The sequence below is a fragment of the Coleofasciculus sp. E2-BRE-01 genome, from assembly GCF_040221695.1.
GTDB lineage: Bacteria > Cyanobacteriota > Cyanobacteriia > Cyanobacteriales > Coleofasciculaceae > Coleofasciculus.
Genome location: NZ_JAVKEA010000112.1, coordinates 1 through 56,566, shown reverse-complemented (window position 1 = coordinate 56,566; position 56,566 = coordinate 1). Strand labels below are relative to the sequence as shown.

The following is a 56,566-nucleotide window of genomic DNA, read 5'->3' as shown; positions in this document are numbered from 1 at the left end:
ATTCCCAAATGCGTTTAACCGCTATGGGATAGAGAGGTGCGTAGTTCACCCAAGGAGAATTAATCTCTCAAAGTAAAAGCGAAGGGAATTTCTGCAATGAAATTCAGTCTGTCTATATTTGACTATACTTTTACCAACTATCATGCTAAGTAGGTGGGGACAATTAAAGTTAACGGTGGGGATCGTCATTCGTCATTCGTCATTCGTCATTTGTCATTTGTAAAGGTTTGAGGCTTGTTAACATAACTTAATAGGGTTGAGTTCATTTGCACCAACCTACTTACACCCAACACCCGACACCCAACACCCGACACCCCACACCCGACACCCCACACCTAAGACGCTATGACAATGCGATCGCGTCCTCCAGCAATTGCCGAATTCAGGGCTATCTGAGCCGCTTGTAGCACTTCCTTTGCCGTCTTACCATGTTCAGCAAAACTGGCTATCCCGGCAGAAATGGTCAGAGAACCCAGGGATTGACCCCGATAGTCTAAGCTGAGTTGCTCAATCCTCTGTCGCAGTTGTTCGGCGCGTCGTTGGGTGACGGCTAACGCGGCTTCTGGTAAGAGGAGGAGAAATTGTTGACCACCATAACGACAAGCAATATCAGACGCCCGAACTTGGCTGGGTAATAAAAACCCAATCTCGCGCAACAGCAAATCAGCTACAGATTTGCCAAATCGCTGATTTAACTGTTCCATCTCATCAATTTCCAATAAGATTACCCCGATAGGCTTGGGTTGACGTTGAGACTTGCGGATTTCTCGTTCAAAGCATTCTTCCAGGTAACGTCGGTTATAAAGTTTCGTCAGCGGATCTCGAAACGTCTGAGTTTTCAGCGTTTCTCGCAGTTTTAAGTTAGCTAATGCCAAGCCAATATGCTTCGCCACCTTCTCTGCTGACTGTCGAGTTTGGGCAATTCGCCCCCGTTGGAGTGAACTGACAGACAACAAACCCACGGTGTCTCCATGGGCAATCATGGGAACACAAAAGGTTTCCACGGCGGGAGAATTAGCGCGAATATGCTGGCAGTTTAAACAATACTGGGTGTCATCCACCAAATTAGCCTGTCCGCGTCGTAATGCTAGGCATTCGTGGGGCGAAAAGACCGAATCGCTCGTCAACGGGACAGAACCCCACGTCGCGATCGCCTCCAGTAAGTTTTTTGAGGAGTTCATGACAAAAATCGCGCCAATTTCATCAGGAAAGAGGTGTTGGACTAAGGGTTCAATGGTTTTACATGCCTCTTCCACCGAATAACTGGATTGAAGTGAATCAATCAATTGTTCGAGTACAGGGGTATTTAATTGACTTTGCATGCTTACCTGCGGTTTTCAATGGTGAGAGATTATGGTGATGCCCCTGATATTGGTTCTTCCATACTGGCATTGTTATTTGTCATTCGTCATTTGTCATTTGTCATTTGTCCTTGGTCATTCGTCCTACTCGCGCAAGCGAGAAGCAAGCTACGTAAAGTCGGGGCGGGTGTAGGGTGCGTTCCCGTTCGCGAAGCGTTCCCGTTCGCGAAGCGTTCCCGAAGGGTAGGGTAGGGTAGGGTAGGGTAGCGTAACGCACCATTTCAAACGATAGGGTGTAGGGTGCGTTAGCAAAGCGTAACGCACCATTTCAAACTGTGGGGTGGGGACATTCCCATCTCCCCTATCTTCCCCATCTTCCCTATCTCCCAGACTTTCCACCGGAACGTCTCTACAACCCCATCTCCCTCAAAAAATTGCTGCTTCTAGCTTCGATAGTGCCTCTTCTAGATAGTCATTGACAATTTGCAGATCGAACTCATCCGCCGCCTCGATTTCAGCTTTGGCTCGTTCTAGGCGTCGCGCGATCGCGTCCTCACTATCCTTACCCCTCCCCCGAATGCGCTGTTCGAGTTCCGCCATATTGGGGGGCAGAATAAAGATACGCAAGGCGGTGGTAAAGGTTTGTTGAATTTGCCTTGCTCCCTCCAGTTCAATTTCTAAAAGGACAGACTCACCCCGTTGAATATGCTGTTCTACGGGTTTGCGGGGTGTACCATAATAATTTCCCGCATACTCTGCCCATTCCAATAACTCATTGGCGCTGACCATCTCCTGAAACGTATCCTGGCTGACAAAATAATAATGTTGTCCCTCCACTTCACCAGGGCGGGGTTGACGGGTGGTGGTGGAAATCGATAGGTACAGTTGCGGATGTCTAGTCAAGAGTAAACGGACTAACGTTCCTTTCCCCACGCCACTTGGACCCGTTATTACAATAAGTCTGCCTGGTTTGATCATCGGTTACTTGTCGAGTTAATTGGTACTGGTTGCTCCCTCTTTGCCAATGACAAAGCGATGAGCAACCGTTTCTGGCTGAATCGCTGATAAAATGACATGGCTAGAATCGGTAATAATGACAGCTCGAGTGCGCCGCCCATACGTTGCATCAACCAGTTGTCCGCGATCGCGAGCATCTGTAATGATACGCTTAATCGGGGCAGACTCTGGAGAAACGATTGCCACGACACGGTTTGCCGAAACAATGTTACCAAAACCGATATTGATCAGTTGAATGTCCATGAAAAATTAACGGCAAAAGCCGCTTGAGGAGCGATTACGAGGGATTTGATTTCAATGTTATCTACAAAAATTTAGGCTTACAAGGTTAAATCACACAGAAAACCTGACTTTTCGGGTTGACGCTAAAAAAAGAGTAGATTTGCTTGCCATAAATGCGGCTTACTTGTCATCGGCTATTAAGTAGATAGTCAGACGACAACGGACACCAATTTATACCAGACACCGTTACACCCCATCACGAAGACATGCAACAGGTTGACTTTACGACCTTGACAGCCGCTTGTGCAGAGTTACAAGCTGGTTGGATACCAGGACGACTGGAAAAGGTTTATCAGCGCGATCGCTATACTATTGCTCTATGCTTACGAACGCTTCAGGGTAGAGGATGGCTGACGCTGGCTTGGCATCCCCAAGCGGCACGAATTTGCTTGGCTGATCCGCCGCCTCGCCTACCGGATACGTTTACATTTAGTGACCAACTGCGACATCAGTTAAATGGGTTGGCGCTAGTCGGGATTCAGTTCATTGCTCCTTGGGAGCGGGTGTTAGACTTGCCATTTGCCCGACGCCCCGGAGATCCGATTCTCTGGCATCTGTATGTGGAAATTATGGGTAAATATAGTAACGTTATTCTGACAGATGATAAAAATATCATTGTCACCGCCGCCCATCAGGTTAGCTCCCAACAATCGAGCGTCCGTCCGATTCAAACTGGTCAGCCTTACGAACATCCGCCAGCATTGTTGGGGGATTTACCCAATTTAAGTGAGTCCCAAGAGCGTTGGCAAGAACGAGTTAGCTTAGTTCCCGGAGCGTTAAAACGGCAATTACTCAAGAGTTATCGGGGATTAAGTCCAGCCTTGGTGCGTTCCATGCTTCAAACGGCTGATTTAGATCCCAACCAATCCACAGACACGTTAAAGACAGAAGATTGGCAACGGCTGTTTCAGCGCTGGCAAGAATGGCTATGGGCGTTGGAGAATTGGGGCGCAGAGGTGCTGGGGAGCAGAGGTGCAGAGGCGTCAGGGCGTCAAGTTGTAGGGGCGGGTTTTACGGATAACGTTTTGGAGAAAACTGATAACTTAACTAAACCCGCCCTTGTTGGGGAAGCTGGGGGAGAATTTTCCCAATCCCCAATCCCCAATCCCAAATCCCCTCCATTACAACCGGGTTGGACAGAGGATGGATATAATGTGCTGGGTTGGGGTGTGATTAAACCTGCTCCAAATGTCCAGGTTTTACTGCATCATTACTATACTGACCAACTGAATCAACAAGAGTTTAGCCGACTCCGTAACCAACTGACTCAGAAAGTCAACAATTTTTTAGTGCGATCGCGCTCCAAGGCGTTAGGCTTTGAACAACGGTTACAGCAATCGGAACAGGCGGATGAGTATCGTCAACAGGCTGACTTATTGATGGCACATCTGCAAGATTGGCAACCGGGAATGAACCAGATAACGGTTCTGGATTTTGAAACCAATCAACCGTTGACGATTTCCCTCGATCCCGACAAAAATGCTGTGCAAAACGCTCAAGCCCTCTATAAACGTCATCAAAAGCTGAAACGGGCGCGTCTGGCGGTTGTACCGTTACTGCAAGAGGTGCAAGGGGAAGTTGAGTATTTGGAACAGGTTGAGGCGTCTTTAATTCAGATTGATCGCTACACCACGCCGGAAGATTTGCAGGCGTTACAGGAAATCCGCGAGGAGTTGATTGGGCAAGGGTATTTGGATGTTCGAGATCAACGCCGCCAGGATGGGACAGAAGCCTCTGAACCGTACCGATACCGCACGCCCAGTGGGTTTGAATTGTTAATTGGTCGTAACAATCGCCAAAATGACCAGCTCACGTTTCGCACGGCTGGGGATTATGACTTGTGGTTTCATACCCAAGAGATTGCTGGGAGTCATGTTTTATTACGGTTAGATCCGGGGGCTGTTGCGGATGAGGCGGATCTCCAGTTTGCGGCTGACTTAGCTGCTCATTATAGTCGAGGTCGTCAGAGTGATGTGGTGCCTGTGGTGTATACTGAGCCGAAGTATGTTTATAAGCCCAAGGGCGCTAAACCGGGAATGGCGATTTACAAGCGAGAACGGATATTGTGGGGGCGTCCTCAACAGGCTGAACACTATCGAACGGCAGATATCTCTGGTTAAAAATGTAAAGTTTGATAAAAAACGTATTCTCTGTTACGATAAAAACATGAAGAAATCTTAAGCTGTGCGCTTGGGAACGGGCAGCAGATTTTCTCCAAGAACAACAACGACATCTGTAGCACAAGAAAGACCATCTGTCAAGTTGATGGTCTTTTTCAGTTATTGGTCATTGGTCATTGGTCATTGGTCATTCGTCATTGGTCATTGGTCATTGGTCATTGGTCATTGGTCATTGGTCATTGGTCATTGGTCATTGGTCATTGGTCATTCGTCATTGGTCATTGGTCATTGGTCATTCGTCATTGGTCATTGGTCATTGGTCATTCGTCCTTCGTCTGATATACCGTAGGGTGGGTTGAGCGAAGTCGAAACCCACCAGCCTTAATTCAGCGCCAAGAAGAGGGCGGGTTTCGTTGTCTGGTTTAAAGTGTGTCTGTTCATTGAATCCCTAAACCCGCCCCTACGGGATCTCGGTTAACGATAGTGCCATTTGGTAAAGGTGGCGTCGCGGCAGATTAGTGAGGTGAGATAATTGACGGGCGGCTTGCGATCGCGAAAGTCCTTGGTTAATCAGTTGGCTGAGTTCCGCTTTGAGGGCGGCTTCAGAGAGGACAGGGGTTTCAGGGGGTGCGCCTGCGAGGACAAGAGTAAATTCGCCTTTGGGTTCGTGGTCAGTGTAATATGCGATCGCGTCTTCAATTGTGCCTCGCCAGAATTGTTCGTGTAATTTGGTTAACTCCCGCGCGAGGACGATTTGACGGGAGGGACTAAAGATAGTGGCGAAATCTTCCAGGGTTTGCTGGAGGCGGTAGGGTGATTCGTAAAAAATTAAGGTTCTCGATTCAGCCGCTAACACCTCTAATCGTTGTTGGCGTTCTTGTCCACTAGCAGGTAAAAAGCCTTCAAACACAAATCGATCTGTGGGGAGTCCAGAGGCGCTGAGGGCGGTAATTCCCGCCGTAGCACCGGGGATGGGGATCACTGTAATTCCAGCTTCTATTGCCCCCTGGACGAGTTCATAACCGGGGTCAGATATACTCGGCATTCCCGCATCAGTAACCAGGGCGATGGTTTTTCCCGCCGTTAACCGATTTAGCAATTCAGGTAGACGCTGCTGGCGATTGTGCTGGTGGTAACTGATTTGGTTGGTTTTAATTTGAAAATGCTGCAACAGTTTTCCCGTATGGCGGGTATCTTCGGCGGCGATAAGATCAACAGTTTGTAAGATGCGTACCGCCCGAAAGGTCATATCTTCTAGGTTGCCAATTGGCGTCCCGACAACATACAGTGTCCCCATTTGTCTAATTTGATACCTGCTGACCTTGTTACTCTAGCTTGTTTTAGCGTGGGATTCTCATCTCTTCAGACTTACGCCAATTTTAATGATAATGTCCTCACCGTCTACAACCCAGGACAAGGCATAATAGCAGTAGAGTTTATCTCTCAACCTTCTTTAGTCCATAGCTAAGGAATCTGATTATGCATATAGCAACAGAAAATTCAATCCGATCACTTTCAACGTTACTCTCAAATAAGAGCGACAACCTTGTTAACGGTTTAGCTACAGCCAAGCTAGCATTAGAACAGTTGTCTAAATCCGGCACAGAGCAATTCTCTAGAGAGGAAATCAGAGATGACTTGATCAAGCTTGTAGAGACTTCGGAGCATATAAAGTCAACTGATAATTTAGCCGAAAAGACGAAATTTTTATTTCCTGAGTATAAACCTCTCTCTAAACACCTCAGAACTAAATACAGTGATTTATTGCCCAGCAGAGTTGTCAACAAACTGGAAGCCGAGGAAAAATATATGGAGGGATTTAAAGAACTGCTCATTACTCAGGACTATATGCTTCAGGCTTTTTCTGACGAAAATCCAGTCGATAAAGCTGAAAAGCTTTACACGGGAATGGTTAATTTGTCAAACCTATTAGAACAGTACATTTCCTTCTTTCCTGATCAGTTGATTGAGAACATCAAAACGATAGCACTCGAATTTCTGGCAGATCCAACCCTTCAGCCTGAGCAACCAGGTCTTTCCCCAGAAGTCGCCAATTATCTCACCGCTATTAAGCATACCTCAAGAGGTTTACTCTGGCAGCTTGAGAATTACCAAAAGCATAAAAAAAACACAGTTGGAGAGTTATTAAATTGGCTTGACAGCGCACCAACCTGGAAGGGAGATGATTTGGATGAGTGTTTGGAATATGTCAATATAACGAGGAAGTAGTCAGGTAAAATTATTGTGTATCTGTTAGACACAAATCACTGTAGCTTTGTGTTTGCTCAGAGAGATGCTCAGGTTATTCAAAAACTAGAGTCACTGATTGTAGACACTGAAATATCTATAAATACAATCATCTATGGCGAACTAATGACAATGGTAGAGAAGTCTCAAAGAAGACAAGAAAATCTAGCTTTGCTTGATGAATTTGTAAAACGATTAAATATTTATCCCATAGATCAAGAAACATCTAGGATTTATGGTAGGTTTTATGCTGATATATTTAATAAATTTGCCCCGAAAGATAAGGCAAAGCGCAGAAAGTATGACATCAAGGATGCAGGTGTGCGAATTAACGATTTATGGATAGCCTGCACAGCCATACAACATAATTTGATCATTGTTTCAGAAGATAGGGATTTCAGAGTGATGAATCAAGTCAGAAATCTGAAACTAGAATGCTGGAAAGCGAATGTATCCTGATAAACACTGTAGAGGCGCACATCAGTGCGCCCGATTTAATAACGTGCGCCCGATTTAACAGTAAAATCCATCCCATTATTTTAGCTTTGCTGCGGAACGTCTAATGTATCAGATAATAGGGTACGGCAGTGCCGTACCCCTACCACATCCCAGGGATAATTTATTCGGTAGGGTCACGATATTATCGTACCCTAATCTTGTTGACCATAAACTACGTTTGAGCAAATTGCCAGCGCGTGATATTGCCGTCTTTACGGCTAATTAAAACGCCAAACCATTCTAAGCGTTCTAAGTTTTCAGCAATTGCTTTTTTCTTTCGCTGTCCACCTTTAAATTGAGCCGCGATTTGTTCAACTGTCCATTCCCCACTATTAGAAAGTAATAAATCACGAATGGCGGCGAGTTGGTCTTTGGGTTTCTTGGGTAAGGGTTTTTGAACGGCTGGGGTAACGGTTACAGCTTCGGGTTCTATGACACCAGGAATTACCTGTTGGGTTCTCACTTCATCGGGGGCTTGGTATTCTGGACGTAACCAGCGAATTAACCCGTTGCGTTCTTCTTCGGCGCGTTCGGCGTTGAGGGCGACTAATCGTTCTAAAATTTCTTCATCGCTAATATCATGATGCCATCCGTAGGCATCTAAAACGGCGATATCGAGTTCACCGTGGATTTGTTTGAGGGTGGAAACTAAGGCTTTATTGTTGTAATCTCGGTCTTTATCGGTGAAGGGTTGACCTGCGCGGAGTTTTTCTAGTAGGTTATACATTCCGGTGATGGTGACATCGGGATGTTGGGCTTGGACTTGCTTGCGATGGGTGTCTAATTTTTCGCCAAGTTCGCGGATTTTTTGTTTTTGTTCGGGGGTGGGATTAGGGAAGGGAAAGGGGTCGAAGCAAACAGTATTATTATAACGCGGTGTGTTGCCTCCTAAATCACTACCTCCTGCTAATGCCCAGGTAATATGAATTCGACTAGAAAGAATGCCAAGGAAATATACATCATTGAGAAAAACAACTATAACTTCACTCTCTGGCAGAACACTTTTAGAACTAAGAGTAAAATATCTATATTTTGCTGTTCTCGGTGTGATGATGTATTCCCCTAGATCTCTAACACCATTACGCATAATGGCATTAGTTCGTCTATACTTCCACCATTCACGGCGTAATCTTGGGTCATTGTTTATATTACGAATTGGTTTGACTTTATCTAGTAGCCATTGATAAGTTTTCTGATATTGTGAACATAACTCTTCCTCAGATAGATGATTGACATCTATGACATATTTTTCTTCAGGGGTTTGAACTAAATCTCTACCTGTAATAAACGGATGTATAACCTCTTGTTCAAGCAAGGCTTTTTCTTGTTGAGAAATAATAAACCATTTACTACCTAGCTCAAATCCTTTTGAGGTAAGTTCAGTATTACTTTTTAAAGGTTTAGCTTTAGTAACATCTATGCCTGATTTAAGATTACTGAAAATTTGAGCAACATCTCGAAATTCTACTTTAATTAGCTCGGCTTTATCTTCTGGTGTTTCTCCTTCGCTCTCAGTAGCCACAAGACCTATTTTAGAAATTGTTACAAGCTTTTTAGGCTCATTTCGCTCAACTCCAGTCATCGCAATTGTGACCGCAGCCCCTCCATCCACCCAAGGGTGATCCGGAATCGCAAAAATCAGCCGAATAGATTTCTTTTGCTTAACGTTAAAATCAATAACTTTTCGCTGACGAACCTGGCGAATACTATTCGTCGTAATTAACCCAAATCGCTGCACCTGACCCGCCCGAACTAACTCAGCCGCCTTGTGCCACCAATACATGACAAAATCCACCGTATCCGGCACATCTTTATAAACCTTGCGTAAGGTTTCCGCATAGCCATCCCCCAACACTTCCCGCATTTTGGCATTGCCAATAAACGGAGGATTGGAAACAATATAATCTGCCGCTTGCCACTCAGCCGGACGAGGATTAATATAACGATAAATCTGAATTTGATCCGTTGGGTCGGGTACATCTTCCCCTGTAACCGGATGCTTCATCATCCGCCCGCCCCAACGAGTACGCGGCTGCTTTGTTTCTGGGTCAATATCCGGTTCTTTGCCATCATAAGCCAACACCGCATCTCGATATTCAATATTCTCAAACTTCTGTAAAATCGGTTCTGGCGGTGCGGCTGTACCAAAGCGCTTGAAGTGCCATTGTAGATACCCAATCCAGATTACCAGTTCCGCGATCGCAGCCGCCCGGGGATTGATCTCAATACCCAGAAACTGAGAGGGATTCACTTGTTCAAGTTCAAGCTGTACCCGTCCAATCACATCCTCAAATCGTTGCACCACTTCCGCTTCTAAACTTTTGAGTAAATCCAGGGTGACATAGAGGAAATTCCCTGATCCACAAGCGGGATCAAGGATGCGAATGGTTCGCAATTCTATTAAAAATGCCTGAATTTCTGCGGCGGCTTTCTTCTTCTGGGCGGCGCTTGGTTCGTCTTGTCCCTCTTTGAGTTCTAAAATGCGTTTGAGTTCCGGTTCAACGTCCAACTCCCAACGCTGTCGCAACGGTTCCAGAACCACCGGACGCACCAACCGTTCCACATAGGATCGAGGTGTATAATGCGCCCCTAAACGACTGCGTTCTTTCGGATCTAATGCCCGTTCTAATAATGTGCCAAAAATGGCGGGTTCAACTTGACTCCAATCTTTCTCCGCTGCTTGTAGTAATACCTCTAACTGGTCTTTCGGCAAATCAAACGCTGTGGCATTTTCAAAGAAACTACCATTAAATTTGAGAATCGTCTCAAACCCAAACTGACCCCCAGTATTCATAATCTGCCAGAGGTTTTCAATTTCCGGTTTAAATGTAGCGGGGTTGGGAATCCAACGTTCCCTTAACGCATGGGTAAATACCTCTCCTTTCAATAACTTCACATCTTCAGCAAACATCGTAAAGATGCAGCGCATCAGAAAATTAGACACCGCCTGAGGCGGATGCTTTTGAGCTTCTAATCCCTTCGCCAGCTTTGCCAAATCATCAGCTACTTCCCGCGTTACTCTTGCTCGATATTTCTCTGGGTTCAGTTGCTGCGGGTCAGTAAAAATCGTCACAAAACGGTCAAAGACATCCGATTTTAGCAAATCCCTTAACTCGATTCGCTCTCTCGCTCCATAACCGCCATAATCCCCACTAAACCCCGTCCATACCTCAAAGTGAGACCCAATATCACAAGTGATTAAAAACGGTGGTTTTGACGGCAAAAATGGTGTATAAGACCGCGCTTGGAAAAATGCCTTTTCCATCGCCTTGCGATAGGCTTCTGTCCCCCGCTTCGCTGTTCCCTTCCCGGCGGTTGTTCCACCCTGCTTTGCTTCAATTAAAAAATGCTCCGCTTTGTAGAAATCAGCAAACCGAGTGGTAATATCACGATCAGCGTGGAAAAACTTTATTTCTTTATCAAAACAGTACGGATCACCAGGGACATTTCCTTTCGGCGGCGGACTAGCCACGCCTAATGCTGTGCATAAATCCTGGAAAAAGGCTTGATAGTTGGCTCTCTCATTCCCCTGAGAACCCAACCACTTATCTAGAAAGGCTTGAGTGCGATCGCGATCGGATGAGCGCATTTCACCGAATAGGGTATGCTTGTCTGTATTAATATTAATTGTAACCAACCAGACAGCCCAATGTTATTTAAGAGGCAAATTAGAATTGAAGTAAAGGGCGACCCGAGCAATTTAAATGGACACAGTTGTTGATTTGTGCAAGCGGGTCACCCCTACATGAGAATTAACACGAAGCTTATATTTAAATTTTGGGGGGAGGGCGCACGTCGGTCATTGGTGTCAACTTAAGCCACATTACCCACGATAGGATACTGGGTGTGGGGTATGGGGTGTGGGGTGTGGGGTGTGGGGGGGGAGCGAGCAATTTTGCCTCACTAGGTATTAAAGTTTCCTGTTTGGAAAAAACATTGTGGATGAATAGGTGAGGTGAATGGTGATAGGTGTTAGGTTTTTTAGCCGACAACAGACACCCTACACCCGACCCCCTACACCCTTGCTCAACCGAGCTTTTCACCTTAAGTTGACACCAATGCACGTCGGTGCGCCCCTACCTTATCGCTGAATTTGAGCGAAGATTTCGTCTAATATCTCTTGCGCCCCTTGCTGACGTAATAGTTGAGCCAGTTCAACTCCTACGGCTTCCGCCTCAGTCACCTCCCCGGTCACGGTATCTTTAATTAAGCTTGTCCCATCTAAACGGGCAACCATACCCGTGAGGATCAGGCTATTTCCCTTGATCTCTGTATTTACGCCAATGGGGACTTGACAACCGCCTTCGAGTTCTCGTAAAAATGCCCGTTCTGCATAACACCGTTGTGCGGTTGGGGAATGTTCAATGGCTTTGAGTACATCCAAGATTTCTGGATCATCCCCCCGACATTCTATGCCCAACGCCCCTTGTCCCACAGCATGAAGGGAAATCTCCGAGGGTATAACTTGGTGGATGCGATCGCTCATATCCAATCGTTTTAACCCGGCGGCGGCTAAAATCAAAGCGTCAAACTCTCCAGCATCCAGTTTTCCGAGTCGGGTATTCAGATTTCCGCGAATATCTTTAAACGTGAAATGGGGGAAGTGGTAGCGCAATTGCGCCAAACGCCGCAGGGATGAGGTGCCAATCACCGCACCTTCGGGAAGCGTATCCAGTTGCTTACCTTGGTGCTTGGCGTGAAGTACCAATGCGTCGGCGGGGTTTTCGCGTTCCGTCACACACCCCAACACTAATCCTTCTGGTAACGCAGTGGGCAAATCCTTGAGGGAATGCACCGCTAAATCAATCTCCTGATTCAGCATCCCTACTTCCAATTCCTTGGTAAAGAGTCCCTTATCACCAATCTTGGAGAGTGCCACATCCAAGATTTTATCCCCGTGGGTACTCATCGTCTGGACTTCAAAGTCCCGATCCGGGTAGTGTTTTTGTAGTTGTTCCTGTACCCAATAGGTTTGCACCAAAGCCAATTGGCTTTTGCGGGAACCGATACGAATCGTGCGAGCAGGACTGGTAACAGTGGAGGACATAGAGCGATCGCGTCAAACAAATATAAAGAGTCACCTACTCTAGACTACCGCAGTTTGGTCATTCGTTCTTTGTCCTTTGTCACTCTTCCCTATTCCCTGTTCCCCGTTCCCCTTCCCCTGTTCCCTCTTCATTACCAATAACGATAGGAATAAAAGACTATGATCGATGAAGGTTACGTTAAGTATCAATGCCATTGGATTGAGACAAAACCACTCCCCTATAAACAGATTGCCGAAATTAATCAATGGCGCGATCAGCTCTATCAATTGAACCTAATCGGCATGTATGAAAATGGGATTGGTTTTGGTAATCTCAGTATTCGTTATACGCCCTCTGGTGAGTTTATCATCTCTGGCACAAAAACAGGCAGTCTTTCCCGATTAACAGAACATCACTATACTATTGTCACCGATTTTGATTTAGACCAGAATTCTTTAACCTGCACCGGACCTATCCAAGCCTCATCGGAAGCGTTAACTCATGCCACTCTCTATGCGGCAAATCCGACAATTAACGCAATTATTCACGTTCACAATCTCTCCCTGTGGCAGCAGTTAATCAACCAAGTCCCCACCACCGCCCAAGATTGTCCCTACGGCACTCCGGAAATGGCACGAGAAATTCTCCGATTATTTGACCAAGAGAATCTGATGACAAAAAGAATTTTAGTTATGGCGGGACATGAAGAAGGAATTATTACCTTTGGCGAAACCTTAGATGAAGCGGGTAGTCTGCTTTTGCATTACTACAATAAGTAGTCGGACTTGGAAAAGTCATCAGTCATAATTAATAATCAATAATTCACCAGCATACCCCCGAACGCAGTGAAGGGTCAATTGTAAGGGCGGGGTTAGCCATAATTGTAGGGGCGGGTTTAGCCACTAACTTAGCTTGTCACTGATAAATCAACAACAAAACCCGCCCTCCCCACCGATAAATCAACAACAAAATCCGCCCTTATTCAGGCTTTACTATTCCCTAGCTTTGATAGAGGAGAAGCTGAAGTGATTACTTTGGCATTAGAAAAAAGAATAGTACAGTAAACACACTCCCTTGATTAAGTTGCTAGAAAAGAATTATTATCAATTAATGACTGTCACGAGCCGTCACTAATGAAAAATCCACCTCTAGGATCAAACATGAAACCATGGACTCGCCGCTTGCTAAACAACTCTGCGAATGCAATTATATTTTTAAATTTCTCTCTCTGTGCTGTTTTGGGAGGATGTAACTTCGGCACTGTTCGTGGTGCTGATACTCCTGAGCGAGTAGTTGAGCAATACATTCTGGGCTTAGAACAACAGAAAGAAAATGTAATACTTCAACTGATTCCAAAAGAATATGTAGCTGAACAAGCTGTAGAGGACAAGATTTCTCAGTTCGGGGGTCACGAAGTAGAGGAATATAGCGTTGTCTACAACGAGGTGAAACCCGTTTTTTTGATAGCCAACATAAAAGGAATGTGGTGTAGCTGCGTAAGTCCTGTATATGTTCCATCCTCACCAAGATGCGATCGCCGACAATGGCTGTATGGGTTGGTTTAATATGATCCCTTTGTGAACGATCGTTGTTTTTTCTCAGTTATTGCAAAATACTGTCAATAGCTGTAGACTAAGAACCATTCACCCAGTTATTGCCAAAAATTCTTAACAATGTCATCGGTTCGTTTTTTATCTCTCACGGGTGCAGCCACGACTCTAGTTGCTCTGACAAGCTGTGGCAACCCGCAAACCTCTACTCCGACAACCCCAGAGGCTAACAGTTCATCCGCAACGACTAGCGAAAGCGAAACTACGGCGTCACCCTCTTAAGTAATCACGGACGGCTGGTGGGCAATGTCCACCCTACAGTCTTACAAATGACCAATGACAAATGACGAATGACGAATGCGTGAAGTCTTAACGGCAAACTCACTCAAATTAGCCCTCAACCGGAGAAATTTGCGAATGACTCCTCAAAGAGAGACGATTCTGCAAGTGTTTCAGGAACTACCCCCAGGTGAGCATCTTAGTGTCGAAGAATTGCATGATTGGTTAGAGGAGCAAGGAAAAAATGTCAGCCTGTCCACCGTCTACAGAACCGTTAAGTTAATGGTTCGCATCGGTGTGCTGCGAGAACTGGAACTAGCAGAAGGACATAAGCATTATGAGTTAAATTATTCGGGTTTAAAACACCACCATCATCTTGTCTGTCTTCAGTGTCATCAAACGATTGAGTTCAAAGATTCGTCAATTTTAAAGATTAGTCAACAACAAGCGAGGGATGAAAACGTTGAACTGCTTGACTGCCAGCTTACCCTTCATGCGGTCTGCTTTGAGGCAGTACGGCAAGGGTGGCCCCTTTTGTTGCCGAGAAACTGGTCATGTCCCCGGTACGGGGATTGACGGAATCCCGCTTTGTTTTGATAATGACAATCATTATTTTGATTAAGTCCAGGGAAAATCAATTCCCAATTATTAGGTCATAGGTGTGAGGACATGAAACAATCCAGTCTACTGTGGAACTATGGAGTAGTGAGTCCGACAATATTGGCGGCAATACTTGGAGTGGGAGTTAGTGCGATCGCAACAGAAGTGGATTCGCCTCAAACACAAGCATCCATAGCCGTTCCAGCCAATCCAGACAACGAAACCTTTGCTCCACTAACACCGATCGCCCAACTGCCTAATCCTCGTGGCGATTCCAGTGATGAAATTTGGGAACAAATTAACCACTACAGCAACGAGACAAACAGCTTGGATCAAGTGACCAATGTCTCTCAGTTACGGGATGTATCGCCTGGAGACTGGGCGTATGAAGCCTTGCGATCGCTCGTTGAACGCTATGGTTGTATTGCTGGATATCCCGATGGCACCTACCGGGGGAACCGCGCCATGACTCGTTATGAATTTGCCGCTGGGTTAAATGCCTGTTTGCAGCAAATCGAACGCCTAATTGCGGGTACTGACGGTGTTGACGAAGGTGACTTAGAAAGCCTACAACGGTTGATTCAGGAATTTGAAGCCGAACTTGCCACTTTAGGAGCGCGGGTAGATAATTTAGAGGGACGAGTCGCCTTCTTAGAAGATCATCAGTTTTCCACAACGACCAAACTATCCGGTGAAGTCATCTTTGGTTTGACGGGTGTGGCTGCGGGAGAAGATGCTAATGGCGATGATATCGATAATGTAACCATTTTTGGTCATCGTACCCGCCTGGAATTAAATACCAGTTTCACCGGAGAAGATGTACTCAGAACCCGACTCCAAGCTGAAGGATTAGGTTCTCTTACCGAGCAGACGATTACACCGGAAGGCGATCTCTTCTTTGCGGGTGCAACCGATAGTGATGTCGTGATTGATGCATTACTCTATGATTTTCCCCTGGGTCAAAATACCCGTGTGGTTATTGACGCCAATGCGGGTGCATCCGATGACTTTGCGAGTACAGTGAATCCCTTCCTCGATGGTGACGGCGGGAGTGGGGCGCTTTCTCGCTTTGGGACAAGGCATCCCATCTATTATTATCTCGATGGTGCTGGCATCGGTATCAATCATCTGTTGGGTGACAAGCTAGAACTCAGTGCCGGCTATTTAGCGAGTGAGGCGGCTGATCCCGGAGACGATACTGGCATATTCAATGGTCCTTATGGGGCGCTTGCCCAGATTTTGTTTAAGCCCAGCGATAGACTGAATATTGGATTAACCTATATCCATGCCTACAATCGAGACACCGACACTGGCAGCCGACGCTCCAATTTTCGCAGTTTTACCGAAGACGCGATCGGTAATGCCGTCCCCACGTCTAGCAATTCTTATGGTGTAGAACTATCATGGCGGTTAAGCGATCGCTTCGCCCTTGGCGGTTGGGTTGGCTACACCCAAACCACAACCCTTTCGACGCTGGATGGACAAATTGATCGCGGTGACTTAGATATTTGGAATTGGGCAGTTAGCTTAGCCTTCCCCGATTTAGGCAAAGAAGGGAGTGTCGCTGGAATTTTGGTGGGGATGGAACCGAAAGTTACTGATTCTAGCGTTAATATTGGCGGGATCGATATAGAAGATGAGGATACGTCTCTCCACATTGAGGCGTTTTATCAGTATCAGCTAACCGATAACATTGCCATCACACCGGGAATCATCTGGCTCACGGCACCTGATCACGATAGTGATAATGAGGACATTGTAATCGGGGCTATCCGCACCACCTTTAGCTTTTAACCTACATCTTTCACTATTCAAGGGCAAGCCAAAATCCGGGGAACGCTACCCCCGTTATAACCTAGTCCGCGCAGGCGGACTTTGTTTGTGTAGTAGCGATTTCAATCGCCTCCTCAAAAGGGGGTGATAAGGGCGAATTTGGTATAAGCCATTCAAGTTCCCTCTTTGTTCAGGGGTCTTGCTCATGGTATTGCAGAGATTTTAGCTTAAGTTGACACCAAAATGACTGACGGCTGTGTCACGCCGCCATCGTAAGGAGATCTCCTCAGAGGCGTCATGCACCTCTCTACATACTTCCTACGCCTTTATAAAGCGTATGTAAAAGTAACCGCTTGACTCAATTGAGGTAAATTCATAAGTTTATCTTATAGAAAATGGCTGAAGCAGGAATCAATATTAAAATGCTTGCCTATTACTGAGAGGTATCGTAACAACCAGTAACGTTTTTTCTGAAAATCTTTAATAACTAACGTATTATAACACTTGAATAAAAAAACTGCTATCATACACCTCCTTCTTCTTTACAAAACCTTCATGTAAATAAGTATTTCTATTGAATTAAAAAATAAATTCTTGATAAAGCAACAGAGACGTATAACATATTGACTTTAAAAAGATTTATTCTAGAAATAGATAAATAATGATTTCATTGGCAGGACGAAAAAATGAAACGTCTCGCTCAAACCGCTGCATCAGTTACAATCCTTGCCACGGCAACGATTAGCTATTTACCCAATAGAGCCGAGGCAATCACATTCAATAGTGGAGGAAACGCTATTGAAACAAGCGCTATTAAACAAGGCTCCTTGAGTAAGCTAATGTTTGATTTAGCGCCCATGGCTGTTAATGGAGGCAATTATTCTGGGCAGAATACATCATCTTTATTGCAGACCTACAATAATAACGTAGTCATTGATGCTGTTGCCGCGAGTGACGTAAATTCTCTCTTGTCTGATTTACAAGGATTAGGATTGCAAAATCCTTCGACATTTGGCTCCTTTGTGTCAGGGATGCTGCCGATTGAGGCTTTGGCATCGGCGGCGCAGTTAGAGAGCTTGAAATTTGCGAAACCCGCCTATAAACCCATCACCAATGTCGGCAGAACAACCAGTCAGGCTAATGCCGCTTTACGTGCAGATGTAGCGCGTGAGCAGTTTGGTGTCGATGGAACCGGGGTGACGATTGGAGTTTTATCGGATAGCTTTAATTTTTCTGGTACAGCCGCCGAGGATGTGGCGAGTGGGGATTTGCCATCGGGTATCAACGTGCTGAAAGATTTACCTAATGATGGGAGTTTAGGTGATATCTTTGGTATCGATGAAGGTCGTGCCATGATGCAACTGATCCATGATGTGGCTCCAGGTGCGGATTTGGCGTTTCACACGGCGGCTTTTAATGAAACCGATTTTGCCCAAGGGATTCTGGCACTCGCCGATGCAGGTGCGGATATTATTGTCGATGACATCTTTTATCCCACTGAGCCAATGTTCCAGGATGGAGTCATTGCTCAAGCGATTGATACTGTCGTTGATCAGGGTGTTTCCTATTTCTCGGCGGCGGGTAACGATGCTCGAAACTCCTACGAAAGTGCGTTTAATGGAAGTAATCTGTTTGAACCGTTAGTCGGCGGTGAATTTCATGATTTTGATCCAGGTGCAGGCGTTGATATTTTGCAAAGTTTGACGCTTCCTGAGAATAGCGGATTTGGCATCTCATTTCAGTGGGATTCACCATTCTTTTCGGTGAGCGGTGGTGCAGGTTCTCTTAATGATCTGGATATTTTCCTGTTTGATGAGTCAGGAACGAATATATTGGCGAGCAGTGTTAATCAAAATGTGGGGAATGATGCGGTTGAATTTTTCTCGTTCTTCAATGATGGTTCATTAGGAACCGATACGTTTAACTTAGCGATATCAAAGGTAGAGGGTTTAGATCCTGGATTGATGAAATACATCTTGTTTGGCGAGGGTACGCTGAACGAGTACGATACTGCCAGTGGAACGGTGTTCGGACATCCTAATGCTAGGGGAGCAGAAGCTGTTGGTGCGGCGTTTTATCAGGACACACCCGAATTTGGTGTTGATCCAGCTTTATTGGAGCCATTTTCCTCAGCAGGACCCACGCCGATTCTGTTTGATACGGCGGGTAATCGCTTGGCAAATCCGGAGATTCGCTTGAAGCCAGAGATTATTGCGGCTGATGGAACGAATACAACTTTTTTCCCACCTCCTTTCTTAGATCCTAGAGATCCCGAAGGTGATGGGTTTCCCAACTTCTTTGGTACGTCGGCGGCGGCGCCTCATGCGGCGGCTGTGGCGGCTTTAATGTTGGACGCTGCGCCGGATATGAGTCCAAGTGAAATTTATCGTATATTGGAAACGACTGCTCTGGATATGGAGAGTCCTGGTTTTGACTTTGACAGTGGTTTCGGGTTAATTCAAGCCGATCGCGCTGTAGCGGCTACTGTTCCTGAACCGGGTTCGGTGTTAGGGTTGCTGGTATTCGGTGCTGTGGGGATAGGTGTTCGATTATTAGGGAAGAAGCCTGATTGACTTGAGGGGGTGACAAGCTCGCGTCAAAGGTAGGCAGGTTGTGGGGTATGGGGTGTGGGGTGTGGGGAAAATATTAGAGAAACACAAAAGCCCATAAGATCACAATGCTGACTAGAGCGTGCCATTGGAGTTAAAATGGGGTCAATCATGCGCCAACTAAAAATCCCTCTAATCACGTTTATTTTTTGCCTACTCGTCAGTTGCGAGAATAACTCTCCAAACCCGACAGATACATCTCCTGTGTCTTCTCAAGATGCACGCTCGGCGCAGCCATCATCCCCTGACACCTCACCTGGCGAAAGTCCTACGGTTGATCCGTCTAAATCCACTCAATCGGCTCAAACCCAACGGATCTCTGCAAAGGGGATTGGAGTAGCACAAGTTGGGATGACGCTGGGTGAACTGAAAGAATTGCTGGCAGATCAAGCTGAGTTTCGGGTTACGTCACCATTCATGGTCGATTTTGATGCGATCGCGATCGTTCAAGAAGGTAAACCACAATACTACATCTTGTATCCGGCGGGAATACCGATGAGTGATGACGACATCATCGAGGCGTTAGTTACAGACAATCCCAATTATCAAACGGCTGACGGTGTTGGACCCGGAACCCCCCTGAAGCAAGCAGAAGAGGTTTACGGAGAAGCGACTCTGACCTATCACACTGTTAACGAGTCACGGGAATACGTCAAGTTTGCCCAACATCCGTCTCCTGACATGACATTTCGGCTGGGTGCAGCGAATGATGATAGCTTGGCTGGGGTCTATCGCTCACCGCAAAAGGAATTTAACCAGACGAAGGAGTATAAGGATACGGCGACGATTCGTTTTGTCGAAGTGTACTGCTCGAAGGATTGTCCCGTACAACCTCTGCCCAATTGATCATTGTTGATTTTTGTAATTCCAGGACTTACGCAGCTACACCATATATAGTGGTAAAGTGCGTGGAAAGGGGGGACAGCGATAGCCGGGGGGTTTATTCGTTGCACAATTAAAGAGAAATGGTATAACACAATTTAAACTGAAGTTACCCCCATACAGATGTACTGCACCAAGGCTAAAGCCTTATACCGTAATGGTTTGAACGCTCAATATCATCAAAAATCGTACCCATGTAGCACTTGCAAAAATACCGCGTTGGCGGAGCCTGTTCCGAAGGAATGTATCGTGGTATTTTTGCCATATAACAAGAGATCGGTTGAAACCCACGCTACATCAAGGTTTCAGCGATTGTACATAAGTAGGGCGGCTAAAAAATCGCTGAAAGCCTCACGGTGAGGCAGTTTTGATTTTTTGGCTGGGGGAACTTCAGTTTAAAGCCGATAATTTTCAGAACTGGAAGCGGTTAGATACCGGGTCAAAATTACCTTGCCCCTCGCTAGGTTATCACATTGCACAAACCTCACCTAGCGGTGCAAAAGAAAAATCTTCGAGCAATTGCCGCAGCTTCGGCTCAGTTGAGGAACGATTGATAGAATTAGTGATACGCTCCTTCCAATTGAGTGATATCAAGGGGCGATTTAGGTCTAGCTCCCACGGGTGGATGTAAAAAACACCATGACGACCTTCTTGCTCCAATGCACGAAAATTGCTATGTGTCAGCTTGTAGGGGTAGAGACGGAAGTAAGCGCCGCCAGACACTGGGATGTTATAAGCCAGGATTCGCCGAACTGACATTGGCATCTCATAAATTGGTCCGACAGGAGTATTAATTTGCTGTAGTTGCGGTTCAAAGTCTGGGATTCCATAGCGCCAATGTTGCATAGGGAAAATACTGCTGTCATATCGAAACCCTAATTCTGCAAGAATTTCAAGCGCCCACAGAGATCTGCGTGTTATCGAAAAGTAAGGCGCACGGTATGCGGTAACTGGCTTCCCCGCCAGGTCTGCAATCACATCCAAAGCGTGCCTAGTCTCGTCACGGAATCTTTCAACAGACATAGTGTATATAGGCTCATGAGACCATCCATGACAACCAAGCTCATGGCCGACTTCAGCTACTTGTTGTACAAGACTTGGATGCTCTACAGCCGCAGAACCCAGCCAGAAAAAAGTACCCTTTACCTCATATTCTGAAAGGAGTTCTAATATTCTGCTAAGTCCATAGTGCAGACGCCGCTCAGCAGATGCCCTTATCTTTTCATCGGCTATCCCATGATACCAATCTTCAACATCTACAGTAAAAATGTGTCGTATAGGCTGGGTTTGTTGTGATTCTTGATAAAAAGATTTCATTTCAACACTAGATCGCCAAGGATTTTTATATACTAACTCAGATCTTGCACCAATCTCAAAATCCTGGGAGCATCCCAATTTTGCACATTAGCTATTTTTGGAGAGCTGAAACCCATGAAATACCGTTGCTTGAGGTGATGTTGTTTCCCAAATGGGATGCTCCCAACATCCTAGCTTGACTCTAGGCTGTCATCTTGGATTAACAGGAAAAATGATTTGGTAATTTGTAAGGCAAAGAATAATATGAACCTAGGGTTATTCCATAAATTTCTATACCAAAGACGACGAGGTTCCAAAAAAAGTCGGAATAGCCATTCTAGTCCCATGTTTTGTAGCCAGCGGGGAGGAGAAGGCTTAGTCCCAGACAGAAAATCAAAGGCGGCACCCACTCCTACCATCACTCCTTGAAAATGCTTTTTGTGCTTGGCCATCCAATACTCTTGCTTAGGACAGCCCAAGCCGACAAATAGGATTCGGGCTTTAGAAGCATTGATATCTCGTATTACGGCTTCTTCTTCCTTGCAAGAAAGGGGGCGAAATGGAGGTGAGTAAATATAGGATATGCTTAGATTGGGATAACGCTGTCTCAGATTTCTTGCTAAATTATCTAAAACTTTGTTAGAACTTCCGTAGAAACCTACTGCTATTTCCCTTTTAGCTGCTTGTTCACATAGGGACAGGGTTAAATTTCTACCACAGACCTGCTCCTGATTAGCTACTCCTAAAATTCTAAGGCTCCCCACTAATGACATCCCATCTGGAAGCGTTAAGTCTGCTGCATTCAAAATTTCCCAAAATTTTTTTGAATCGTAAGCCTCCATAATCATGTGAGCATTAGCCAAGCAGACATAGTGTGAACTCTGATTTCCAGCCCAATCAAGCACTTTTTGTGTAGCCTTATTACAGCTTACAAGGTTGACTTTACTTCCTAAAATATGATGCTTATCCATACCTAAATATCCACTTACTAAAAATAATACTACAGCTAACCCGCACAAAAAAATTGTATCAAACCCATCTTCACACAATCTTTAAATATCTGTTTTTTCTAAACAATTATGTTTGTAAACACTCATTAAATATAAAGGAAATGCAACAAATGCTATAAAGCTCTAATAAAGAACGATTTAGCCTGAAAAGCTTAATCGTTAAAAAAATAAATAGAAATAAATTCATATAATTAAAAACTTTACCACTGAATAACAAGGCAAACTCGTTCCAACTCATCAATAAAAATTATAGGTAAGCCATTTTTCGGAACTTCATACAATCTTTAAAAAGCTTGATAGAGTTATGGCGCTCACCCACGGTTAAAGCGTGAGACTTTACCTCGTCCATCTCCAAGGGATAGCTTCAAAAAGGGGATGCTGAAGTGCGATCGCGCTTGAATCGTCCTATCCATAAGCTTTTGAGCCAATCTCAAAAATTTTTTGCCCAAACCCTTGACGAATTTGTAGTATATTTGTAGTATATATTTAAGAGCGAAGGGGAAAGAGCAAAACCGCTTGACTCCAAACGCTCATACCGAACCTTGAAAACTGAATATGTAACACATTTTTTCATTAATGTGGGGGCGTAGCTCAATGGCTAGAGCAAAGACCTGTCGAGTCTGAGGTTGCGAGTTCAAGTCTCGTCGCTCCCGCTATCTGGCTCTATCGTCTAGTGGACAAGGATCTCTGATTTTCGCTCAGAAGACACGGGTTCAAATCCCGTTGGGGCTATGACATTGATGAACGAGGTCAAGTTGTCAAGGGGTTGAAGGGAATACTGACAGCTCCGAACTTGACCTTTAAAAGAAGCAGACTATTTGAGGAAGGGGAGTATAGCTCAACTGGCAGAGCATACGGCTTTTAACCGTCTGGTTGCGGGTTCGATTCCTGCTGCTCCCACTCAATTTTTGGGAGTATAGCTCAGTGGGCAGAGCAGCACCCTCATAAGGTGCCAGTCGCAGGTTCGATCCCTGCTACTCCTACTGCTCCTGCTCCAGCCTCATCGTCTAGTGGTTAGGACGCTGCCCCCTCAAGGCAGAAAGAGGAGTTCAAGTCTCCTTGGGGCTATCTGGAGAGGTGGCTGAATTGGTGAAAGCACTTCCCTGCTAAGGAAGCGTGGGGCAACCCATTGCAGCTACTCTTCGAGAACGCTTTGCGAACAAATCCTGTCCTCTCCGCTTTATGTAGTATATCGAGCCAGACATACTACATAGACTCTGGGTCGGCTCGCCTATTAGGGTGGGCAACTGTCTGTAAAACAGCCGCTTTCATGCGTTGCAGGTGCGAATCCTGCCCGACCCATTGAATTTTAGTTTCAAAGTTCAAATCGAATGTAGGGATAGTGTAACGGCAACATCTCGGTCTCCAAAACCGATGATCTGAGTTCAAATCTCAGTCCCTGCGCCAATCAATCATTTCCCCTGGTAGCTCAGTTGGGTAGAGCGCTTGCCTGAAAAGCAAGAGGTCGTCAGTTCAAGACTGACCTGGGGGACTGGCATTGCCCTATAGCTCAATGGTAGAGCGACGCGCTGTTAACGCGGGGGTTGTAGGTTCGAGTCCTACTGGGGCAGCCATTTATTGCCCTGTGGTTTGACACTCCTCAGCCTTGCATGCGTGAGGATTCTTCTTTCATCGAGCGCTCTTACTATCAAACAGGGGTCCTATTTCATACCAGAGGAGCCTCTCTCCAGAAGCGTTTTGCTCCATTACAGAAGCTAGTTTCGATATGCCCTATCGTACTATGGAAAACAAAAAATAATCTGTTTTCTGGTGCTTGTTGCTTAGACTTTTTACCTGTACAAGCTTTCCTGTACAGAACCCTCTAAGCCTAGTTTTCAAGGTACGCAGCCTCTCGGCTCTGGGTTTTTATAGAGGTTTAATACCCTTTCCTCTCAACTAGTTTTAACACAAAGTCGTTCTATAAGGACGAGGCTTTAGACCCAATTTTTAGGTAACAATACTCGCTCCTGTGGCGGAATTGGCAGACGCGATCGGCTTAAACCCGATTTCTTAAATTGTGGGTTCGACTCCCACCGGGAGCATAACGGGATGTAATTCAGTGGCTAGAAGCCATGCTTTGGGAGCATGGAGTCGCAGGTTCAAATCCTGCCATCCCGATACACCCCTGTGATGTAATTGGAAACCATCACCGACTCAGACTCAGTGTCTTGCAGGTTCAACTCCTGTCAGGGGTATTTTCATCTACAGTTTTGAATTTTCACCCCTGTAACCCAATTGGAAGAGGTTCCATCCTAAGAACCTAGTTGTTGCTGGTTCGAGTCCAGTCAGGGGTATGGGTGATACGCGGGGATGAAGCAAGAGTGGCTTGCTAGGCTCATATCCTGGACATCAGCAGGTGCAACTCCTGCCCCCGCCACCAAAATGCAGGTGTGGTGTAATGGCTAGCATAGAAGCGTCGTATCCTTCTGATGCGAGTTCGACTCTCGCCACCTGCTTCAGATTGATTATGCAGGTGTGGTGTTAATGGCAACACAGCAGTCTTGTAAACTGCCGATGCGAGTTCAACTCTCGTCGTCTGCTTGTCACTATGCTGGAGGTTTTGTTTTTCAGATTAAGGAGGTGTAGAAATGACGACGATGACGGTAACTGATGCTTTGGCAGAATTGACACTGTTGGAAAAACGGATTGATTCGGCACGAGCGAATTTAGATAATAATACGTTAATTGCTGTTGTGGAAGTCGGTAAAGTGCCAACAGGCTATAAATCAAGAGAAGACCATGCCTCTAAAGCACGCGCGGCTTTGCAACGAGTTGATGCTTTAATTGACAGACGACGCACCATTAAACGAGCTGTTGTTTTATCGAATGCCTCCACCATGGTTTCCGTCGCGGGTCAAGAAATGACAGTGGCTGAAGCTATCGAGATGAAGAATTTCATCGTGTACTATGAGGCAGTTTTTCACACGATGGTATCGGCGTATACTCGCACTCAGAATGAGTACAAAACCGCTCAAGCACGAGTGAAAGATCGACTGGATAAGTTAGCCAAGGAGGTGTTGGGTAAAAATGCGGCGTCTGAAAAATATCAATCTCTGGCGGATAGTTTCTTAGAGCGAGAAGGTGTCGAATTGCTCGATCCCACTAACCTCGCAGAAGAGAGCGAGAGACGGCAAGTATTTGTTGAAGAGTTTAAATCAACGGTTGACCGGGTACTGTCAATTAGCAATGCCCGCACCATGATTGAGATTCCCGACTAAACTAGAAGTGCTGGTCACTCGAAAACCTCTAAATTTATGGATTTAGATGGATAGCTCAATGGCGTAGAGCACATGCTAGTAGAAGCATGAGGTGTCGATTCGCAACCGACTCCATCTACCACTACCTTTAAAGCTTAACGCTCAACGCTTAACGCTTAAAGTTCAATCGTTAAAGGTTAGACCATTAACTCTCAAACCATAAAGGTTAACGATCGATAAAATCCAGGGCGTTGGTTATAGGTTCCATGAAACCTTGAGATTTCCACCTGGCTGAGTGGTCAGCACTCACTTAAGCCCTCAACTAAAGTTGGGGCTAAAAGCTTAAACCCGTTGAAACGGGTTCAAAGGCTTCCTTTGTAAGTTCGATTCTTACTTTGGCTTTGACGCGGAAATTTATGATTCTGTTGGTTAATTAACTAGGGGAAAGACCTCTCCCAAAACCTCTCCCAAAACCTCTCCCTAGCCCTCAATTACGAGGGGAGGGAAGCGGAATATATAGCAATTTCCGGTTTGATGCGATACATCGTTAAGGGCGCAAGCTTTGCGCCCCTACATTTAGGTGTACCCTAAAATTGCTAGTTTCTATTCCCATTCTCGCCACTGGTTCGCCCAGTTTTGGAAAATGCCCAAAATTTGCTCACGTCGCTGTTCAAAGTTAGCGGCAATGCTAATAAAAATGATTCCAGCGATTAAGCCAATGACCCATTTTGAAAAGGGATACTGAAAACTCAAAACAACTAACTGGTAAAAAACCGTTAGCACAAATGTTGCTGTGCCAACCATTAAAAATGCTCTAATTCGCAGTCCTAATCCAGCCAATAGGACAACCACGCTAATGATTCCCGGAATCAGTCCAGTCTCTTGATGGAAAAATAAGGCGGTTAAACAAATGATGCTACTACCCAGTAAGCGGAGATAATGACGAGTTTGTCGTTGTCGGGGACGTCTTAATTCTGGATCAATTTGGGCAATGTAGAGGCAAGATCCGCCAATTAGGGCAGCATACCACAAGGGTTCAGTGATTTGTTGATTAACTAAAACCCGCCAGATTGCCCAATCAACAAAAAATAGACTCAAATATGTCCAGCGTAAATTAGACTGGCGGTTAGCAACCCAGGCATAAAACCCGGCAACTGCCAGTAAATTGATTGGAGGTAGGTTTTGATAATTGAGGCAAACTGTTAGCAAAGGAGAGATGATGGCGTAATGTTGCCAAGGTTTATCATTCCATCCCCAGCGTCGCCAGGGTAGTTGAAAAAGCGCGATCGCGAATAAACAAGCAATTACCCCTCTCCAGGGGTCAAATATACTCAACTGTGTCCATGTCAAACGCGCATAAACACCTGTGGCGGCGACTTCGGTTAATCCGGCGTATATCCAGAGGTTAGATGATGAGGGAGATGGGGGAGATGAAGGAGATGAAGGAGATGGTGAAGATGGGGGAGATGGTAAAGATGGGGAAGACAACTGGCGTTTTTGTCCTCTGGTACGCCCCTGTAATAAGGCATAGATAGCCAGTATCCAACTGATGGCAAGTCCGATGGTTCTTAGCTTGGGTGTGGTTAACACCGACATTCCCACCGTTAACACCATCAGGAAACTGGCAATTGCCCAGTGAATGTGGGCGGTGATTTTAATTTCAGTGATACTGAGGTTGAGAAGGGTAGAACGATCGCGCGATTGCCAAAACCGAGCTAACAGCCGATAAATAATCGCGATCGCAGCCGCTACACCTCCTAGAATAGTAAAGCCATCTGCCGGATTTCCGCCCTCGGCTTGCAGCATCTGGTAAATCACCAATTCATACCAAGCAATGGAAATACCCGCTAGGGAAAGATAGGTGATCCCTTTCCAGGGAAGACGGCGACGCCCTACGCCTATCCCCGTTAACGCTGCACCGAGGGTGAGTAACCCGGTATAAGGGGTGAAATACGTCCAGCGCAAACTAATGCCAATTAGGGCATAAATTAAGGGTAAACCCTCCAGTGCATTTCTAGCGCCTACCTCTTCCTCGGTGTCTCCCTCTAAACGGGCAAACCACCAATCGGTGAGGAATAGTATCACAAGTGCCAAGATAATATTGGCGGTGGCTAGGGTTAAGGATGAACCATTTCGTAACAGAATGGTATTCGCGATCGCTAATTCGATTGCCCAACTGATGCCATAGACACCAAATTCTGTAAATGATCGCCAACAGCGAAACCAAATCGCACCGCCAATTAACATTGATGCGGCTAGGTAATGCCAACTGGATGGAATTAGTTCAACGTAACTCTGGGTACTGTGCAGCGTCAGAAATCCTAACTCTGTACCAGACAGGGCAATTGCCCACCCATCCGAGGCTTGGGCATACGACGAAGCTAAATCGCCAGACTGGGGAATTAAGCTAGCCCGTAGTAGCCATAATCCGAAACTTGCGATCGCGCCCACCACATACCAATCGGCGACGGATAGGGCGGGTAATCCGGGAATGCCTTGCCATAGCCATGCCGCCAAAAAGCTGAGGGCAAAACCAATTGTAATGACGGCGGCTACCGTTTCGCGTAAATAGCGACTATTCAGGAACATTAACACTGTGGCAACCCCTAAGCCAATCAGCCGACTCTGCGGTGAGGCTAGGGTTAGCCCTTGTACTAAAAATAAAGCGATCGCACTCCACGAAGCTGCCTGAATGCGCCGCGATCGCTGACTAAGACTGGCAACTCCAGTTAAGGTTAATGGGGTGAGTAACCATAAAAGTCCCCAGAGGTGCGTGGGAAAGGGAATTACATAGGTAATGCTTTCCTCAGCCAGTAAAACATAACTAATTCCAGCGAGGACAAAACCAATGTGCCAACAACTGAGATACCAAATCTGTTGGGGGACAGGAGATGGAGGATTTGCTTCTACCGTTTGCCCTTCCTGCCTTATACTCAGACTCCATTCTCCTACCATTAACGCCAACAATAAACTTGCCCAGAGGGGTTGGCTGAGAGTTGGAAACCATCCATCGATAAACGAACAGAGGGTTAATAATCCGGCGATATGGGTGAGATAAACCAGAGGAACCCGCAGAGGAGGGCGGCGATGAGTAACAATAGCAAGGGTGATAGTAGAGAGTAAGAGATTGAGCGATCGCGCCGTCGGATTCAGGCTACTGATTACCGTTAACATCACACCCAATCCTAATGTGAGTCCTTCCCCAAGCCGGGCTAATTTAGGGTTCGACTTCCGATATAGCCAATCGGTCAAACCTACCCACAGAATAATGTAAGGAAATAGGGCAACACCCCAACAGGCTTCCACATTTGAACCCACCTGTTGAGAGAGGAAACTGATTACCTGTTCTTGTACCGCTGCAGGGATTAATCGCCATAGTAAAAATAGCGTTTGCAAGCCAATGATAAAGATGGCAGCTAAATCCAGACGCCGCCGAGAATACTGTAAGCGCTGGGTGAAAAACCCAATCGCCAACCCACTAACCGCCGTGGCTTGCCAAGGAATGTCTTCTCCTACCGAAACCAACCAACCGATCAACAGTAACCCACCGCCAATTCCATCCCAGACTTTTGTGCTAAAGGAGGAAACAGACTCTCGTGAGACGGCTGGAGGTTTTCCCTGTCGCGCCAACAACCAACCACAAATTCCCATCGCCAAACCGAGTTGGGTAATTGGCACATTCATCACGAAAATTGCCCGTCCTAATAACACCGTAAGGGCATAAATCACCACTAAACTACCCGTGGGTGCATTATTCGGCAAAGATGGGGAAGCGCGAGGGGTTGAAGCGGAGGCGGGGAGAAACATTGCGGTTCCGATGACGCCTAAATAAACAGCGACTAATGGAACCTGTGACCAATTCCAACCCCAGTGTAGATAACTTAACCATAAAATTAGAGAAGCGCGGGAGGTAAGCCGAAATGAGTTCGTTTGGATAGACGAATTGATAACCGTAATTCCCGTTAAACTTAACGCCGCCACCCCCACAACAATCCATTCCCAGGGATGACGCCATAAGCCAAAACCATCTATTGCCCAAAAATTAACCGGGACTAAAAGTAAGGCAATCAGTTGTAAGGTTTGAGAGGTTAATTTTAAATTAGAACGTTTTCCCGCCCACAGGCTAATTCCCCAAAAGACAATGGTATATGTCCATAACACACCATACTGTCCCGATGGCGGAAAATTCTGCCATTGAGTCGCGGCGAGGACACCGGAGGAGACAACAACCAGAAAGACACCTAGAAACAGCAGCCAGCGTACACTCAGTTCCTCTTGCCATGATTGCCAGATGCGGGATACAGGCGACACAGTAGGAATAGGAACGGGTTCCTCTACCTTGGTTTCCACCTTTCGGGATTGGGGGCGAGATGGAAGCGGCGCAATCTCTGGTTGCGGGAGGCGACAAGATAGATAAAGTTGCCCTAGTTGCTTAACTTGGGCATCACTGATTAAACCCAAGCGCAACCAGGTGTCTAGACCTTTGAGTAACTTGGGATTGGAGGCAGAAACAGTGAGTTCAATTCTCACAGGGCGTGGCGAGGACATAGTTTTCGGGGGAGTAAGTCAACTTATGCCCTGAACTAAAGTTCGGGCTAAAAGCTAAAACCCGTTAAAACGGGTTTAAAGCCTTTCATGTAGTAAGCTTTAGCTTACTTGAGCTTTAAGCCGGAAATTTATTTCCTGGCGTTCAAGTTCTCGACATTCCGTTTAAGTCAGCGCCATTCACCTTAAGTTGATACTAATGCAAGATTAATTAATTCTAGCATCAGATTTTCCAGTTGATGATTGATGACTCAGGACGGGTTTTGTTGTTCATTTATCGGTGGGGAGGGCGGGTTTTGTTGTTCCGTTAGTGGTGAATAGCTGAATTGATTCCTTAAACCCGCCCCTACAGATTCCCTAAACCTACCCCTACAGATTTCCTCAACCCGCCCCTACAATTGTCCCTAAACCCGCCACTACAATTGACGTATAAGGTATAAATTATTACTTATGAACAGGATGGCGATCGCGCAAGATACACTCAAGATTCTTGATGCTGGCTATTACGACTCTCCGATGGGTCAACGGGTTGATATTACTCAAGATTTAAACGCTTGTTTGGTGCAGACAAAATACTATGACCCAGACAGCCTCTCGACTCTCGAACAAAATGTTCTCTCCAGCACTACCAAATTCTCTACAACTGAATTTGAAGTCAGAAATGAGACAACTTTGATCGGCTCAAAACGCATGGCACAATCTCAACAGTTTCACAAGATTGGCGTCCTCAACTTTGCTTCAGCTAAAAACCCAGGCGGTGGCTTTATCAAGGGCGCACAAGCCCAGGAAGAAAGTCTAGCTAGAAGTTCTGCCCTTTATAAAAGCTTGTTAAAATGTCCAGAATACTATGAGTATCATCGTTCCCATAAATCACTCCTCTACTCAGATCGAATCATTTATTCCCCAGGTTGTCCAATTTTCCGTAACGATGATGGCACATTACTAAAAATAGGCGAAGTTTTGTATAGTCGCGGTGCTAAAGTCTTGAGTTTAGCCGTTTATCAGGGATGTGATGCGCTAGTTTTAGGCGCTTGGGGGTGTGGTGTTTTTCAGAATGAACCCTCAATAGTTGCCCAAATGTTTGCTAATTTTTTATTACCCAATGGTCAGTTTTTGGGACAATTCAAAATGGTGTTATTTTCTGTCCTTGATTCAACCCAACAAAAAAGGATAATCACCGAATTCCACAATCGATTTTCAGCTAAATGACAAAGGAAAGAGGACGAAATATAAGCTCCCATAGCTCAAGGGATAGAGCAGCAGCCTTCTAAGCTGAGAGTTCCAGGTTCAAATCCTGGTGGGGGCGTTGAATACTGTTCAAAAAGGAGGTTATTTTCTTTGACTCAACAGACTGTGCGATCGCGCCTTGCGTGCCCTGACATCTAAGAGCCTACATACTTAGTACGAGAGGAAGAGTAACGCTGTTTTATTAACAGTGGGCGTTTGAGAACGAGGAGTGCGAAGAACCCGATAGGTTGGCTTAGAGGTAGCCATCCTTTAAAGAGTGTGTAATAACTCATCGGCGGAGTCCTCTAGTAACTGAGAAGACGCATCACAACGCTCTGGTAACTTGCACGCGAGGGCGATCGCACAATTACAGGATGTTAGACTATAATAGTACAAAAATACCAATTAAAAGTATGCCGATCTATTTCTACAGCACCCGCGAAAAACCCTACGGTTGCTTTTCCAATTTTTCTCGCCATGGTTTTGAGTTAGATGGTTGTTGGTGGGCAACGAGTGAACATTACTTCCAAGCACAGAAATTTGTCGAGACGGATCCCCCTTGGTTCGACAAAATCCGCGAAGTGAAAACGCCTAAAGACGCTGCCAAAATTGGCAGAAGTCGGGAACACCCTATCCGGAGCGATTGGGAACAGGTCAAGGAGGAAATCATGAAGCGGGGAGTTTTGCAAAAGTTTGAAACTCATGCTGATATCCGTGAGATACTTTTGGCGGCAGGGGATGAGTTGATTGTCGAGAATGCCCCCAGAGATTACTACTGGGGATGCGGTAAAGATGGCAGTGGTAAAAATAAATTGGGAGAGATTTTAATGGCAGTGCGAGAGATATTGCGTCAACCCCTTACAAAGGACAAAGGACAAATGACAAATGAGAAATGACGAATGACAATCTCCACCGTTAGCTTTTATTATGTCCACCCACTTAGGGTCTGTAGTTCCAATGGGAGAACGCCTGTTTTGCACACAGGAGGTTGCGGGTTCAACCTCCGCCAGATCCATTATGGTGTCTGAAGCCAAAGCGGTCGTGGCGCTTGTTTGTGGAACAAGTCAATAGCGGGTTCAAGTCCCGTCAGACACCCTTAACTGGAAGATGCCGCTGAATGGACGGCAAGCGGTCTTGAAAACCGTGGTACGGCAGCGATGTCGTAGGGGTTCGATTCCTCCATCTTCCTCTATCCACCGGAAGCCGAAAAGTGAGGCGCTGTGCTGATAATGCAGAGGTAGAAGGCTGAAGGGGTGACAAGCTGGCGTCAAAGGTAGGCAAGGTGTGGGGTATGGGGTGTGGGGTATGGGGTGTGGGGTAAATCTTAGAGGAACACAAAAGCCCATAAGAGGATATAGGGTAAGGAGCGAGCGCTCTCCAGGCGAGCCAACGAATAAACAATAGAGTTTTTGGTGACTCCCTGAGTAAAGTTCAATTTTTCCCGACACCCGACACCCGACACCCGACACCCGGTAGTACCTTCAAGTTCCTTGTCACCCCCTCAGGGTAGAAGGGGCAGTACCTTCCCGGTGGATTCATCCCTCTGCCAGTGGATTCTGGCACTGATACTACGAATATCGGATGCGGTGGTTCAATTCCATCCAGAGGGGTTTGATCGGGGGTGAGTAGCTGTAATCAAAAAGCTGGAAACATTTACCCATTATTGCCCATGCATTGGGTAGAGACTTGTCCCGATGGAATGGGTTCGACAAGAGTAAGTAGTCGGACACAAGTTTTGGGAACTGTATAAAGTTTTGTAAGCATTACCGCAACGCTTGTGACATAAAAATTCGTGCTTTTTTACATTTCTTAACACAGAGCCGTTTATTTATGTCCGACTACTTATGTATACTTTTTGGTGTACCTATCCAGCCAAAAACCACAGCTAGATAGGTGACTTTATATAGCCGCCAGTTAGGTGGTGTTAGCCTGTGGACTGGTTAAGTGCCGTCACTGCCAGGATGAAGCAGGAAGTAAGTTCCAATGATGTCCATGCTTTGGATAAGTTTGGGTAAATCTTATATAACGGAATGTAGCTCAATTGGCAGAGCAGGTGACTCTTAATCACTGGGTTGCAGGTTCGATTCCTGTCATTCCCATTTGTTCGGGTGTGGCGCAGTTTGGCTAGCTAATTAATATTATAATAGTTATACTGCGGATAAAACTAATGTCTGTACAAGCCATGAAAATACAAGATCTAAAACTAGAACTGATTCAGTGGATTTTATTATTACAAGATGTTCAACTTTTAAATGAGATCCAGACTATCAAAGAAAATTCAGCGGAAAATATAGTCACTACTAAGCCTCGCCAATTTGGTTGTGGTAAAGGTATTTTTAGTTATGTGGCAGATGATTTTGATGCAACACCTCTGGGTTGTGAAGACTATAGGCTAACATGAACTATTCAATTAATACTCATTTATAATAAATAATCAGTTTCAAATTTTAGACGCTAAGTTTAGTCATTACGAAATATTGCAGCATTTGCCCTTTCATCATCAAGATCCTTTTGACCGCTTGATTATCGCTCAGGCAAAAGCCGAAGATTATATGATCATCACAAATGATAATCGCTTCAAACTGTATAATGTAAAATTGGTGTAATTTGAACATCATCGGGGCTTTTCTGGATTACTTATTCGATCAAGCTGTGTTTATTGTTTTCAATAGATTAGCCGACACAAACGACACGCAAAAAACAGAAAATTGGAGTAGGTTTCTACATCCATAAATACGCGATCGCATACATTCAAAACTGACTAAACTCCGTACTTTTCGCCGCTCAGATTCCCAGAACCCCGGTTTCTGGTGAGGACGACAGCAAATCAGCATTTTAGGTGCGTTAGCGAAGCATAACGCACCCGATGAAATTAAGTCTAAGCCAACTTACTTAACTCTCCATTACTCTCCTCTGTTATTATCGAACCAATCCCATCTAACGTCGCTGGAATCGTGCGCGGGTCCATAAACATGATCTTGCTGCTGTTACTACTACCAATTTTTATCCCCATATCCAAATAGTTTTGTGCCAATAAAAACTGTAGTGCTTGGGCTGATGAGGGAGCAGTGTTTAACTTTTTGCTAAGAATATCCATCGCGGCGGCTGTCCCTTGCGCCTTGAGAACTTGCTGCTTTTGTTGCGCTTCCGCCTCTAAAATAGCGGCTCGTTGACGCGCTTCTGCCTCAATGATTTGTGCCTCAGCTTCCCCTCTGGCACTATTAACGACTGCTTCTCGTTCTCCTTCCGATGTCAGAATTGCCGCCTGTTTTTTCCGTTCCGCTGACATCTGTAATTCCATTGCCCCTTGCACGGTTTTTGAAGGAACAATATCCCGCAATTCTACCCGCGTTACCTTGACTCCCCACGGTGCTGTGGCAATATCTAATTCCCGCAATAGCATTTCATTCACTTCAGTGCGAGCGGTAAAGGTTTGGTTCAGTTCAAGTTTCCCCATTTCTGAGCGAATTTGAGTTAAAACTAAATTCACCATCGCGGCTTGCAGATTCTGAACTTTGTAATAAGATTTTTCCAGATTAATTACCCGCCAATATACCACAGCATCCACTCCAATTGAAACATTATCACGAGTAATGCAATTTTGCGGTGGGATTTCTAAAACTTGTTCGCGAATCGTTTCCTGACAAGCAATTTGATCCAGGAATGGGATAACAAAATTTAGACCCGGTTCTAGTTTTTTACCATCATATCGACCCAGGGTTTCAACTAACGCCTCTTCCCCTTGTTTAATAATCTTGACACTCCCCGCTAAAGTTGTACCTGTTAGCGCGATAAATGCCATAAAAAACCACTGATACATTTTAATTATCCTCTTGAGATACAATTTGATTGAATGTGAACCGATCAGCCATTAAATGGTACTGGCTTGATGTTTTGCGAATACCACGGATAATGAACCCATTACGCTCGAAATAAATGTTCCGGCAAAACAATTAATGTGTTATCCTCTTGTCCGACAACATAAACGGTTTGATTGGCAGGAATACTCATTTGCCGTTCTTGACAACGCGCTGCCCAAGAACTGCCTTCATAGAGAACTCGTCCGGTTTCTCCTAGTGAAATTTCCGTTAATGTTTTGGCTTCCGTTGCTTCTGGAACTTTAAATTTTTTCCGCTTGAGCAACATCGGACGTATCCAAATAACCGAGGCTGTAGACAATACCATCCAGTAAGCCACCTGCCAGCGAAATGCGATAAATCTTGTCATTCTAAACAAGCTAAACGCTATGATTAGGGAAATAATTCCCATTGACAGAGGCACAAGTCTGAACTTTTTGCTGAAGGCTTTTGGCAGAAACAACTCCAGTAGGCAAAGTACAACACCACTACCTAACCAGAACAAGGATGGATGAGGAATAAATGCGGATTTCGTAGTCGCTTGTGCCAGAATTGTTTGGGCATCAATGCGATTCACTTCTGTCTGCATTAACAGCAATGTGAACATCTGACTATTTTCAAATAGAAGGACGAATGACATAAGACGAATGACCAACTCATGGCATGACAATCAACGTATTATCCTCTCGCCGCAACACATAAACCGTTTGATTCGGTGCGATCGCACGTTCGGGATCGGCACAACAGGCTTGCCAAGAGGAACCCTCATACATCACTCGTCCCGTTTCTCCCGGTAATATCTCGGTTAATACCTGGGCTTGAGTTGCCTCTGGGATAGTATATTTAGGACGCCGAATCAACATAGGGCGCAACCAGATAGCAAAGGCAAAGGATAATCCCATCCAATACATCACCTGTAAGCTAAACCCGTCATACATCAGGAATTGCCACTCAAACCCCAGTGCGATCGCGCCCTGCCATACAATAAATGAGACAAGTAACGCAGCTACACCCATCATCAGGACAATAAACCGGAATCGCTTCGCCCAAGATTTGGGGATAAGGAATTCAACTAGGCAAAGTAGAACACCTGCAATCAGCCAAAATATGGGTGGAGTAATCCGAAAGGTTGATTGAGTCGTCGCCTGTGCCAAAACTTGGAATAACACATGAATGTCCTCGTGAACTCGGTTAATAGCAAGGGTTTTCTCTTGCTAATTGCTATTAAACCCGGTGGTGATTTGAGTTCGTGATGGAGTTGTTCGAGTTCGTATCGAGTTCTCATCGACTTCCGAGTAAGTCTGTCATTTGTCATTTGTCATTTGTCATTTGTCATTCGTCATTATTTAACCGTTAATCGTAGGGTGCGTTAGCGTAGCGTAACGCACCTTTACCCCCATAAGTAGTGTTGCTGCGTAAATCCTGATTATTTAATCCTTAAGGAGGTACAGTAAAAGTAAGCCTTCGTTCAATATTCCCGGTTTAACTATGCAGGTTACTGAACAGCAATACTACACTCCAGAGGAATATCTAACCCTGGAGGAAGCAGCCGACTATAAAAGTGAGTACATTGACGGTCAAATTTATGCCATGGCAGGTGGATCTACAAATCATAATCAGATCGCGCTTAACTTTAGTACCGAACTTAATTTTGCCTTCAAGCAACTCGATTACCGAGTTTTCATGAGTGATGTGCGTCTGTGGATACCGAAAAGACGTATCTATACCTATCCCGATGTCATGGTTGTTGCAGAAGAACCCGACTATTACAATAACCGCACCGACACAATTACGAATCCTCAGGTTATTATCGAGATTTCGTCAAAATCCACCCAAGGGTATGACTACAGTGGCAACTTTGAAGCCTACCGTACAATTCCCAGTTTTTGGGAGTATTTACTCCTGGATCAAACTAAACGATATGTTGAACATTTTTCTAAGACAGACACTAAACAATGGTCATTGCGCGAATATGATGAATCCGATGAGGCGATCGCGTTCTCCTCACTCGATTTTGAAATTTCTTTAACTGATGCGTATAACAAGGTTAAGTTTGAACCCGAAGATGCTGAGTCTGAATAATATAGCACTAAGTAGGTGGACACAATACAAGCTAACGGTGGAGATGGTCATTTGTCATTTGTCATTCGTCATTCGTCGCAGAATGTTTGTCATCCGTTGGGGCGGGTTTAGTGACATCAGGGTGAAAAGCAAATGTTAATGGTAAAACCCGCCCCTATTCCTCATCTTCCCCATCTCCCTCTGCTCCCTCCGCTTCCCCTGCTTCCCCAGCTCCCTCCGCTCCCCCATCTTCCCCTCACCACAGCACTTATTCAGCAACCCCTCATTAAGCCAACCCCCGCAGCAGTGATTGCACTAATAACTGAAAGTGAGTCGCTTCATGAGTTGCCATAACCGAAATGCGAATCCGACTCGTGGGAACCGTGGGAGGACGAATAGCTGGGGCAAAAATACTTGCTGTTTTTAGCTGTTGTGCCATGTTCAAAACATCTTTAACATTGGTAAATTGAAGGCACAAAATTGGCGATTCAGAGGGCAATATATTCAGCCCCGGTAACTTTTGCTGAATTAAAGACTTGAGCATTTCTACATTCTGCCAAAGTCGATCGCGACGTTGTGGTTCTTTTTGGACAATTTCAATCGCCGTTAACGCCGCCGCCGTATCAGCCGGAGATAGTCCAGTAGTATAAATCCAGCTAGGGGCGCGATTTCTCAAGAAATCAATCAGAGTCGCTGAACCCGCAATATATCCCCCTAAACTCCCCAATGCTTTACTCAATGTTCCCATTTGAATTAAGGAGTGTTCCGTACAGCCAAAATGTTCCACACAGCCTGCACCTGTAACACCTAAAACACCCGTTGCATGGGCTTCATCAACGAGTACCATGCTGCTAAATTGATCCGCTAGTGAGAGAATGTCTGGCAAGGGACATAAATCCCCATCCATACTAAAAACGCTATCAGTTGCAATCAGACAACGGCGGTAATTGTGGCGATGGTGAACCAGTTGATGCTTTAAGTCTTCCATATCCCTATGGATATAGTTGATTACTGTCGCACCACTTAAAATTGCCCCATTCTTGAGGCTAGAGTGATTATACTGATCTGCCAGAATCAGATCTCGCTTCCCCACTAAAGCCGCGATCGCACCTAAATTCGCCAGATAACCCGAACTAAACACCAATGCATCTTCGGTTTGTTTCAGGGATGCGATCGCACATTCCAATTCTCGATGCAATTCCCGATGTCCACTGAGTAACCGAGAACCGGTACTACCTGTACCATAGTGCTGAGTCGCTGTAATCGCGGCTTGAATTAAACGTTCATCTCCCGCCAATCCTAAATAATCATTACTGGCAAAGTTAATCACCTCTCGCCCTTCCAGTTTTACCACCGCACCGGGACGATTTTGCAGCGTTTGCACTGAACGATACCAGTTGGCTTTGTGGATAGTAGAAAGAGAGTCTTCTAACCAAGCATAAGGATTGGTTGTCATAAGTAGGGGCTGCTGAATAAGTTTTGTGGTGGGGAGAGGGAACACCTCGACTTCGCTCGGTGTGTCATAGGGAATAGGCAATAGGCAATAGTTACGCCAGTAGTGGCTTGGCACACATTAATTGGTGGATTAGCATTGTAGGGGCGCAAGGCTTGCGCCCGGTTTAAACGTCAAATCTATTCCACAATTTTAGCTGTGTCAGTCCGCCATCGTGGGCATTGTCCACCAGCCTTAAGTCAGTGACATTCCACATAAGGTTGAGATTAGGGAACAGGCAACAGGAAATACACAATTTAAATGTGTATTAGCTTACTATTTTTCAGCAGCCGGATCAACTTTATCCTGTTGAGTTTCCCCATTTGCCACACTCTCCACTAAACCCATTTCAAAAGCAATTTCCGGTAAATCTTCAGCCTTATATTTTCCCGGTTGAAACATCTGTCCAGGGGTTAAACACATCTGTTTCAGTTCAACAACTTCAGTGGGAGCAAATAATCCTTTCCATCTTCTATTCTCAATGCCCATCGCTGATAACTCCTACGGTGATAAGGACGAAATCCCTGTAGTGCGAACATCCTGCTCGCTACTCATACCTAATTTAAATGCGTGACAGCTTATTCCACTATTTTAGCGGTACCACACCTGTATTTCATACTTTATTTATAAATTTTCTCTCACCCAAGCGCGAAACCCTTTCAACAGCGCAATTTCGCCCATTGTTGTACGCTGCTGAATAAATCGGCTCATTGCACTCACGGATACTAAAGGAAAAGCCAAACTAGATTCACACTCAACATAGTGTCCTTCTACCCGTTGATAAAATCGCAAAACTTGCCCGTTATACCGCAAAAGTTCAGGGACACCTAGCGCCGAGTAAATCCCAAATTTATCTACAGAACTACTGGTAATATCAATTTCAATCGCTAAGTCAGGCGGCGGATCAATTTCTAAATCAATATCTTGCCGACCTCGAACAGCAGGTTCATTTTGGATATAATAACAATTATCTGGTTCTATCCCTCGCTTGACTATTTCTCGTTTCAGCGTTGTCGAACCAGCGCTTTTAATCTCAATATCTAACTCTTCAGCTAATGCAACAATAAAATTACCCAAATTAGCCTTAGGATTCTCATGGTCAAAGCGAGGCGTCCTAATTTCCAACGTGCCGCCGTCATAAGCAAACCGATACCCCCTGTCTTCACCCGTTTCTACCAATAATACTTCAAACGTTTGCCAGCTAATATTCCGCAGGACAGTTCGTTGTTCAGCTAGAGTTGAGCTTATCAACATACCTATAATCTCAATTGAATGGCACGCTCCTTAATGTTACTGACTCATAGAGCTAGGAAATAAATTTATTATTTTTAACCTCAATTAAGCTTTAGCCGACGGGGTATAGCAATTGCCGTAGCGGTTATGACGCATCATTGCATCATTTGGTAAGAGACGTTCCGCCGGAACGTCTCTACAACAGTTCGTAATCGATGTGTCTACTGCTATAACACTTTTAACCCGTTTTAACGGGTTTAAGCTTTTAGCCCCAACTTTAGTTGAGGGCTAATTGGAACTCTACTCCATAACGCTTTTGAAAAAGTCAATCGTCTCTTTCAACGCCTGAACAAACACGTCAATCTCTTCCCGCGTATTGTAAAAATACAAACTCGCCCGCGCTGAACCCGCTACCTCTAAAATGCGGTGCAACGGTTGCGTACAATGATGACCGGAACGAATTGCTACCCCTTCATGGTCTAATAGAGTAGACACATCACTTGCTGCTAATCCCTTGACATTAAACGATGCCAACGCCGCCCTTCCTTTCCCTTCTGCTGTCGGTTGGGGACCATACAGGGTCAAATCAGGAACATCCTGCAATTGCTGGAATAGATACGCCGTCAATTCCTCCTCATAGGCATGGATTTTATCCATACCAATCCCCATTAAATAGTCTACCGCCGCACCCAGCGCGATCGCTTCCCCAATCGCAGGGGTTCCGGCTTCAAATTTGTGGGGCAATTCGGCGTAGGTGGAATAGTCGAGAAAGACTTCCGAAATCATCTCACCCCCACCCATAAAGGGAGGCATTTCCAACAGCAAGTCTAATTTGCCATACAAGAAACCAATCCCTGTAGGCGCACACATTTTGTGACCCGATGCCACTAACCAGTCACAATCCATCCCCTGCACATCAATGGGTGTATGAGGGACAGATTGGCAAGCATCAATCAATACCTTAGCGCCATACTGATGTGCGATCGCACTAATCTCTCCGACTGGGTTAATACATCCCAAGGTATTCGAGACATGCACCACACTAACTAACTTCGTCTTCTCAGAAATCAGAGACTTAAACTGGTCTAAATCAAACTCCTGAGTTTCCGTCAGTTCCACATACTTTAACACTGCCCCCGTCTTCTGGGCAATGATTTGCCAGGGAACAATGTTGCTGTGATGTTCCATCACCGAGAGAATGATCTCATCCCCTGGCTGCAACGTATTTAATCCCCAGCTATACGCCACCAAGTTAATCGCTTCTGAGGCATTCCGGGTAAAAACAATCTCATTCCGCGACGCCGCATTCACAAACGCCGCCACCTTATCCCGCGCTGACTCATACGCTTCTGTCGCCCTGACACTCAGCGCATGAGCGCCTCGGTGGACATTGGCATTGTCCTTTTCATAATAATTTTGCAGCGCCTTAATCACCGCCAACGGCTTCTGAGAGGTGGCAGCACTGTCAAGATAAATTAACGGTTTATCGTGAACTTTCTCCTGCAAAATGGGAAAGTCAGAACGGACGATAGCAGCTAGGGTTTTTTCTTGGGTGATGGTCATTGGTTATTCGTCATTGGTCATTGGTCATTGGTCATTTGTTATTGGTCATTTGTCTTATGTCATTTGTCTTATGTCAAAGAATTATAAAACTCAAAACCATGTCCGACTAGCGAAGCGAAGGATCAGATTCAGGGCGGGTTTTGCATAAAAACTAGATAAAACAATTAACCTTAATCCCTAAACCCGCCCTGGAAAGACGTGCCATGACACGTCTCTACATTTTTTGGGACTACATTGTTCTACACATCGCACATTGGGACAGTCTTTGCCGTAGTGAGTCCACCGGAATACGCTGGAGAATCTCCGCGACAAAGGCATCAATTAATAGATTCCGGGCATTGGTTTCATTCAGTCCCCGACTTTGTAAATAGAACACATCCTCCGGGTCTAATTGACTCACCGTAGCACCGTGAGAACATTTTACTTGGTCAGCCGTAATTTCCAATTGCGGCTTGGTATTTACACGGGCTTTAGCGGACAGCAATAAATTGCGATTCAATTGGGCCGCATTGGTAAATTGAGCCGCTTGCGGCACGAAAACCTTACCATTGAAGACGCCGTGCGCCCGGTCATCTATGATACATTTGTGCAACTGGTCAGTCATGCCATGAGGATGATTCAACAGTACAGCACTGTGGGTATCGGCTACCTGTTCCCCACCAATCATGGTTAACCCGTTAAGGGTGGTTTCAGTCGCCTCACCCGTTTGCACGACTTCTAAATTATGCCGGGATAGTCTCGCCCCTAAACTAATCGCGTTACACGTATAACGGCTATTCCGGGCTTGGGTGACGGCTGTTTTACCAATGTGGAACCCATCAATCGCTTCTCGCTGATTCCGGGTATGGATAACTTGGGCGTTATCCTCAATCCAAATCTCCGTCACTTGGTTATTGAAATAAGGACGATTTACCGGAATATCGGGACATCTATCGACATTCGCCGCGAAATGTTCAATCAGATTCACCACCGAACCCGCTTCCGCGACAACGAGACAGCGCGGTTGGCATATTACAGGTACATCGTCAGTGGTGGAAATAAACAGCAGATGAATCGGTGTCTCGACTATTTTAGCTTTGGGTATCCACACCACTGCCGCATCCGTAAGTCCCGATGTATTCAGGGCGGCGAAAACATCAGACGCACCCTGTTGTTTACCTAAATAATTGGGGATTCGTTCCTGATACGCCGCAGGTAAACCCGCCAAATTCCCCACATATACGCCTTCAGGTAATCCACTCACCGATGATAAATCTGGCGCATACACCCCATTGACAAAAACTAATCGACTATCCGGGGTTTCGGGTAGGGTGAGGGAAGTCAAGTCTAAGTGTTGCAGGAATTGTTCAAAAAACGCCTCCACCCCTTGAAAATTCACCGCCAATAACGGCGACAAATCTGTAAACCGCCATTCTTCATCCCGACGGGTTGGAATCGCTAATTCTTCCACAATCGCCGCCGCTTGATCCCGTAGTTGCTGGAGAGTGGCGTTTAATTCTCCCCCGACAACGGGTTCATCTTGGCGACATTGGTCTAATAGCGCCTTTAAATAAGAAATTTCCGGTTTTGCAGATAGTTGTATACTCATTAGGCAATCACCTCAGCCGCCGCTTCTTCTATTACCCAGTCATAACCACGGGATTCTAATTCTAATGCCAATTCCTTACCCCCGGTTTTGAGGATACGCCCTCCTGCCATGACATGAACATAATCGGGTTCAATATAATTGAGCATCCGTTGGTAGTGGGTAATCAAAATCATGGCATTGTCCGGAGTTGCCAACTGATTCACTCCATTGGCGACAATCTTCAGCGCGTCAATATCCAAACCAGAATCAGTCTCATCCAGAATCGCCAGTTTGGGTTCTAACAGCGCCATTTGCAAAATCTCATTCCGCTTCTTCTCACCGCCAGAGAAGCCTTCATTTAAACTACGTTCTAAGAAGCTGGGATTCATCTTGACAATTTCCAGCTTTTCTTCTATTAGATCTTCAAAATCAAACGTATCAATTTCCTCTAATCCCTGATGCTTACGGCGGGAATTATAGGCGACGCGCAAGAAGTCTAAATTACTGACACCGGGAATTTCTAAGGGATACTGAAACGCTAGAAATATGCCAGCTAATGCCCGTTCTTCGGGTTCGAGTTCCAGCAGATTTTGCCCCAGGAAGGTGATCTCGCCCCCGGTAACTTCGTAGGCGGGGTGTCCGGCTAAAAGCTTGGAAAAGGTGCTTTTCCCTGAGCCATTTTGTCCCATAATGGCGTGAATTTCTCCCGCCTTTACCTCTAGAGTTAAGCCCTTGAGGATTTGTTGTCCTTCAACGTTTGCCGTCAAATTGCGGACGGATAAGATTACGTCGCTATTTTCTCTAATCATTGCTCGTTACTACAAGGTTTTGCCAATTCTGATAGATGAGATGGGATGGGATGTTCCAGACGTAGCATACTACGTCTCTACAATCGGGGCGGGTGTAGGGTGCGTAGGGTGCGTTAGCGAAGCGTAACGCACCATTTCAAGCGTAACGCACCATTTAAAACGATAGTCGTGAAACCCGCCCCTACAGACGCGCCATGGTACTTTTCCAACCCCTAACCCACGGCTCCTTCTAATTTCAGACTCAATAATTTATCGGCTTCAGCGGCAAATTCCATCGGCAGTTCGTTGAAGACATCCTGACAAAAACCACTGACAATCATAGAAACCGCATCTTCTTCGGAGATTCCGCGTTGGGTAAAGTAGAAAAGCTGATCCTCGCCAATTTTTGAGGTTGAGGCTTCGTGTTCAACCTTAGCCTTATTATTTTCAACTTGAATATAAGGGAACGTATTCGCCTCAGCGGTATCCCCAATTAACATGGAATCGCACTGAGAATAATTCCGCGATCCTTTTGCTTTCGGACTAACTTTCACTAATCCCCGATAGCTATTCTTAGAATTGCCAGCGGAAATCCCTTTAGAAATAATCGTGCTACGGGTGTTTTTGCCAATATGCACCATTTTGGTTCCCGTGTCGGCTTGCTGCATGTTATTAGTTAATGCCACGGAATAAAACTCACCGACAGAGTTATCTCCCACGAGAACACAACTGGGATATTTCCAGGTAATCGCTGAACCCGTTTCTACCTGCGTCCAGGAAATCTTGGAGTTAACCCCTTTGCACAAGCCACGCTTGGTGACAAAGTTATAGATTCCACCTTTACCTTTTTCATCTCCTGCAAACCAATTTTGCACGGTGGAGTATTTAATCTCGGCGTTATCCAGGGTGACGAGTTCGACAACGGCGGCGTGGAGTTGGTTGGTATCGTACATGGGGGCGGTACACCCTTCTAAGTAACTCACCGAACTCCCTTCTTCGGCGACAATCAGGGTACGCTCAAACTGTCCCGTGTCTCCGGTATTAATCCGGAAATAGGTGGACAGTTCCATGGGACATTTGACACCTTTGGGAATAAACACAAAGGAACCGTCACTAAACACCGCCGAGTTCAGGGCAGCAAAGTAATTATCACCGACAGGAACCACACTACCCAGATATTTCTGTACCAATTCTGGGTGTTCTTGCAGCGCTTCGGAGATGGAACAGAAGATAACCCCAGCTTCGGCTAACTTGTCTTTAAACGTGGTGGCGACGGAAACGCTATCGAAAATCGCATCCACGGCGACGTTAGACAGTCGCTTCTGTTCAGATAGGGGAATCCCCAGTTTTTCAAAGGTTTCCAGGAGGGCGGGGTCAACCTCCTCTAGGCTGTTCAGCTTTTCCGTTTTCTTTTTCGGGGCGGAGTAGTAAATGATATCCTGATAGTTGATGGGCGGATAGTTAACGTGGGGCCACGTCGGTTCCTCCATCTTCAACCATTGGCGATAGGCTTTGAGACGAAACTCCAGCATGAACTCTGGTTCGTTCTTCTTGGCGGAGATCAGGCGTACTACGTCTTCACTCAAGCCACGGGGAATGGTATCGGCTTCGATATCGGTGACAAAGCCGTACTTGTAAGGCTGGTTAACTAATTTTTTAACGGTAGCAGTCATTCGCTTCAGTGTTCTCTCTTCGATTAAGGATGGGAAGTGGTTCGTCTGTGGTTACCAGTTTGACAGGGTTCGGGCTGATTGCGGTAACGTTGCACTAGCTCTAGACTAAAACAACACCTTTGTTGTTTAACTCTATTGTAGGTTATATTAACAACTAGGATGTTGTCAAAGTCAACTAAATTTCTTCTCTTGCCCTAACACAAGCGTGATTTCACCCCAAAAGCCGATGACCACCACTCAGCAATCTTCTACCAAGCAAGACATTTTGCAGTATTTACTCAAACAGGAGCAAGCGATCGCACATGCATTAGCGGAAGCTCTGGATATTAGTCCCCAAGCCATTCGGCGTCACCTGAAGGATTTAGAAGCCGAGGGACTGATAGAGTATAAGTCGGTATCCATGGGAATGGGGCGTCCTCAACATGTTTACCGCTTGAGCAAAAAAGGACGCGATCGCTTCCCTAACCATTATGGTGAGTTTGCTGTGTCTTTGCTGGACACCTTAGAAGAAACCGTGGGGGCTGAACAGGTGAGTACCATCCTCCAGAAACAGTGGGAACGCAAAGCCATGGAATACCGCCAGCTTTTGGGTCAAGGTTCCTTAGCCGAACGAGTCGCCAAATTGGTAGAACTGCGCCAAAGTGAAGGCTATATGGCGGAATGGTATCCGGTTGAATCGAGTGATGGTAGTGAGCAGCCCCATAACCAGTTTATTTTGAAAGAACACAACTGTGCGATTTCCAACGTCGCTGAATCCTTTCCCAGCGTCTGCGGACATGAATTAGAAATGTTTGCCGCTATCCTACCCGATTGTCAAGTCGAGCGCACCCACTGGATTAATCAAGGAGAACATCAGTGTGGTTATTTGATTCAGGCGAAATAATTTGTTATTGGTCATTGGTCATTGGTCATTGGTCATTGGTCATTTGTCCTTTGTCCTTTGTCCTTTGCTTCCTCATCTTCCCCATCTCCCCAAGAAGGGCGGGTTTAGTCAAGTTATCGGTTTTGTGCCACAACGTTATGGGTAAAACCCGCCCCTACAGATTGACTTTCCCTGCACCTCCACTTTCTTATGTCCCAACAACCGACGACACAATTTTTAAGTCCAGAGGAATCTGCTGCAGTCGATAAAGCGTTACTCGCATCCCATGAGAAGTTTTTAACCCGATTAACTATTTCATCCCTGCGCCTTTTAACCCATATTGCCCAAGACACAGGAGTGGCTGTGGAAGAGTTGACGCCTCAGCAGGTGATTGATTGGTTTGAAAACGATAGTAAGATTCGCCACGAACAGGGATCAGATGCCGCATTTTTGAAGTGGTGATTGGGTACTGCCACGCCACTAATACCAAGTTGCAGTCAAGGAGGTAATCTGTCATGCATCGGTATACAGACAGATCCCCGATTTCTTGAAGAAGTCGGGGATCTTGCTTAGATTAACCTAAACGACTAACTGATTAAAATTTTTTCATGAAAAAATAGAACATTTCATCGTGAAGATAACGCTTCAAAAATTCACATAAATTAATAAAACTAAAATTATTCAAATAAATAAAATAAGTTTGCCAAGAATTTATAGATTGAGCAGGTAATTTTATGCGGATTTTACCTATTCGCTAGTGAAGATTAATTATGATGGCGAGTATACAAACTCGTGGGTAGAGGTAATTCCGTGAAACTTAAATTAACTTTTTTATTATCGATCGCCTTCGTCGCGGGTGTAGCGGCAAAAGCGCAAGCGGCGAATTTTTTTACCTATAATCCGAATGAGCAAGAAATTTATCACAGCACATTTGATGACGCAGACGATTGGCAGCTAAACAATACCACCGTCGCTCAGGGTGAACTTCAGGCTAATCCGGAGGCGAATTGGGCATCAGCCTACTACGATCTCTCATCGTTGAATCAATTGGATTTAGATGAGGGTGATATCGCTCTTTACTGGAGCGCTCGCACAGATCGAAGTAAACCCGAACTGGGTAAGTTCTTTATGGAACTGAATGTTGCACCAACAGATACCCAGGAACCGCGCCAAATTAACTGGAATATCCGTCCTATTTCTCCCCGTGATGGAAATTTCCGCAATTTACCCTATTTACTCTACGTTGATCCCGGCTTTCAGATTCCCCATGAAGTTGAGCAAGAATTGGTTGTTCCGGATCAATTTCCTGATACTGAAACTTACGAGAGTTTCCGACTCACACTCAGTAAAACGGGAGTGGATACGGTTGAAGTTACACCTTACTATTGGCTGAATGATAATTGGCAAGTGTTTTCCGCTAAAGACGGTTCAACCCTACCCATGAGCGTCAGTATCCAAGATAACCTAGAAGGTCAAGACTATTTTGAGTCCCTCAGCTTTCGGTTCCGCAAAAATCGATCCTATCTTGATGCAGTTGCCATTACTCGAATTCCCACCGATTCAGAACCCGTCGATATTCCAGAAGCGTCTACAGCATTAGGTTTATTCGCCATGGGTGCTTGGGGAATCCATCAGTTTATCCAAAAGTTTAATCGATAAAAATTAACACGCTTCAACCCATTGCGCCTGATTTACCGCATAGTTCTCCAAGCCAGATCCCCGACTTATTGAAGAAGTCGGGGATCTCTGTATCATTTTGGTTTAAACCCTGTAATTTTTATCCTTTGAATTAAATTGCGCTGATGAGCGTATAAAAATTACGTCGTTTAGCTTAGGTTGATAAAATATATGTGCATGAAGATAGATATATAGTTAGCATCCCTAGCGCGTCGGTCAAGTATTCCGAGAAACCGGGTTATAGCCTTAACAAAGCAGGTTAGGACATTTTGACTGTTGCCTGTTGCCTGTTGCCTTTTGCCTTTTGGGATAAACTGATGTCCTAACGTGTGTGCGTAGTGCTATAAGAGTGAGGATGACAACGAAATATCCAGCTTTCACCCTGCTCGGAGCCGGTTTCTTGACCGGTGTCCTAGAGGGAATTAGGCGAACCTATTCATTCTTGACGTGTAACCTATGATTAGTCTTCCTAGCTACCAAATTATCGCTCAAATCTACGAAAGCACGAATTCTGTAGTCTATCGCGGCATCCGAGAACTTGATCAAGTAGCCGTTATCCTCAAAGTTCTCAAACAAGATTATCCGACACCGAATGAAATCACCCAATATAAGCAGGAATACGAAATCATCAGGAATTTGGATATAGAAGGCGTTGTCAAAGCTTATGACATCCAACCTTATCAGAGAACCTTCGTGATTATTATAGAAGATTTCGGCGGCTCATCCTTAAACCATTGGTTGAAAGAGGGTGTCGAGAAACAATATATCCTACCGCTAGAAGAATTTCTATCCATTGCCATCAAGATAACTGAGAGTTTAGCGTATATCCACACGGCTAATATTATCCACAAAGATATTAATCCGAGCAATATCGTCTATAATCCCAACACTGAAACCCTGAAAATCATCGACTTTGGCATTTCCACCCAATTAACCCGTTCTAATCCTACTCTTAAAAATCCCAATGTTTTAGAGGGAACTCTTACCTATATTTCGCCGGAACAAACCGGACGAATGAATCGGGCGCTGGATTATCGCACCGACTTTTATTCCCTAGGCGTCACGTTCTACGAATTACTCACCGGAAGGCTACCGTTTGAAACCACTGATGCGTTGGAGTTGGTGCATTGTCATATTGCCAAACAACCAATTCCCCCCCATGAACTCGTAGGGGTGCACCGACGTGCGCCCAACCGACATGGACGTGCGCCCAACCGACGTGCGCCCATTCCCAAAATGGTTTCAGATATTATCATGAAACTGATGGCAAAAACAGCGGAACAGCGATATCAAAGTGCCTGGGGAATTGTTGCCGATTTGCAAGACTGTTTGAGACAGTGGGAATCAACGGGAACCATCGCAGACTTTCCTTTAGGAACTCACGATATATCAGATAAGTTTCAAGTGTCTCAGAAACTTTATGGACGAGACACAGAAGTTGAAACCCTACTGAACGCATTTGAGCGAGTGGCATCAACCAAAGAACCAGGCGGTTTAAGTGGCATTGAATTGATGTTTATTTCTGGATATTCTGGTGTTGGTAAGTCAGCCTTAGTCCAAGAAATCTATAAACCGATCACTGAAAAATGCGGCTACTTTATTTCCGGAAAATTTGACCAATTTAAGCGAAATATTCCTTACTCTGCCGTCGTTGATGCCTTTCAAGAATTAGTGAGGCAACTGCTAACTGAAAGCGAAACTCAGCTAAATCAGTGGCGAGAACGAATACAACAGGCAGTGGGGGATAATGGTCAAGTGATTATTGATGTTATTCCCGATGTCGAACTGATTATTGGTCAACAACCGGCTGTCCCTGAATTGGGTGCTACAGAGTCTCAGAATCGCTTTAATCTAGTCTTGGGTAACTTCATTCGAGCCTGTTGTGCCAAAGAGCATCCTTTGGTTATCTTCTTAGACGATTTACAGTGGGCAGATTTAGCAACACTCCGGTTGATTGAACGGTTAGCTATCGATAGTCAAATGGATTATCTCTTGCTGATTGGCGCCTATCGGGATAATGAAGTGAGTTTGACTCATCCCTTGACTATGACCCTAAAACAATTGCACAAACAAGGAGCAATTGTGAATTGGATTACCTTATCCCCTTTGACGCTTGAACCAATTTGTCATCTGATTGCTGATACATTACATCGTGATATCACCTCCGTGAAACCTTTAGCTGAATTGGTGCTAGAGAAAACCGAGGGCAATCCCTTCTTTGTGAATGAATTTCTCAAAACTCTGTACGATGAAAATTTGATTACATTTAAACCTGATGGGGACTTTCAATGGATCTGGGATATTGACCAAATTAAGACAATGAATATCACGGATAATGTGGTGGAGTTAATGATTGGCAAGTTGCAAAAACTACCAGAGTCCACGCAGCAGGTTTTACGTCTTGCTGCTTGTGTGGGAGCGGATTTTGATCTAAACACACTGGCGATTATTTGTGAAATGTCATCGGGTGAACTTTTTCCCGAATTAATACCAGCCATTCAAACCGGCTTAATTCTACCAACTAGTGAGTTATATCAAGACCTATCGATTCAAAATTATAAGTTTTTACATGACCGGGTACAACAGGCTGCTTATACCTTAATCGACGAAAACCAAAAACAAATAATTCATTTGAAAATAGCTCGATTGTTATTAAAAAACAAAGCGTTAAATGCCGTTTTATTAGATGTATTTGAAGTCGTTGATCATTTCAATTTTGGTGTTGAAATTGTAACCGAACAAGAAGAACGAGAGGAAATTGCCAAACTGAATTTGATGGCAGGTGAAAAAGCGAACGCCGCAACAGCTTATGCAGCAGCGATTAATTATTTGAAGGTGGGACTAAAGCTGCTGAATCCCGATAGTTGGCAGAGTCAATATGACCTTACTTTAAACCTATACTCAGAAGCCGTAGAAGCCGCGTATCTTAACGGTAACTTTGAGGAGATGGAACAGCTAACTATTGAGGTACAAAACAACGCCATAAAAACCCTGGATAAAGTAAAAATTTACGATAGCAAAATTCAAGCTAATGTATCACAAAGCAACTTAAAAGAAGCGATTAAACTCGGACTGCAAATGCTAGAGCAGTTGGGAATAAATTTACCAGAAAACCCCAGTAAATTGGATATTCAAAGAGGATTCGAGGAAACCGCTTCACTTTATGCTGAGCAAGAAATTGAAGAGTTAATGAACTTGCCGAACATGAGCGAACCTGAGCCACAGGCAGCTATCTATATCCTATCTAGTATCAGTGCTGCTGCCTATATCGCTGCTCCTGAACTGATGTTACTGATTGTGTTATCAATGACTAATTTATCTATTAAATATGGTCATAGCAATTTGTCTGCATTTAGTTATGCCTGTTATGGATTAATTCTCTGTGGAGTTATTCAAGACATTGAGTTAGGTTATAAATTCGGCAAATTGGGTTTAACGTTGGTAGAAAAATTAAATCCCAGGAGAGGTAAGGCTAGGGCATTGGAGGTATTGGGGGCTCACGTAATACATTGGAAAGAACATTTCCGGGAAACACTACCCATTGTGATTGAGGGCTATCAAAGCGGATTGGAAACCGGAGAATTTGAGTTTGCTAGTTATTGTGCATTTTTTGTCTGCGATCATTCATATTTTGTCGGTCACGAACTGATAAGTCTAGAACAGAGGATGGCGACTTACGGGAATGCCATCTGTCAAATTAGACGGAAAAACCCGTTTAATTGGGTGGCAATGTTTCGGCAGGCAGTCCTTAACTTGCTAGGTCAGTCTAAAAATCTAAGTTGTTTAATCGGTGATGCCTATAATGAGGAGCAATGGTTACCCCTAGCTATTGAAGCCAATGACAGGTTAGGACTTCACTTACTCTACCTCAATAAACTTATCTTATGTTATCTGTTTGGTGAGCAGCCTCAAGCTATACAAAATGCTGTTATGGCAGAACAGTATTTAGACGGTGTGATAGCAATGGTAGTCGTCCCTCTATTCCATTTCTATGATTCTCTAGCACATTTAGGCGTGTTTGCTGATGCTTCAGATTCTGAAAAAGAAGCTTTGCTGAATCGGGTTATCACTAACCAAGCAAAAATGCAGAACTGGGCGGATCATGCCCCGATGAATTTCTTGCACAAATATCATTTAGTTGAAGCTGAGAAAGCGCGATTTTTAGGGCAAGTTCTTGAAGCTGAAGAGTTTTATGAACAAGCCATTATCGGCGCCAGTAAAAACAAATATATTCAAGAAGAAGCCTTAGCTTATGAATTAGCGGCAAAGTTTTACCTAGAACGTGGCAGATTGAAGATTGCTCAAACCTATATGAAAGAGGCACACTACGCCTATACGTGCTGGGGAGCCAGAGCAAAAGTAGAAGATTTGGAAGCAAAATACCCACAGTTACTACAAAAATCATCATCGGCTAAAAGTATTACTTCCCCCCCAACGACAACTATCAAGTCTACCAGTGGTAGTCAGTCAGGCGAAGGATTAGATTTAGCCAGCGTCATGAAAGCCTCTCAAGCCATTGCGGGTGAAATTGTGCTGGATAAATTACTCACCAAATTAATGAAGATTCTCGTCGAGAATGCTGGAGCGCAAACAGGCTGTTTACTTTTGGAAGACGCTGGAACATGGTCAATTGAAGCAGCCGGTAATGTGGATTCTGATACGGTTACAGTGTTGCAATCTCTTCCCGTTGAGCAAAACTTACCCGTCTCGATTCTTAACTATGTCATTCGGACTCAAGAAATCGTGGTTGAGAGAGATGCGGCAAATCAAGGCAGATTTACCCAGGATTCCTATATCCAAACCCATCAAACCAAATCACTCTTGTGTGCGCCCTTGGTGAATCAAGGTCAACTTACAGGTATTATCTATCTGGAAAATAATCTAACCACCGATGCCTTTACCCAAAACCGACTCGACGTTCTACAATTACTATCAGGACAAGCCGCGATCGCAATGACCAATGCGAAACTCTACAGCCAAGTCACCGAAAGTGAACAACGGTTAACCCAATACCTGAATGCTATGCCGATTGCAGTATCGGTTCATGACAAGACGGGACAACTGACTTATGCGAATCAGACAGCCAGACAGGTGTTGGGGATAGAGGTTCCCCCGGAAGCCACAACTGAAGAGTTAGCCAAGGCCTATCGCGTTTACCGTGCCAAAACTGGGGAATTGTATCCAGTTGAACAAATGCCTGTAGTGCGTTCTTTGGCGGGTGAAACGGCGAAGGCAGATGATCTGGAATTGCATCACCCCAACCGGGTTATCCCCTTAGAAGTATCTGCCACACCCATCTTTGATGAAACGGGCAAAATCCAATACGCGATCGCTGCGTTTCAAGATATCACAGAACGCCAACAAACACAACAGATTTTAAAAGACTACAACCGCACCTTAGAACGTCAAGTTAACGAACGCACCGAAGCATTACAGGAGAAAAATCAACAACTCGCCGCCACACTCAAGCAACTACAAACCACTCAAAATAAACTGGTTGAATCAGAAAAAATGGCATCGCTGGGGGGATTAGTTGCTGGGGTTGCCCATGAAATTAATACCCCTGTTGGGATTAGCATTACTGCGGCTTCGCTGTTAGCCGAAAAAAGTACCGCATTTTTGCAAACCTATCAACATGGCAAGATGAAACGTTCTCAACTGGAGAAGTTTCTGGACATAGCGATGCAGAGTAGTACGATGGTTTTAAGTAATCTCAATCGAGCGGCGGATTTAATTCAAAGTTTCAAACAAGTTGCAGTTGATCAATCCACAGAAGAACAACGTCAGCTTAATCTAAAACAGTATTTATCGGAGTTTTTAATTTCCCTTAGCCCCAAACTCAAAACCACTCATCATCAGGTAGAAATTCGTGGCGATGAAACCGTAAGCATCAATACTTACCCCGGTGCTTTGTCTCAGATCATCACGAATTTGGTGATTAATTCTCTCACCCATGGCTACTCTCCCCAAGATGCCGGACATTTACTGTTTGATATCACACAAGACGGTGAGGAGATTGTTTTAACCTATACTGATGATGGCAAAGGCATTCCCCCAGAGAACTTGAGCAAAATCTTTGAACCCTTCTTTACGACAAAACGAGGTCAGGGCGGAACTGGGTTAGGGTTGCATATTGTTTATAACTTAGTCACCCAAAAACTCAATGGTACAATTGAATGTGAGAGTCAAGGGGATGCGGGGACAACTTTTATAATCAAGTTGCCGAGTTTAAGGGGTTTGTAGCCGATGCAAGGGGTGGCAACTCTGACAACGGTTAAATGATATAAAGTCCGTGAGTATCGGAATTATGTTTTTTTAACGCAGAGGTTCACGCAGAGGGGGTTGAGGGCTTTGAACGAAAATTTTATAACGTTCGGAAATAACTAGAAGCGATATGACAAATGAAAAATGATAAATGGTCAATCACTAATCACCAGGATGAAGTTGTTTTTGCTGATGAAGAGGATGACGAATTAGTCTTTGCTGATGAAGATGATGATGAATTCAGTACGATAAAGGAGGATGAGACTCAATTTATTGATTATAAAGCAAGGGAGTCACCGATTTCAGCCGGAGACAGTTGGAAGATTCTTATCGTAGACGATGAAGCCGAAATTCACAATGTTACCAAACTGGTTCTCAATGACTTTACCTTTGATGGCAAACCTTTAACCTTTCTCAGTGCTTACTCAGGTAAAGAAGCCATCGCCTTGTTAGAAAAACACCCCAATACCGCGTTGATTTTACTCGATGTGGTGATGGAATCTGAGGACTCTGGATTGGAAGCGGTGAAATATATCCGGGAGGTTTTGGGGAATTTATTAGTGCGGATTATTTTACGCACGGGTCAGCCGGGACAAGCACCGGAAGATGTGGTGATTATTAATTATGATATTAATGACTATAAAACCAAAACCGAACTGACGACACGCAAACTGTTTACAGCGGTTGTCACGGCTTTACGAGCATTTCGCGCTTTAACTAAATTAGAAGAAAGCCGCAGAGAACTGGCAGAAATTGTTCAAGCTTCAGCACGATTTGTCCCTCGTCAGTTTTTACATTTTCTCCATAAAGACAGTATTGTTGATGTCAAATTAGGGGACGCGGTACAAACCAAAATGTCCGTTCTCTTTGCCGACATTCGCTCATTTACTAGCTTGTCGGAAACAATGTCTATTCAGGAAAATTTTGAGTTTATTAATGCTTACCTGCGCCACGTTTGCCCAGTCATTCGTCAGCACAACGGCTTTATTGATAAATATATTGGTGATGGGATCATGGCGCTGTTTCCGGAAACCGCTGATGATGCAGTTAGGGCGGCAATTGAGATGCAAAAAAAAGTGACAATTTATAATGAATATTGCAAAAAAAAGGGTAGCTTGTTAATTAATATAGGAATTGGTATCCATACCGGAAATCTCATGTTGGGAATCATTGGTGAAGAGGAGCGCATAGACAGCACCGTAATCGCTGATGCGGTGAATCTCGCCAGTCGCTTGGAACAGTTAACTAAGCTGTACGGCGCGAGTATTATTATTAGTGGACAAACCTTGGCTCAACTCGATGAGCCGCAACAGTACACCTGCCGTTTTTTGGATCAAGTGAAGGTAAGAGGAAAAAAGATGCCTGTGGCTGTGTTTGAAATTTACGACAGTGATGCTGAGGATTTCAAAGCTTTGAAAACCGAAAGTAAAACTGAATTTGAACAAGGGGTTTGGTTCTATTATCAGAAGCAATTCACTCCAGCACAACAATGTTTTGAGCGGGTTTTACAAGTGAATGAGCAAGATTTAGCGGCTCATCTTTATCTGGAGCGCTGTGAGTTATCTCAACAAACTGGGTTAGCACTGAAGTGGGAAGAGGTTGAAGTGTTGGAGAAACAAGATTAATATACCAGCCAGATCCCTGTGTAATTTTACAGGATGCGATCGCAACAGGCTTCCCATGCTAACATTATCGCAGTTGTTGCTCGGTTAACAGTGTATTAATCCAAATCGGCTCCTCTGTTAACAATGGCGGTACGGGTTCTTGCGTATAATCGATTGCTAAATCATAACTGGCTTGCTCGTACACATTATTCAACAATACCTGTAAATCAACGATGGGTTCTTCATCGCCCGACTTCAAGGGTAAGGGAAATGAGGGAATCGTATCGGGTAAATTAAAGGCATATAAATCAGCTTGAGGACAACGCCTGAAGGGGTGACAAGCAGCTCAAAAGCTTGGCTTACATTGCATTTCCCCCCTCAAGCCTCGAAAAGATGAGAGCTTATTGACAGGTTTATTGCGAATGAATACGTGAATGAGAATGATAATCACCTGGGTGATGATCC

Annotated in this window: 42 protein-coding genes, 23 tRNA genes, 1 pseudogene and 1 other annotated feature; of the genes and pseudogenes, 45 read left to right on the top strand and 21 right to left on the bottom strand. The window is 45.0% G+C overall.

What is annotated here, in order from left to right; all coding sequences use genetic code 11:
• Positions 1 to 335: 335 nt before the first annotated feature.
• From RIG66_RS13645 to remA, 3 genes are all read right to left on the bottom strand, one after another.
• On the bottom strand, positions 336 to 1,322 hold the full coding sequence (locus RIG66_RS13645; protein WP_446378808.1) for a GGDEF domain-containing protein: 987 nt from the start codon (positions 1,320 to 1,322) through the stop codon (positions 336 to 338).
• Between the two features lie 405 nt (positions 1,323 to 1,727).
• Positions 1,728 to 2,279, bottom strand: coding sequence for a guanylate kinase (gene gmk, locus RIG66_RS13640; protein WP_446378806.1), 552 nt, complete (start codon positions 2,277 to 2,279; stop codon positions 1,728 to 1,730).
• A 15-nt stretch (positions 2,280 to 2,294) separates the two neighbouring features.
• Positions 2,295 to 2,561 carry an extracellular matrix/biofilm regulator RemA gene (remA, locus tag RIG66_RS13635; protein WP_446378804.1) on the bottom strand — a complete coding sequence of 89 codons (267 nt, stop codon included), beginning with the start codon at positions 2,559 to 2,561 and terminating at the stop codon, positions 2,295 to 2,297.
• Positions 2,562 to 2,806: 245 nt separating this feature from the next.
• On the opposite strand from remA, the gene RIG66_RS13630 reads away from it, so the two are divergent.
• Positions 2,807 to 4,720, top strand: a complete 1,914-nt coding sequence (locus RIG66_RS13630) for an Rqc2 family fibronectin-binding protein (protein ID WP_446378802.1) — start codon at positions 2,807 to 2,809, stop codon at positions 4,718 to 4,720.
• A gap of 145 nt (positions 4,721 to 4,865) precedes the next feature.
• Complete coding sequence (locus RIG66_RS13625) at positions 4,866 to 5,069, top strand: hypothetical protein (RefSeq protein WP_446378800.1); 204 nt, start codon at positions 4,866 to 4,868, stop codon at positions 5,067 to 5,069.
• A gap of 111 nt (positions 5,070 to 5,180) precedes the next feature.
• On the opposite strand, the gene rsmI is transcribed toward RIG66_RS13625, so the two are convergent.
• Positions 5,181 to 6,017: a 16S rRNA (cytidine(1402)-2'-O)-methyltransferase gene (gene rsmI, locus RIG66_RS13620; RefSeq protein ID WP_446378798.1), complete on the bottom strand. Its 837-nt coding sequence runs from the start codon at positions 6,015 to 6,017 to the stop codon at positions 5,181 to 5,183.
• Positions 6,018 to 6,199: 182 nt separating this feature from the next.
• On the opposite strand from rsmI, the gene RIG66_RS13615 reads away from it, so the two are divergent.
• Positions 6,200 to 6,949 (top strand): hypothetical protein, encoded by a 750-nt coding sequence (locus RIG66_RS13615; RefSeq protein ID WP_446378797.1) that lies wholly within the window; start codon positions 6,200 to 6,202, stop codon positions 6,947 to 6,949.
• Positions 6,950 to 6,964: 15 nt separating this feature from the next.
• Entirely contained in the window at positions 6,965 to 7,426 is a 462-nt protein-coding gene (locus RIG66_RS13610) for a type II toxin-antitoxin system VapC family toxin (protein ID WP_446378795.1), read from the top strand.
• Positions 7,427 to 7,637: 211 nt separating this feature from the next.
• On the opposite strand, the gene RIG66_RS13605 is transcribed toward RIG66_RS13610, so the two are convergent.
• Positions 7,638 to 11,102 carry a DNA methyltransferase gene (locus RIG66_RS13605; protein WP_446378793.1) on the bottom strand — a complete coding sequence of 1,155 codons (3,465 nt, stop codon included), beginning with the start codon at positions 11,100 to 11,102 and terminating at the stop codon, positions 7,638 to 7,640.
• A 444-nt stretch (positions 11,103 to 11,546) separates the two neighbouring features.
• Positions 11,547 to 12,512 carry a hydroxymethylbilane synthase gene (gene hemC, locus RIG66_RS13600; RefSeq protein ID WP_446378791.1) on the bottom strand — a complete coding sequence of 322 codons (966 nt, stop codon included), beginning with the start codon at positions 12,510 to 12,512 and terminating at the stop codon, positions 11,547 to 11,549.
• 159 nt (positions 12,513 to 12,671) lie between these two features.
• Here hemC and RIG66_RS13595 point away from each other — a divergent pair, with 159 nt between their 5' ends.
• From RIG66_RS13595 to RIG66_RS13565, 7 genes are all read left to right on the top strand, one after another.
• Entirely contained in the window at positions 12,672 to 13,271 is a 600-nt protein-coding gene (locus RIG66_RS13595) for a class II aldolase/adducin family protein (protein ID WP_446378789.1), read from the top strand.
• A gap of 381 nt (positions 13,272 to 13,652) precedes the next feature.
• Positions 13,653 to 14,057: a hypothetical protein gene (locus RIG66_RS13590; RefSeq protein WP_446378787.1), complete on the top strand. Its 405-nt coding sequence runs from the start codon at positions 13,653 to 13,655 to the stop codon at positions 14,055 to 14,057.
• A gap of 108 nt (positions 14,058 to 14,165) precedes the next feature.
• Positions 14,166 to 14,324, top strand: coding sequence for a hypothetical protein (locus RIG66_RS13585; protein WP_446378785.1), 159 nt, complete (start codon positions 14,166 to 14,168; stop codon positions 14,322 to 14,324).
• A gap of 75 nt (positions 14,325 to 14,399) precedes the next feature.
• A complete protein-coding gene (locus tag RIG66_RS13580; RefSeq protein ID WP_446378783.1) occupies positions 14,400 to 14,897 on the top strand; it encodes a transcriptional repressor in 498 nt (165 codons plus the stop codon).
• Between the two features lie 93 nt (positions 14,898 to 14,990).
• Positions 14,991 to 16,715, top strand: a complete 1,725-nt coding sequence (locus tag RIG66_RS13575) for an iron uptake porin (RefSeq protein ID WP_446378781.1) — start codon at positions 14,991 to 14,993, stop codon at positions 16,713 to 16,715.
• Between the two features lie 665 nt (positions 16,716 to 17,380).
• Positions 17,381 to 19,267, top strand: a complete 1,887-nt coding sequence (locus tag RIG66_RS13570; protein WP_446378779.1) for a S8 family peptidase — start codon at positions 17,381 to 17,383, stop codon at positions 19,265 to 19,267.
• A 147-nt stretch (positions 19,268 to 19,414) separates the two neighbouring features.
• Positions 19,415 to 20,149 (top strand): hypothetical protein, encoded by a 735-nt coding sequence (locus RIG66_RS13565; RefSeq protein WP_446378777.1) that lies wholly within the window; start codon positions 19,415 to 19,417, stop codon positions 20,147 to 20,149.
• Positions 20,150 to 20,653: 504 nt separating this feature from the next.
• Here the strand turns inward: RIG66_RS13565 and RIG66_RS13560 are convergent.
• Both RIG66_RS13560 and RIG66_RS13555 read right to left on the bottom strand, forming a co-directional pair.
• Complete coding sequence (locus RIG66_RS13560; protein WP_446378775.1) at positions 20,654 to 21,502, bottom strand: polysaccharide deacetylase family protein; 849 nt, start codon at positions 21,500 to 21,502, stop codon at positions 20,654 to 20,656.
• A gap of 170 nt (positions 21,503 to 21,672) precedes the next feature.
• Positions 21,673 to 22,452 carry a WecB/TagA/CpsF family glycosyltransferase gene (locus tag RIG66_RS13555; RefSeq protein WP_446378773.1) on the bottom strand — a complete coding sequence of 260 codons (780 nt, stop codon included), beginning with the start codon at positions 22,450 to 22,452 and terminating at the stop codon, positions 21,673 to 21,675.
• Between the two features lie 619 nt (positions 22,453 to 23,071).
• Here RIG66_RS13555 and RIG66_RS13550 point away from each other — a divergent pair.
• The 19 genes from RIG66_RS13550 to RIG66_RS13460 all read left to right on the top strand — a co-directional run bounded on the left by RIG66_RS13550 (position 23,072) and on the right by RIG66_RS13460 (position 25,830).
• A tRNA-Asp gene (locus RIG66_RS13550) sits at positions 23,072 to 23,144 on the top strand.
• 6 nt (positions 23,145 to 23,150) lie between these two features.
• A tRNA-Glu gene (locus tag RIG66_RS13545) sits at positions 23,151 to 23,223 on the top strand.
• A 95-nt stretch (positions 23,224 to 23,318) separates the two neighbouring features.
• Positions 23,319 to 23,391, top strand: a tRNA-Lys gene (locus RIG66_RS13540).
• A 10-nt stretch (positions 23,392 to 23,401) separates the two neighbouring features.
• Positions 23,402 to 23,474 (top strand) — tRNA-Met (locus RIG66_RS13535).
• Positions 23,475 to 23,487: 13 nt separating this feature from the next.
• Positions 23,488 to 23,559, top strand: a tRNA-Glu gene (locus tag RIG66_RS13530).
• A gap of 3 nt (positions 23,560 to 23,562) precedes the next feature.
• Positions 23,563 to 23,669 (top strand) — tRNA-Ser (locus RIG66_RS13525).
• 41 nt (positions 23,670 to 23,710) lie between these two features.
• Positions 23,711 to 23,793 (top strand) — tRNA-Tyr (locus RIG66_RS13520).
• A gap of 31 nt (positions 23,794 to 23,824) precedes the next feature.
• Positions 23,825 to 23,898 (top strand) — tRNA-Trp (locus tag RIG66_RS13515).
• 11 nt (positions 23,899 to 23,909) lie between these two features.
• Positions 23,910 to 23,983 (top strand) — tRNA-Phe (locus RIG66_RS13510).
• A gap of 7 nt (positions 23,984 to 23,990) precedes the next feature.
• Positions 23,991 to 24,065: transfer RNA gene (locus RIG66_RS13505), tRNA-Asn, on the top strand.
• Between the two features lie 389 nt (positions 24,066 to 24,454).
• Positions 24,455 to 24,533, top strand: a tRNA-Leu gene (locus RIG66_RS13500).
• A gap of 3 nt (positions 24,534 to 24,536) precedes the next feature.
• Positions 24,537 to 24,609: transfer RNA gene (locus RIG66_RS13495), tRNA-Pro, on the top strand.
• Positions 24,610 to 24,612: 3 nt separating this feature from the next.
• Positions 24,613 to 24,686: transfer RNA gene (locus tag RIG66_RS13490), tRNA-Leu, on the top strand.
• A gap of 25 nt (positions 24,687 to 24,711) precedes the next feature.
• Positions 24,712 to 24,785: transfer RNA gene (locus RIG66_RS13485), tRNA-Leu, on the top strand.
• Positions 24,786 to 24,795: 10 nt separating this feature from the next.
• Positions 24,796 to 24,871 (top strand) — tRNA-Met (locus tag RIG66_RS13480).
• A gap of 4 nt (positions 24,872 to 24,875) precedes the next feature.
• Positions 24,876 to 24,947, top strand: a tRNA-Thr gene (locus RIG66_RS13475).
• 13 nt (positions 24,948 to 24,960) lie between these two features.
• Positions 24,961 to 25,032 (top strand) — tRNA-Thr (locus RIG66_RS13470).
• Between the two features lie 47 nt (positions 25,033 to 25,079).
• The gene (locus RIG66_RS13465; RefSeq protein WP_446378771.1) at positions 25,080 to 25,709 is read left to right on the top strand and encodes a hypothetical protein; all 630 of its coding nucleotides are present in this window, start codon (positions 25,080 to 25,082) and stop codon (positions 25,707 to 25,709) included.
• A 44-nt stretch (positions 25,710 to 25,753) separates the two neighbouring features.
• Positions 25,754 to 25,830, top strand: a tRNA-Tyr gene (locus RIG66_RS13460).
• Positions 25,831 to 26,291: 461 nt separating this feature from the next.
• Here the strand turns inward: RIG66_RS13460 and RIG66_RS13455 are convergent.
• Complete coding sequence (locus tag RIG66_RS13455; protein WP_446378769.1) at positions 26,292 to 30,236, bottom strand: DUF2157 domain-containing protein; 3,945 nt, start codon at positions 30,234 to 30,236, stop codon at positions 26,292 to 26,294.
• 447 nt (positions 30,237 to 30,683) lie between these two features.
• Here RIG66_RS13455 and RIG66_RS13450 point away from each other — a divergent pair, with 447 nt between their 5' ends.
• The 6 genes from RIG66_RS13450 (at position 30,684) to RIG66_RS13425 (ending at position 32,649) form a co-directional block, all read left to right on the top strand.
• On the top strand, positions 30,684 to 31,442 hold the full coding sequence (locus RIG66_RS13450) for a TIGR02452 family protein (RefSeq protein WP_446378767.1): 759 nt from the start codon (positions 30,684 to 30,686) through the stop codon (positions 31,440 to 31,442).
• Between the two features lie 24 nt (positions 31,443 to 31,466).
• Positions 31,467 to 31,539, top strand: a tRNA-Arg gene (locus RIG66_RS13445).
• Positions 31,540 to 31,687: 148 nt separating this feature from the next.
• Positions 31,688 to 31,766, top strand: a sequence feature (23S ribosomal RNA rRNA prediction is too short).
• Between the two features lie 107 nt (positions 31,767 to 31,873).
• The gene (locus tag RIG66_RS13440; RefSeq protein WP_446378765.1) at positions 31,874 to 32,356 is read left to right on the top strand and encodes an NADAR family protein; all 483 of its coding nucleotides are present in this window, start codon (positions 31,874 to 31,876) and stop codon (positions 32,354 to 32,356) included.
• Positions 32,357 to 32,402: 46 nt separating this feature from the next.
• Positions 32,403 to 32,475 (top strand) — tRNA-Ala (locus RIG66_RS13435).
• Between the two features lie 5 nt (positions 32,476 to 32,480).
• Positions 32,481 to 32,555 (top strand) — tRNA-His (locus RIG66_RS13430).
• Positions 32,556 to 32,562: 7 nt separating this feature from the next.
• Positions 32,563 to 32,649: transfer RNA gene (locus RIG66_RS13425), tRNA-Ser, on the top strand.
• Between the two features lie 242 nt (positions 32,650 to 32,891).
• On the opposite strand, the gene RIG66_RS13420 is transcribed toward RIG66_RS13425, so the two are convergent.
• Positions 32,892 to 33,023 carry a hypothetical protein gene (locus RIG66_RS13420; RefSeq protein WP_446378763.1) on the bottom strand — a complete coding sequence of 44 codons (132 nt, stop codon included), beginning with the start codon at positions 33,021 to 33,023 and terminating at the stop codon, positions 32,892 to 32,894.
• A 464-nt stretch (positions 33,024 to 33,487) separates the two neighbouring features.
• Here RIG66_RS13420 and RIG66_RS13415 point away from each other — a divergent pair.
• From RIG66_RS13415 to RIG66_RS13405, 3 genes are all read left to right on the top strand, one after another.
• Positions 33,488 to 33,559 (top strand) — tRNA-Lys (locus RIG66_RS13415).
• A gap of 68 nt (positions 33,560 to 33,627) precedes the next feature.
• The gene (locus tag RIG66_RS13410; RefSeq protein ID WP_446378761.1) at positions 33,628 to 33,861 is read left to right on the top strand and encodes a hypothetical protein; all 234 of its coding nucleotides are present in this window, start codon (positions 33,628 to 33,630) and stop codon (positions 33,859 to 33,861) included.
• Positions 33,862 to 33,883: 22 nt separating this feature from the next.
• Positions 33,884 to 34,066, top strand: a complete 183-nt coding sequence (locus RIG66_RS13405) for a PIN domain-containing protein (protein WP_446378810.1) — start codon at positions 33,884 to 33,886, stop codon at positions 34,064 to 34,066.
• Positions 34,067 to 34,338: 272 nt separating this feature from the next.
• On the opposite strand, the gene RIG66_RS13400 is transcribed toward RIG66_RS13405, so the two are convergent.
• The 3 genes from RIG66_RS13400 to RIG66_RS13390 form a co-directional block, all read right to left on the bottom strand.
• Positions 34,339 to 35,280, bottom strand: a complete 942-nt coding sequence (locus tag RIG66_RS13400; protein ID WP_446378759.1) for an SPFH domain-containing protein — start codon at positions 35,278 to 35,280, stop codon at positions 34,339 to 34,341.
• A gap of 101 nt (positions 35,281 to 35,381) precedes the next feature.
• A complete protein-coding gene (locus RIG66_RS13395) occupies positions 35,382 to 35,957 on the bottom strand; it encodes an NfeD family protein (protein WP_446378757.1) in 576 nt (191 codons plus the stop codon).
• A gap of 16 nt (positions 35,958 to 35,973) precedes the next feature.
• Positions 35,974 to 36,486 carry an NfeD family protein gene (locus tag RIG66_RS13390; protein ID WP_446378755.1) on the bottom strand — a complete coding sequence of 171 codons (513 nt, stop codon included), beginning with the start codon at positions 36,484 to 36,486 and terminating at the stop codon, positions 35,974 to 35,976.
• A 319-nt stretch (positions 36,487 to 36,805) separates the two neighbouring features.
• Between RIG66_RS13390 and RIG66_RS13385 the strand changes: the two genes are divergently transcribed.
• The gene (locus tag RIG66_RS13385; RefSeq protein WP_446378753.1) at positions 36,806 to 37,399 is read left to right on the top strand and encodes a Uma2 family endonuclease; all 594 of its coding nucleotides are present in this window, start codon (positions 36,806 to 36,808) and stop codon (positions 37,397 to 37,399) included.
• 265 nt (positions 37,400 to 37,664) lie between these two features.
• Here RIG66_RS13385 and bioF read toward each other — a convergent pair whose 3' ends face one another.
• From bioF to sufB, 7 genes are all read right to left on the bottom strand, one after another.
• Positions 37,665 to 38,834, bottom strand: coding sequence for an 8-amino-7-oxononanoate synthase (gene bioF / locus RIG66_RS13380; RefSeq protein WP_446378751.1), 1,170 nt, complete (start codon positions 38,832 to 38,834; stop codon positions 37,665 to 37,667).
• Positions 38,835 to 39,146: 312 nt separating this feature from the next.
• Positions 39,147 to 39,359 carry a hypothetical protein gene (locus tag RIG66_RS13375; RefSeq protein ID WP_446378749.1) on the bottom strand — a complete coding sequence of 71 codons (213 nt, stop codon included), beginning with the start codon at positions 39,357 to 39,359 and terminating at the stop codon, positions 39,147 to 39,149.
• 135 nt (positions 39,360 to 39,494) lie between these two features.
• Positions 39,495 to 40,124, bottom strand: coding sequence for a Uma2 family endonuclease (locus tag RIG66_RS13370; RefSeq protein WP_446378747.1), 630 nt, complete (start codon positions 40,122 to 40,124; stop codon positions 39,495 to 39,497).
• Positions 40,125 to 40,403: 279 nt separating this feature from the next.
• Positions 40,404 to 41,666, bottom strand: a complete 1,263-nt coding sequence (locus RIG66_RS13365) for a SufS family cysteine desulfurase (RefSeq protein ID WP_446378745.1) — start codon at positions 41,664 to 41,666, stop codon at positions 40,404 to 40,406.
• Between the two features lie 229 nt (positions 41,667 to 41,895).
• A complete protein-coding gene (gene sufD, locus RIG66_RS13360; RefSeq protein ID WP_446378743.1) occupies positions 41,896 to 43,254 on the bottom strand; it encodes a Fe-S cluster assembly protein SufD in 1,359 nt (452 codons plus the stop codon).
• Positions 43,254 to 44,042 (bottom strand): Fe-S cluster assembly ATPase SufC, encoded by a 789-nt coding sequence (gene sufC / locus RIG66_RS13355; protein WP_446378741.1) that lies wholly within the window; start codon positions 44,040 to 44,042, stop codon positions 43,254 to 43,256. Before sufC ends, sufD begins: the two co-directional genes overlap by 1 nt.
• Before the next feature lie 212 nt (positions 44,043 to 44,254).
• Entirely contained in the window at positions 44,255 to 45,694 is a 1,440-nt protein-coding gene (gene sufB, locus RIG66_RS13350; RefSeq protein WP_446378739.1) for a Fe-S cluster assembly protein SufB, read from the bottom strand.
• A 226-nt stretch (positions 45,695 to 45,920) separates the two neighbouring features.
• Between sufB and sufR the strand changes: the two genes are divergently transcribed.
• The 5 genes from sufR to RIG66_RS13325 all read left to right on the top strand — a co-directional run bounded on the left by sufR (position 45,921) and on the right by RIG66_RS13325 (position 56,122).
• Positions 45,921 to 46,577: an iron-sulfur cluster biosynthesis transcriptional regulator SufR gene (sufR, locus tag RIG66_RS13345; RefSeq protein WP_446378737.1), complete on the top strand. Its 657-nt coding sequence runs from the start codon at positions 45,921 to 45,923 to the stop codon at positions 46,575 to 46,577.
• A 189-nt stretch (positions 46,578 to 46,766) separates the two neighbouring features.
• Positions 46,767 to 47,018 carry a hypothetical protein gene (locus RIG66_RS13340; RefSeq protein ID WP_446378735.1) on the top strand — a complete coding sequence of 84 codons (252 nt, stop codon included), beginning with the start codon at positions 46,767 to 46,769 and terminating at the stop codon, positions 47,016 to 47,018.
• Between the two features lie 348 nt (positions 47,019 to 47,366).
• On the top strand, positions 47,367 to 48,215 hold the full coding sequence (locus RIG66_RS13335; RefSeq protein ID WP_446378733.1) for a hypothetical protein: 849 nt from the start codon (positions 47,367 to 47,369) through the stop codon (positions 48,213 to 48,215).
• A gap of 474 nt (positions 48,216 to 48,689) precedes the next feature.
• Complete coding sequence (locus RIG66_RS13330; protein ID WP_446378731.1) at positions 48,690 to 54,476, top strand: trifunctional serine/threonine-protein kinase/ATP-binding protein/sensor histidine kinase; 5,787 nt, start codon at positions 48,690 to 48,692, stop codon at positions 54,474 to 54,476.
• A 158-nt stretch (positions 54,477 to 54,634) separates the two neighbouring features.
• Positions 54,635 to 56,122: an adenylate/guanylate cyclase domain-containing protein gene (locus tag RIG66_RS13325; RefSeq protein WP_446378729.1), complete on the top strand. Its 1,488-nt coding sequence runs from the start codon at positions 54,635 to 54,637 to the stop codon at positions 56,120 to 56,122.
• A gap of 64 nt (positions 56,123 to 56,186) precedes the next feature.
• Here the strand turns inward: RIG66_RS13325 and RIG66_RS13320 are convergent.
• A pseudogene (locus RIG66_RS13320) lies at positions 56,187 to 56,426 on the bottom strand (DUF4058 family protein); the annotation flags it as partial.
• Positions 56,427 to 56,566 lie beyond the last annotated feature (140 nt).

Excerpts from the sequence above, each read along its gene's own strand:
- RIG66_RS13410 (WP_446378761.1), top strand. The coding sequence starts at position 33,628 with ATGTCTGTACAAGCCATGAAAATACAAGATCTAAAACTAGAACTGATT.
- remA (WP_446378804.1), bottom strand. The coding sequence starts at position 2,561 with ATGGACATTCAACTGATCAATATCGGTTTTGGTAACATTGTTTCGGCA.
- RIG66_RS13395 (WP_446378757.1), bottom strand. The coding sequence starts at position 35,957 with ATGTCATTCGTCCTTCTATTTGAAAATAGTCAGATGTTCACATTGCTG.
- RIG66_RS13595 (WP_446378789.1), top strand. The coding sequence starts at position 12,672 with ATGATCGATGAAGGTTACGTTAAGTATCAATGCCATTGGATTGAGACA.
- RIG66_RS13370 (WP_446378747.1), bottom strand. The coding sequence starts at position 40,124 with ATGTTGATAAGCTCAACTCTAGCTGAACAACGAACTGTCCTGCGGAAT.
- RIG66_RS13585 (WP_446378785.1), top strand. The coding sequence starts at position 14,166 with ATGTCATCGGTTCGTTTTTTATCTCTCACGGGTGCAGCCACGACTCTA.
- RIG66_RS13455 (WP_446378769.1), bottom strand. The coding sequence starts at position 30,236 with ATGTCCTCGCCACGCCCTGTGAGAATTGAACTCACTGTTTCTGCCTCC.
- RIG66_RS13560 (WP_446378775.1), bottom strand. The coding sequence starts at position 21,502 with ATGAAATCTTTTTATCAAGAATCACAACAAACCCAGCCTATACGACAC.
- bioF (WP_446378751.1), bottom strand. The coding sequence starts at position 38,834 with ATGACAACCAATCCTTATGCTTGGTTAGAAGACTCTCTTTCTACTATC.
- sufB (WP_446378739.1), bottom strand. The coding sequence starts at position 45,694 with ATGACTGCTACCGTTAAAAAATTAGTTAACCAGCCTTACAAGTACGGC.
- RIG66_RS13645 (WP_446378808.1), bottom strand. The coding sequence starts at position 1,322 with ATGCAAAGTCAATTAAATACCCCTGTACTCGAACAATTGATTGATTCA.
- RIG66_RS13400 (WP_446378759.1), bottom strand. The coding sequence starts at position 35,280 with ATGTATCAGTGGTTTTTTATGGCATTTATCGCGCTAACAGGTACAACT.
- RIG66_RS13565 (WP_446378777.1), top strand. The coding sequence starts at position 19,415 with ATGCGCCAACTAAAAATCCCTCTAATCACGTTTATTTTTTGCCTACTC.
- sufR (WP_446378737.1), top strand. The coding sequence starts at position 45,921 with ATGACCACCACTCAGCAATCTTCTACCAAGCAAGACATTTTGCAGTAT.
- hemC (WP_446378791.1), bottom strand. The coding sequence starts at position 12,512 with ATGTCCTCCACTGTTACCAGTCCTGCTCGCACGATTCGTATCGGTTCC.
- RIG66_RS13575 (WP_446378781.1), top strand. The coding sequence starts at position 14,991 with ATGAAACAATCCAGTCTACTGTGGAACTATGGAGTAGTGAGTCCGACA.
- RIG66_RS13555 (WP_446378773.1), bottom strand. The coding sequence starts at position 22,452 with ATGGATAAGCATCATATTTTAGGAAGTAAAGTCAACCTTGTAAGCTGT.
- RIG66_RS13570 (WP_446378779.1), top strand. The coding sequence starts at position 17,381 with ATGAAACGTCTCGCTCAAACCGCTGCATCAGTTACAATCCTTGCCACG.
- RIG66_RS13340 (WP_446378735.1), top strand. The coding sequence starts at position 46,767 with ATGTCCCAACAACCGACGACACAATTTTTAAGTCCAGAGGAATCTGCT.
- RIG66_RS13590 (WP_446378787.1), top strand. The coding sequence starts at position 13,653 with ATGAAACCATGGACTCGCCGCTTGCTAAACAACTCTGCGAATGCAATT.
- gmk (WP_446378806.1), bottom strand. The coding sequence starts at position 2,279 with ATGATCAAACCAGGCAGACTTATTGTAATAACGGGTCCAAGTGGCGTG.
- sufC (WP_446378741.1), bottom strand. The coding sequence starts at position 44,042 with ATGATTAGAGAAAATAGCGACGTAATCTTATCCGTCCGCAATTTGACG.
- RIG66_RS13325 (WP_446378729.1), top strand. The coding sequence starts at position 54,635 with ATGAAAAATGATAAATGGTCAATCACTAATCACCAGGATGAAGTTGTT.
- sufD (WP_446378743.1), bottom strand. The coding sequence starts at position 43,254 with ATGAGTATACAACTATCTGCAAAACCGGAAATTTCTTATTTAAAGGCG.
- RIG66_RS13580 (WP_446378783.1), top strand. The coding sequence starts at position 14,400 with ATGCGTGAAGTCTTAACGGCAAACTCACTCAAATTAGCCCTCAACCGG.
- RIG66_RS13440 (WP_446378765.1), top strand. The coding sequence starts at position 31,874 with ATGCCGATCTATTTCTACAGCACCCGCGAAAAACCCTACGGTTGCTTT.
- RIG66_RS13375 (WP_446378749.1), bottom strand. The coding sequence starts at position 39,359 with ATGGGCATTGAGAATAGAAGATGGAAAGGATTATTTGCTCCCACTGAA.
- RIG66_RS13630 (WP_446378802.1), top strand. The coding sequence starts at position 2,807 with ATGCAACAGGTTGACTTTACGACCTTGACAGCCGCTTGTGCAGAGTTA.
- rsmI (WP_446378798.1), bottom strand. The coding sequence starts at position 6,017 with ATGGGGACACTGTATGTTGTCGGGACGCCAATTGGCAACCTAGAAGAT.
- RIG66_RS13465 (WP_446378771.1), top strand. The coding sequence starts at position 25,080 with ATGACGACGATGACGGTAACTGATGCTTTGGCAGAATTGACACTGTTG.
- RIG66_RS13365 (WP_446378745.1), bottom strand. The coding sequence starts at position 41,666 with ATGACCATCACCCAAGAAAAAACCCTAGCTGCTATCGTCCGTTCTGAC.
- RIG66_RS13450 (WP_446378767.1), top strand. The coding sequence starts at position 30,684 with ATGAACAGGATGGCGATCGCGCAAGATACACTCAAGATTCTTGATGCT.
- RIG66_RS13330 (WP_446378731.1), top strand. The coding sequence starts at position 48,690 with ATGATTAGTCTTCCTAGCTACCAAATTATCGCTCAAATCTACGAAAGC.
- RIG66_RS13625 (WP_446378800.1), top strand. The coding sequence starts at position 4,866 with ATGGTCTTTTTCAGTTATTGGTCATTGGTCATTGGTCATTGGTCATTC.
- RIG66_RS13615 (WP_446378797.1), top strand. The coding sequence starts at position 6,200 with ATGCATATAGCAACAGAAAATTCAATCCGATCACTTTCAACGTTACTC.
- RIG66_RS13385 (WP_446378753.1), top strand. The coding sequence starts at position 36,806 with ATGCAGGTTACTGAACAGCAATACTACACTCCAGAGGAATATCTAACC.